This is a genomic window from Sinomonas flava, assembly GCF_039531875.1.
In the GTDB taxonomy this organism is placed as follows: Bacteria; Actinomycetota; Actinomycetes; order Actinomycetales; family Micrococcaceae; genus Sinomonas; species Sinomonas flava.
The window spans coordinates 74309-130385 of record NZ_BAAAQW010000012.1 but is presented as its reverse complement, the minus strand read 5'-3'; the positions used below and the strand labels follow the sequence as shown (position 1 = coordinate 130385).

The following is a 56077-nucleotide window of genomic DNA, read 5'->3' as shown; positions in this document are numbered from 1 at the left end:
CTGCACGGGGCCGCCGCGCTCGGAACCGCCCTGCCGGCGGACGGCGCGATGGCGGACGCCATGGGCGGGGAGCCGTCGATGTGGCTCGCGCACGCCGCAGCTGCCTTCCTGACCATCGCCGCGTTCCACCGCGGAGAGCAGGCGATCGCGCGCCTGCGAGAGCTCGCTGTCGAGGTCTTGGCCTGGGCCAGGGAGAGCCTGCGCCTCGACCTTCCCGTCATCGTCCCCGTCCGCCCTGCCTATCCGACGGCAGCGCGGCACCGCGAGGCCGTCCCCTGCTCCGCGCCGCAGCGGTGCGCGGTCCAGCGCCGCGGACCACCGCGTCCCTTCGCGGCCTGACGCGCGCCTTCGGGCCGCCCGGGCCTTCTGGCATCCATCCACTGCATGACGCCGCCGCGCCTGGCGCGGGCGGCGCCGGTGGCCTGCGCCCGATGGACCGGCCGCCGGAGCCCCACGAAGGGACAACACCGTGAACACCTCTGCCCTCCTGCGCCTCGGCGCCCCCGTCCTCGCCGCTGCATTCGCCCTGACCGGATGCGCCGGCGGTCCTTCTGCCGGTGCGCCCGCTCAGACCGCTTCGGGCCAGACCGCCTCGGCCGGAACCCCGTCGGGAACGGCCGGCTCTGCCGTGACCGTGTCCGACGCCTGGGTCAAGGCCGCCCCGACCGGGATGACCGGGGCGTTCGGGACCATCGCCAACACCGCGCCGCGGGACGTCACGCTCGTTGCCGCGAGCACAGACGCCGCGCACCGCGCCGAACTCCACGAGACCGTGGCCGGCTCATCCGGCCAGCCGGCGATGCGCGCCAAGGACGGCGGCTTCACGATCCCGGCCGGAGGCTCGCTCGCACTCCGGCCGGGCGCGGACCACATCATGCTCATGGACCTCGCCGCCCCGCTCAGGGCCGGCGACGACGTCACCGTCACGCTGACGTTCTCGGACCACTCGACCCTCGACGTCACCGCGCGGGTCAAGGACTTCTCGGGCGCCAACGAGTCCTACGTGGGAACCCCTTCGCCCTCCGCCGGGGCGGGGCATTGACGCGCTCGGCGGCCGCCGCACCGATGCGGCCGCGCCAGAGCAGGAGGCAGTTCCTCATCGGCGGGGCCGCCGCCGGGGTCGGAGCGGCCGCGGCGCTCGGCACGGTCAGCGCGCTCGACCACGCGCCGGCGGCCCAGGCCGAGGCGCCGCTGAACGGCGGCCACACGGTGCCGTTCTTCGGAGAGCACCAGGCCGGGGTGGACACGAGCCCGCAGGCCCACGCCGCCTTCGTGGGCCTGGACCTGCGGGACGGGGTCGACCGGGAGGGCCTGCGCCGCATGATGCGGCTCCTCTCCGACGACGCCGCCCGGCTCACCCAGGGCGCTCCGGCTCTCGCGGACACCGAGCCTGAGCTCGCGGCCGTCCCGGCCGGGCTCACCGTGACGTTCGGCGTCGGGGCCCGCTTCGTGCAGCGTGCCGGCGGCCAGACCCCGGCGTGGCTGAGGCCGCTGCCCGCATTCGGCATCGACCGGCTGCGGCCGGAGTTCTCCGACGGAGACCTGCTCGTGCAGATCGCCGCGGACGACCCGGTCACGGTCGCCCACGCGTCCCGGATGCTGCTGAAGGACGCGCGGAGCTTCGCCGCCGTCCGGTGGGTGCAGCGCGGCTTCCGCCGGGCCTACGGGTCCACCCCCGCGGGCACCACCATGCGGAACCTCTTCGGCCAGGTCGACGGCACGGCGAACCCCGTCCCGGGGACGCCGGGCTTCGACGAGGCCGTGTGGTCCGGGCAGGGGTGGCTGGCCGGGGGGACGGGGGCGGTGGTCCGCCGCATCCACATGGACCTCGACGGGTGGGACGCGCTCGATCCGACGGGGAAGGAGGCGTCTGTGGGCCGGCGGCTGGCGGACGGGGCGCCGCTGACCGGGGGCAGCGAGCACGATGAGCCGGACTTCTCCGCCACGACCCCGCTCGGCTTCCCTGTGATCGCCGACTACTCACACGTGAGGCGGGCCCGGGGCGAACAGCCGGCAGCGCCGGCCGAGCGCATCTTCCGACGCGGATACAACTACGACGACACCCCGGTCGGCGGCGACGTCTCGAACTCGGGGCTGCTCTTCGTCTCGTTCCAGGCCGACGTGGACCGCCAGTTCGTGCCCATCCAGCGGCGGCTCGACGAGTTGGACCTCCTCAACCGGTGGACAACGCCGATCGGCTCGGCCGTGTTCGCGATCCCACCGGGGTGCCGCGAGGGCGGCTACATCGGGGAGACCTTGCTGGGCTGAGGCCGTCCGGGAATGACGAAGGCCCCGGGTTCCGCCTGAATCGGCGGGTCCCGGGGCCTTCGTGCTGGGCGGTGGTGGAGGGATTTGAACCCCCGTTGGCTTTTACACCAAACATCATTTCGAGTGATGCACCTTCGGCCGCTCGGACACACCACCAGCAGGCATTTACTTTACCGGCTGCTGCGCGCAGGTCAAAACTGAACCCGCTCGGGGGCTCAGGATGGGAGGGGTCCGGGGCCGCTCCCACGGGCGCCGAGCCCGGGCCCGACGGGGACGTGCGCCGCGTACGCCGACGCGGTCCACAGGTGGGTGAGTGCGTAGGCCCGGAAGGGGCTCCATGCCCGGGCACGCTCCGCTGCCTCGCGGGGGCTGAGACCGCCGAGCGCCCGGCGCAGGACCAGGTCGCCTGGGGTGAACGCATCGCGGTGGCCGTACCGCACCTCGAGGTAGTCCGCGGTCCACGGTCCGATCCCGGGCAGGGCCAGGAGCTCAGCGCGGCTGAGGGGAAGGGTGCCGGGCAGGACTGCTCGCGCACTGCCCTCGGCCCCTGTGCTGTCCGTGGACTGTCGCCCCTGGTCCTGTGCGGTCACGACGGCTCTGGCCAGGGCACTCACGGTCCTCGCTCGCACGGCGGTGAGCCCGACGGCCGCCCTCAGGATCTCGGTGTCCTGGTCCGCGAGCGCCTCGGCGGTCGGGAAGGAGACCAGCCCCGCGGGACCGGGCGTGCCGAAGGCGGCGACCAGCCGGCCGGCGAAGGTCCGCCCTGCGCCGAGCGAGACCTGTTGGCCCAGCACCGTGGTCACCGCGGTCTGGAACGGGTCCGTCGTGCCGATGACGCGCAGAGCTGGACGCGCTCGGACGCACGGCCCCAGGTCGGGATCGGCTCCCAGCGCCCGGCGCACGGGCTTCAGGTCGGCCGAGAGGTCGAGCCAGCGCTCGACGGAGGCCAGCACCGCGGCGACCGCTGCCGGGTCCTCCGTGCCGAGGGCCACCTCCGCCCCGTCCCGATCGAACCACACCCTCACCGCCACGGGCCCGAGTGCCGTGGGCACGAGACGTTCGTGGGCGAACGCCTCGACGTCCGTCCGCTCGACCCCCGGCACGGTATGCGCCGCGAGGCTGGCGACGATGGCCTCGGGTTCCATGCCGCCCCGCGCATCGAGGCGGACCCGGGTGCGCTGCGGCCCGACATATGCGGCCACGGCGTCAGGCCTCTGGAAGGGGCCAGACCCCCGAGCTGCCCCGGCGGTGGCTGCCCACCAGATGGGTGTCGATGATGCCGACAGCCTCCATCAGCGCGAACATCGTGGTAGGCCCGACGAACGAGAAGCCGCGCCTGCGCAGCGCCTTGGACAGGGCCACGGACTCGGGGGAGGTCGAGGGAACGTCCGCGTAGGTTACCGGAGCCGGGGTCTCTGCCGGCTGGAAGGACCACACGAACTCGGCCAGACCCCCTTCGTCGCGCAGGGCGATGGTGGCCCTCGCGTTGGTGACGGCTGCGTTGATCTTGGCCCGGTTCCGGACGATGCCCTCGTTGAGCATGAGGCGTTCGACGTCGTCGTCCGTGAAGTGCGCGACGGCGTCGGGGTCGAAGTCCGCGAACGCCTCCCGGAAGGCGGGCCGCTTCCGCAGGATGGTCGCCCACGAGAGCCCGGCCTGGAACCCCTCGAGGCAGATGCGCTCGTACATGCCCTGTTCGTCCCGCACGGGCAGGCCCCACTCGGTGTCGTAGTACTGCTGCATGAGGGCATCGGAACTGGCCCATGAGGGACGAGCCAGACCGTCCTCGCCCGTGATGAGTGACGTCTCGCTCATGGTGTTCCCCTTCCAGCGGTGCGGGTCGAGACGTCATCGATTCCGGTGACGCGGAGTGTGATGTTGATGCGCCCGGAACGGATCCCGCAGTCCGGCGGCGCCGTCCCGGGGAACGTCTTCTGCACCCCGTGGAAGGCGAGCCGGGACGGGCCGCCGAACACGAACAGGTCCCCGGACGCGAGGACAAGGTCTTCGTAGGGCTTGGAGCGCGTCTCGGTGTTGCCGAACCGGAAGAGGCAGCTGTCCCCGATGGACAGCGAGACGACCGGCTCACGGGATGCCTCGTCGCGGTCCTGGTGCATCCCCATGCGGGCCTGGTCGTCGTAGAGGTTCACCAGGGCCGTGTCCGGGGTGTAGCGCTCCGCCTGCTCTCCCTCGCCGTACGCCTCGGCCAGCGCGAGGCGTCCCACGCGCACCAGCCAGTCCGGGAAGCCGAGGACGCGCGCCCCGTTCACATCCGTGGCCTCCCGGCTGTAGCGGTAGGGCTGCCAGTGCCAGCCCAGGCAGACAGTCTTCACCGACATCTCGTGGCCGCGCACGGACGCCGCCCGGAGGGGGACCGGGCCGGCGGCCCACTCGCGGAACCGGTCGGCGATCCATGACTGCTGCTCGGGGCGCAGCCACCCGGGCACGTGCACAGCGCCGGGGGACACGACCCGGCGGGGGCGCTCGAGCAGGTCGTCGCCGAACAGGGCACTCGTCATGCGGCAGCCGCCTCGAGCTGCAGGAGGAGGGACTTTGCCTCCAGCCCGCCGATGTACCCGCCCAGGCTGCCGTCCGAGCGCAGGACCCGATGGCAGGGCACCAGGACCGGCAGCGGGTTCGTGGCACACGCCGTCCCCACGGCCCGCACTGCCTTGGGGTTCCCCACGGCACGCGCCACCTCGGTGTAGCTCTCGGTGACGCCGAACGGGATCTCGCCGAGATGCTGCAGGACGGTGCGGCGGAATCCCGCGGAGAGGCTCAGGTCTAGGGGCACATCGAATCGGCGGCGCCGGCCGGCGAAGTACTCCTCGATCTGCCGGGCGGCCGACGCCAGCCGGCCGGGGGCTTCGAGGACCCGCGGGCTGAGCCGGTCAGAGAGCTGCTGGAGGATCAGGTCGTGACCCTCGCGCTCGTAGGCCACCCGGACGAGGCCCCTGTTCGTGGCCGCGATGAGGAGCGGGCCCACGGGGGAGTCGACGATGCGGTAGGCGACATCCAGGACGCCCTCGCCCGTAGCCCTCTCGGCGAGGGACGCGCGGAGGCGGACGAGCACAGCCGGATCGATCTCGGTCAGGTGCGGGGCGAAGGCGAGGTCGACCGGACCGGTCCGATCCGGGCCCGGCCCAGCGCCCGTCTGGTCAGTCATGCGGGTCTCCTTTCAATGATGCGGCAGCGACGAGGCCCCGCAGCTTCCTGAGCCCATCGGAGGCAGCCCTCCGTGCCGCCGCAGGCGTCCCCCCGACGATCTCGGCGATCTCCCCGAACGGGAGGTCTGCGAGATACCGGTACGCGATCACCCTCCGCTGCTTGTCAGGGAGGAGCGCGACGTGCTCCCACACGCCATCTCCGGGGGGCCCCGGATTCCCCAGCCGCGAATGGCCTTCGGGGAGGTCGGCGAGGGGCACGGCCCGCCTGCCCGCCGCGCGGACCGAGTCGAGCGAGCGCCGATGGGCGATGGTCACGAGCCAGGCCTCCGCGTTGGCGCCCGCGGGAAGGTCGCAGTAGGCGCGCAGCGCGGACAGGAACGTCTCCTGCCACACGTCCTCGGCCTCCACAGGCCCGACGACCGCGCGGCACACGCGCAGCACCGTGGCGCCGTGGAGTTCGACGAGCTTCTCGAAGGGCTGTTTCGTGTCCATCACCATGCAGACGCCGCAGGGACCGGAAATGTGAGGTGCAGGTTCATGTTCGCGCCGATCAACGTCCTGACGGGGCCCGCCGTTCAGCGGTGCTCCGCGAAGAATGACCGCAGGAGAGCGCCGCACTCGTCCTCGAGCACGCCCCCATAGACCTCGACCCAGTGGTTGAGCCTCCGCTCGCGCAGGATGTCGAACACGCTGCCTGCCGCCCCCGCCTTCTCGTCCCACGCGCCGAAGACCACCCGGGGAATCCGGGCGAGCACGATCGCCCCCGCGCACATGGCGCACGGCTCGAGGGTGACCACGAGCGTGCAGTCGGCCAGACGCCAGCCGTCGCCGCCGTCGTGCGCGAGACGCGCCGCGGCTGCACGGATCGCCTGGACCTCGGCGTGCGCAGTCGGGTCGCCCACCGCCTCGCGCTCGTTGCGCCCGACGGCGAGCACCTCGCCGCCGGGGCCGACGACGACCGCGCCGATCGGGACGTCGCCGGTCTGCTCCGCGGCCCTGGCCTCCGCGAGCGCAAGCCGCATCCACTGCTCGTGGCGCGCGTCCTGGTTCAGGGGTTCGGGGGCGGGCATGGCTCCAATGATAGGTTCGAGGCCCCAGCCGAGGAGGGAAGAGCCATGCACCGCCTGATCGATGCGCTCTGGAAGCTGCTGGGGCCCAACGGCTCGATGTGGACGCTGCTCGCGATCGGCGCGGCGCTCGCGCTCGGGTTCAGCTGGGCCGGGGGCGAGGTCTACGAGTCGGTCGTGGAGAAGGGCGCCCTCGCAGCCATGGACCAGCCGGTGCTGGACTGGGCTGTCGCCTCCCGCACGCCGGCGCTCATGGCCGGGGTCACCGCCTTCACGAACGTCGGAGGCGGGGTGATCGCACCCATCACGGCGGCTGCCGCGATGGTCCTCCTCGCGATCTGGATGCGCCATTGGCGCCCGCTCGTCCTCGTCCCCGCCGCTGCCGCAGGGTCGCTGCTCGTGACGATCTTCGGCAAGGAGCTCACCGGTCGCGCCCGGCCCCCGCTCGCACTCGCCGTTCCGCCCTACGAGTACTCGGCGTCGTTCCCCAGCGGCCACACCCTCAACGCCACCGTCATCGCCGGCATCGTGGTGTACCTCGCGTGCCTGAAGCTGAAGGCACTGTGGTCCCGGGTGGCCGCGATCGCCGCCGGGGGACTGTACGCGCTCGCGATCGGGCTGTCCCGGGTCTACCTGGGCCACCACTGGCTCACCGACGTCATCGCGGCCTGGCTCCTCGGGCTCGCGTGGCTGAGCGTCGTGATCTTCGCCCACCGCGTCTTCCACCTCATGCGGCTCCGCAGGGCCGCTGCGCGGGCCAGGGTGCAGGCCGCGGGACCGGGGGATGAGTCCGCATCGTGAGATGCGGTAGCTTGTCCGCATGCGCACACTCGTGGTGGACCACCCGCTCGTTGCCCACAAGCTCACCGTCCTGAGGGACAAGAACACCCCGAGCCCGGTCTTCCGGCAGCTGGCCGAAGAGCTCGTGACCCTGCTCGCCTACGAGGCGACCCGCGAGGTCCGCACCGAGCCCGTCACCATCGAGACGCCGGTCGCCACGACCGTCGGCACCGCCTTCACCAAGCCGACCCCGCTTGTCGTCCCCATCCTCCGGGCCGGCCTCGGCATGCTTGAGGGCATGGTCAAGCTCGTGCCCACCGCCGAGGTCGGGTTCCTCGGCATGGCACGCGATGAGGAGACCCTGGACATCGTCACGTACGCCGAGCGGCTCCCCGAGAACCTCACGGGCCGCCAGGTCTTCGTCCTCGACCCGATGCTCGCCACCGGCGGCACGCTGAGCGAGGCCATCAGGTTCCTCTTCAAGCGGGGCGCGAGCGACGTGACGTGCATCTGCCTCCTCGCCGCCCCCGAAGGGCTCAAGCGGGTCGAGGAGGGCGTGGGGGACGCGAAGGTCACGGTGGTCCTCGCCTCGATCGACGAGCGGCTCAACGAGAAGGCCTACATCGTCCCCGGGCTCGGCGACGCCGGAGACCGCCTCTACGGTCTCGCGAAGTAGTGCGACGCTGGCTGCCAGGCGCCCCGCATCTCAGCGGGTTCCGGGCAGCAGGTCCGGGCTGGTGGGCAGCGGCAGCGACGGAACCCTCGGCAGGAGGCTGTCTGCGGGCGCGCTCGGCAGCGCGCTGGGCTCGACACCGGGCGGGAGCGGAACCGTCGGCACGGACGGGGCGAGGTTCGGCTGGATCGCGCTCGGCGTCGCGGTCTGCGTCGGGGACGGCGTCTCGGTGGGCCGAGCGGCAGAGGTCGCGGCCGGCGTCGTGAGCTGGACCTCCGGCGACGGCGGGGCGGCCGGCGTGCCCGCCGTGGGCGCGGCGGGGGCGGTCCGCGCCGGGGCGGGGGATTCGGTCTGCTGTCCCGTCACCGTCCCGATGATGGTCCCGACTCCGCCGCCGAGGCCGCCGCGGAGGCTGGAATCGGCGACGCCGACTGCCGCGGTGCCGAGCGCAGCGGCGGCGATGATGACGGCGGCGGCGACCGGGCGCCGCCGGCGGGCGGCCCGTCGCTCCCTCTGACGGGAAAGATCGATGACGTCCGCGGTCTCGTCGGCGGTGTGGCCCAGGAGCGCGGCCGCGGCGGGGCTCGTAACCGTGGAGAGGGGGGCTGTGGGCAGCGCCGCGGTGGGCATGCCAGCGACGTCGCCCTCGTCGACGAGGAGTGCGGCCAGCGCGCGGTTCGGCTCTACGGGCCCCTCGTGGGCCACGGCCCGGAGCTCGTCCAGCAGGGGGCGCAGGTCATCCGCCTCGTCGGCATCCAGGTCGGCGAGGAGCTGGTCGACGATGAGGAGATCGTCCGGATCCTGGGTGGCGTTCATCGTGTGCTCAGTTCTGCGGTCTTCGCGGTGGCTCGGAGGGCATCGAGTGCTCGGCGCTGGAGCTGCTTCACGGCGCCGGTAGTCCGTCCCATGATCTCGGCCGTCTGCTCGATGGACAGGTCGGCGACGACTCTCAGCAGGAGCACCTCCCGGTGGTCGTCGCTGAGGTCGCCCAGGAGGCGAAGCACCCCCGACGCGGCGAGGACCTCGTCCTCGGGGGTGGGGGGTGAGGGCCGCGGGTCCTCGTCCTGCTCGTGGGCGACGAGGAGCGGGGTGCGCGAGCGGCGGCGGTGGTGGTCGACCGCGCGTCCGTGGGCGATGGTGAAGGCCAGCGCCTTCGCCCCTTCGAGGCCGCCGGTCACGCGCGGTGGGGTGCCGGGCCCGGCGTCGCCTTCGGGGGGAGTCATGCGGGTGTAGAGGGCGAGGAAGACGTCATGGGTCGCTGCGTCCGGGTCATCCACACCGCGGGCCCGGAGGTACCCGCGAACGGATGCCGAGTAGGTCCGGTAGGCAGCCGTGAAGAGGCTCGCCAGGTCGGCGGGGCCCGCATCGGGGCCCGTGTGGCCGGGCAGCTTCTGGGTCGTCAACCGGTCTTCCTCCTTGCGGCGCTGTCTGCGCCGGCCTATGCCTCGTGCCGCGGAGCCCGAAGGGCGGACTCCACGGCACGGTGCATGAGCCTACCGAACTATCGCGTCAGAGCCGAAGCGGCATCGCCCGGGAGCGCCGGGGCGGACGGCGCGTTCGCGACATCCGGCAGCGCCGGGGCCGACGGAAGTGCCGGGGCGGCGGGAACGGTCGGGACGGCCGGGACGGCCGGGGCGGCGGGAGCCGCGACGGCGCCGTTCGCGCCGGCGGAGCCGGTCGCCGAAGCCTTGAGGACGTCAGCGCAGAACACGTTGACGTTCGCCTCGCCGTTCGCCGCGAGGGTCAGGGACTTGTAGGCCGACGACGCCGCGTCGAGGCCGCCGTTGGCGCGCGCCGTGCAGAGGCCAGGGAGGTCGATGCCGGCGGCGTCGACGGAGGCAGAAGCGCCAGCCTTCGTGGCGGTGGCCTTCGCGGCCGCGTCGGCCGCGGCGGCCTGGGCGTCGGCGACGGCGGACTTCGCCGCGCCGGTGGCCTTGTCGGCGGCCTCGGTTGCGGCGGCCGTGGCCTTGGAGGCCTCGTCCGTCACGGCGGACTTCGCGGCGGTGGCGGCACCCTTGGCCTCATCGAGCGCGGGGGCGGGAGCGCCGAGGACGTTGTGGGCCACCTGCTGTGCCGGCGTGGGCAGGGAGCCGGTGTAGGCGGCGGAACCGACGCCCGCGACGGTGAGGGCGCCGACGGCGGCGGCGCTCGCGGCGATCTTGCTCGAGGCGAGGACAGTGAACAGCGACATGCGGAAAACTCCTGGGGGATCGAGACCAAGGACGAGGCCCGATCAGCGGGCCTTCACCTGTCCAACCGACACCCCCACGCAGAAGGTCACGCGCTGCAGGAACTTTTTTTTGGTCCCTTCCACGGGTGCGGACACGGCCTGTCCGCAAGACGCCCGCGTGAGGGTTCCCGCCGCCGTCGTGCGCGCCTAGCGTGAGCGCATGAACTGGAAACTCGAACTGGCCTTCATCCCCGTCACCGACGTCGATCGCGCGATCGACTTCTACGTCAACAAGGTCGGCTTCCACCTCGACTACGACCAGCGGGTCAGCGACGAGCTGCGCTTCGTGCAGATCACGCCGCCCGGGTCTGCCTGCTCGATCGCCTTCGGAGAAGGCCTGTCGGAGAACCCGCCGGGCACGTCCTCGCTGCAGATCGTGGTGGCCGACATCCAGAAGGCCCACGACGAGCTCGCGTCCCGCGGGGTCGAGGTCACGGACGTCCAGGTGCTCGAATGGGGCCACTTCACGACGTTCGATGACCCCGACGGCAACCACTGGGCCATCCAGTACCTGCCGAATCGGCCCAACGGGTGAATCCTCCCTACGCCGGCTGGCTCGGAGAGAGGACCGAGGAGAGGTCGTAGCTGACGGGCTCCTCGAGCTGGTCATAGGTGCACGACTCCGGTGAGCGGTCCTCGCGCCACCGGACCCACTGCGCCGTGTGGCGGAAGCGGTCGCCCTCCATGTGGTCGTACTTGACCTCGACGACGCGTTCTGGCCGGAGCGGGGTGAACGAGAGGTCCTTGTTCGCGTTCCAGCGCGAGTGCGCCGCCGCCGTGGGGGTGCGGGGGATTGACTGGTCGCGGTTGTCGGGCAGGACCTCGGCCGGCTGCGCCCACGCCCAGGGATGCCCCTCGAACGTGGTCACGAGGGGCTGCAGCTCCTCGAACAGCTCCCTGCGGCGGGCCATCGGGAACGCCCCGATGACCCCCACCGAATGGAGCCGGCCCTCGGCATCGTGCAGTCCCAGGAGCAGGGACCCGATCGCGTCGGGCTCGTTCCTATAGAGCCGGTAGCCGGCCACGACGCAGTCCGCCGTGCGCTCGTGCTTGAGCTTGGACATGACCCGCTTGTCCTCGGCATAGGGCTCCCCGAGCGGCTTGGCGATGACGCCGTCCAGGCCGGCGCCCTCGAAGGCGCGGAACCATTCCAGCGCGGTCTCCGGATCGGCGGTCGCCTGGGTGAGGTAGACCGGGGGCGCCGCGTTCTTGAGCGCCTCCTCGAGCGCCGTGCGCCGTTCCCGGAACGGGCGCTCCACGTAGTTGGCCTGGCCCAGGGCGAGCAGGTCGAAGGCCACGAAGCTCGCAGGCGTGGCGGCGCTGAGCTTGGCGATGCGGGAGGCCGCGGGGTGGATGCGCTGCTGGAGGGCGTCGAAGCTGAGGCGGTCGCCGGTGTCCGGGTCCACGAGGATGATCTCGCCGTCGATGACCGAGTGGTCGGGCAGGTTCGCCACGAAGGCCTGCACGAGTTCGGGGAAGTAGCGCGTCATGGGGAGGCCGTTGCGCGATCCGATCTCCACCCGGTCTCCGGAGCGCCAGACGATCGAGCGGAAGCCGTCCCACTTGGGCTCGTAGAGGTACTCGCCGGTCGGCAGCTTCTTGACCGGCTTGGCCAGCATCGGTCCGTACGGGGGAGCGATCGCGGTGCCCCATTCGGCGTCGCGCTCCGCCTTGGGCGCCGAGTAGTCCTCGTCGGCGCGGTCTGCCTTGCGCTTGCTCGGTGGCACCCGCGGCGGCTCGCCGGGCATCTTGGGGTAGTCCGGCGGGAAGTTGAGCTCGCCGAGCCCGCGCTCGAGGTCCGCGTCCCACAGGGCGAGGGCGCCCGCGATGTCGCCCGGCGCCGCGTCAATGTCCGCCCACGGGCAGGCCCGTTCGGCCAGGAGCCCGGGAACTGTGCGGACGGTGAAGGCACGCGGGTCGGCGTCGGGGAGCTCGTCCCAGGCCAGCGGGGTCGAGACGGGCGCGTGCGTCAGGGGCCGGGGGGAATAGGCCGCGGCGATCGTGCGGTCGCGGTTGGCCTGGTTGAAGTCGACGAAGACCCGTTCGCCGCGTTCCTCCTTCCACCAGGACGTGGTCACGAGGTCCGGCATGCGCCGCTCGAGTTCGCGCGCGATCCCGATGACGCCGTGCCGCACGTGCTGGAACTCGTGCGTGGGCCGGATGCGCGCGTAGACGTGGACGCCCCTGTTGCCCGAGGTCTTCGCGTAGGCGGTGAGCCCGGCCTCCGCCATGACCTCCCGGAGGGCCAGCGCCGCGGTGACCGCATCGCCGAATCCCCGTCCGGGCTGCGGGTCGAGGTCGATCCGCAGCTCGTCGGGGTTGTCCAGGTTCGCCGTGCGCACCGGCCACGGGTGGAAGGTGATCGTTCCCATCTGCGCCGCCCACGCGAGCGCGGCGGCCTCGTCGAACACGAGCTGGTCGTGGCGCCGGTGCGACGGGTACGTGCACGTGACCGTCCGCAGGTACGACGGCGCGCCCCGCGGCGGCCGCTTGGAGAAGAACTCCTCGCCGTCGATCCCTTCGGGGAAGCGCTGCAGCGTCATCGGCCGGTCGCCATTGAGCCGCAGGAACTCCGGCGCCACCGCGATGAGGTACCGGGCGAGGTCGCGCTTGGTCAGGGGCTCACCGCCCTCGACGCCGGGCCAGAGCACCTTGTCGGGGCTGCTCAGCTTGACCTCCCGAACGCCGTCGGGGCCGTCCACGTGCAGGATCTCGGAATCCGCCATGGGCCCACCGTAGCCGCCACTGCCGCCGTTGCGGCAGAGCTCAGCCGAGCCGGTACACGGTCGTCCCCCCGATCGTCTGGGCCGGGAAGTCCGCCTCGACCCATGCCGCGATCTCGCGGGCGGCATCGGAACCCGAGCTGCCCTGCATCATGTTCGCGGCGATGAACCAGTGGACCTTCCCGTCCGCGACGAGCTGCTGGAACTGGGCGAGGGTGGGGCTCGGGTCCGTGCCGTTGAACCCGCCGAGGGCCATGATGGGCAGCTGGGTCGCAAGCTGGTACCCAGCTGCGTTGTTGGAGCCCACGACGGCTGCCGCCCACGTGTACCCGGACGCGTCGGCTGTCAGGGCGGTGACCAGCTCGGACGACGGCGTGGTCGCGCCCAGGAGCCCGCCCGCGCCTCCGCGGCCCCCACCGAAGCCGGTTGTGGCACCGCCGGAAGCGCCCTGCCCGGCGGGGGGCCCGCCCTGGGCGCGCCCGGCGAACGCACCGGCCGCTGTTCCGCGCTGGCCGCCGCCTGGCCCGAACCCGGAGGAGGGCCCCGCCGTCACGATCGCTCCCGAGTGCGGCGTGCCGACCGTCTGGAGCGTGAATGCGAGCGGCCCGGCGAGGGCGCCCACGACGGCGAGTGCCGCCGTCGTGCGCCCGGCCCACCCCGGGAGCCGCAGCCCGACGGCCCCCGCGAGCACCACGGCGGCCGCGGCGAGACCGGCGGCAGCGACCACCCACGCGAGCCACGGCACGAAGCCGCTGGCCCGGCCCAGGAGTGTCGCGCCCATGAGGCCGGCGGCCGCGATGGCCGCGGCGAGGGCGGCGCCGTCGAACGCGCCGCGGCGCCGCTGCCACAGCACCGCTGACCCGAGGCCCACGAGGGCCGCGATCCCGGGGGCCAGGGCCACGCTGTAGTACTCGTGGATGATGCCCTCCATCAGGCTGAACGTGAGCCCCGTGACGAGGACCCACCCGCCCCACACGATCGCCGAGGCGCGCACCGCGTCAGTGCGCGGCGCCCGCCGACCCGCCCAGAGGAGGGCAGCGCCCAGGATGAGGGCCGCGGGCAGGAGCCAGGCGATCTGCCCGCCGAACGAGGACGAGAACAGACGCAGCAGCCCGCTCTGGCCCCACCCGTTGCCTCCGCCCACCGAGCCGACCTCGTTGCCGCTGAGCCGCCCGAGGCCGTTGTACCCGAGGGTGAGCTCGAGGATCGAGTTGGTCTGGGACCCGCCGATGTAGGGCCGTGCGCTCGCGGGGACGAGTTCGACCGCTGCGATCCACCATCCGGCGGCGGCTGCCATCGCCGCGAGCGCTCCGCCCAGATGGAGAAGCCGCTTCCCGAGACCCTGCGGCGCCGCCCACAGGTACGCCAGCGCGAAGCCCGGCACCACGAGGAGCACCTGCAGCTGCTTGGCGAGGAAGCCGAGGCCCAGCAGGGCGCCTGCCGCCAGGAGCCACCGGGCGTGCCCGCCCTGGATGGCCCGGATCGTCGCGTACGCGGCCGCCGTCATGAGCAGGACGAGGAGCGCATCGGGGTTGTTGAAGCGGAACATGAGCGCCGCGACGGGGGTCAGGGCGAGCACGACGGCGGCGAGGAGCCCCGCCGCGTGCGCCGCACCGTCGCTCCCGGTCGCCGGGCGGGCGGCACGCCGCACCGCGAGGTACAGGATCCACGCCGTGGCCACACCCATGAGGGCCTCGGGGACGAGGATCGACCACGGGCTGAGCCCGAAGAGCCGGACCGAGAGGCCCATGATCCAGAGCGCGGCGGGCGGCTTGTCGACCGTGATCGAGTTCGCCGCATCCGAGGAACCGAAGAAGAACGCCTCCCAGCTCTGGCTGCCGGCCTGGGCCGCCGCCGAGTAGAACGCGTTGGCCCACCCGCTCGCCCCCAGGTCCCACACGTAGAGGGCGGTGATCGCGGCGAGCACGACGCCGAGCTCGGCGCGCCGCCGCACGGCACCGGCCGCGGCGGCCGGCCGGGCGCCGTCGTGCGCACCCGCGGGATGTGACCTCCAGGAGATGACCCCCAGATGGGAGGAGGAATCGACGGCCATCAGCCCACCAGCCTGTACACGGTGGTGCTGCCGACCGTCTGGGCCTGGAAGTTCGCCTCGACCCACTGGGCGATCGCCGAGGTGTCGGTGCCGCCGCCGCGGCCTCCGAAGCCGCCGCCCGTGCCGCCGCCGGCGATGTAGTAGGTGACCTCGCCGTCGGCGACGAGAGCCTTGAACTGGTCGAGGCTCGGGTACGGGTCGCTGCCGGTGAAGCCGCCCATCGCGATCACATTCGTGTTGGACGCGAGTTCGAGGGCGGCCGCCGAGTTGGAGCCGTTGGTCGCGGCCGACCACTTGGTGGTGGTCTGCTGCAGGAGCGCGACGACCTCGCTCGAAGCGGACGTGCCGCCGGGGCCGCCGCCGCCGCCGGGGTTGCCGACACCGGCTTCCGCCTGGCCGCTGGCGTCCGCCGCCGCGCCGTCGGTGCCTATGCGGTCGCGAGCCTGGCCGAAGCCGGCGCGTGCGGCGCCGAAGCCCTCGCCGCCGGACGGGCCGGAGGTGGGGATCGCTCCACTGTGGCCCACCGAGGCCGTGGCGACCGTGAATGCGGCGGTGCCCAGGCCGCCGGCCAGCAGGGCCGCGACGGCGACGGCGATCGCGCCGACCTTGATCCGGTCGACGCGGACCAGGAGGCCCACGGCAGCGACGACGCCCATGACCACGATGACGACCCGCAGCCAGGGCAGCCACGAAGCGTCTCGGCCGAGGAGCACTGCGGTCCAGATGCTCGTGGCGAGCACGGTGACCGCGAGCATGATCCGGGAGGGCCAGTAGGCCCGGCCGCGCCACAGCTCGGCGGAGCCGATGCCGACGACGCCGGCGATCCCGGGGGCGAGGGCGATCGCGTAGTAGGGGTGGACAGTGCCGGTCATGAAGCTGAAGACGGCCGCGGTCAGCAGCGTCCACCCGCCCCAGACGATGAGGGAGGCGCGGACGCGGTCCGTCCGGACGGCGCGGCGGGTGAACCAGAGGCCGGCGACCAGCAGGATGAGCGCCGCGGGGAGGAGCCAGGAGATCTCGGCGCCGAAGCTCGTGCCGAACATGCGCAGGATCCCCGCGGTCCCTCCGAAGCCCGCGTTGCCGCCGCCCGGGCCGCCGCTGGCAGCCGCGCCGCCGAAGCCGCCCTGTCCGCCACCCGCGCGGTTGCCGAAGATGCGCGCGAGCCCGTTGTACCCGAAGGTGAGCTCGAGGAAGCTGTTGGTCTGCGAGCCCGCCATGTAGGGACGCGCGCTCGCGGGCGTGAGCGTGAAGGCGAGGACGTAGGCGCCGGCGACGGCGATGATCCCGCCGAGCGCGCCGAACAGGTGCACCAGGCGTCGCCGCAGCGTGGTCGGGGCGGCCCACAGGTAGGCCAGGCCGAGCGCCGGGACGATGATGACGCCCTGGAGCATCTTGGTCAGGAACGCCAGGCCGACCAGCGCGCCCGCGCCCATGAGCCACGTCCACCCGGCCTTCTCGATCGCGCGGACGGTCATGTAGGCCGCGGCGGCGAGGCAGAACGTGAGCATCGCGTCCGGGTTGTTGAACCGGAACATGAGCGCCGCGACGGGGGTGGCCGCGAGCGCCGCACCGGCGATGAGGCCCGCGGCCGGCCCGCTCACCCGCTTGACCGCCGCGTACAGCAGGGCCACGGCCGCGACGCCCATGAGCGCCTCGGGCAGGAGCATGGTGAAGGAGGTGAAGCCGAAGAGCCGACCCAGGAGCCCGGGAAGCCAGAACGCCGCGGGCGGCTTGTCCACGGTGATGGCATTGGCGGCGTCGATCGAGCCGAAGAACCACGCGGTCCAGTCCTTGCTGCCGGCCTGGACCGCGGCCGCGTAGAACTCGTTGGCCCAGCCGGAGTTGGTGAGGTTCCAGAGGTAGGTGAAGGCCGTCGCGACGAGGAGCGCCGCGGCGGACGGGCGGACCCAGCGCGGCTGGTCCGCGCCGAAGGCGACACGGCGCCAGTCGGGCCAGCTGCGCGCACGACGGCGGGAGGAACCCGGCGCCGTCCGCTGGCCGGACGGCGTGGTCGCCGGGGCGTCGGGGGTGAGGGATGCGGTCATGGGGAGAAGCCTTTCGGTCTTTCTGGGGGTCACCTTCTGGAGGTCACCTTCTGGGAGCCACGTCCTGGAGGTCAGATCCCGCGGGCCAGGCGGGGCGGCGGAACAGCCACTGGCGGAAGAGCAGGAACTTGAGCGCCGTCGCGGCGAGGTTCGCGGCGGTGACGACCGCGAGCTCGAGCCAGCGCTCCGGCGTCGTGAGCGCGTGCAGCCCGGCGAGGGAGCCTGAGGTGAGGGCCCAGCCGAGGGCGAAGACGGCGAGGCCCGCGAGGTGGTGGGTCGCGAGGCGCGCCCGGCCGAGCACGCCGAAGGTGAAGCGCCGGTTGGCGGCCGTGTTCGCGATGGCGCTGATCAGGAGGGCGGCGAAGTTGGCCCACTGCGGGTCGAGGAAGGTGCGGCCCAGGAGGTACAGCGCCATGTAGGCGATCGTGGAGAAGGCCCCCACCGCGCCGAAACGCACGAGCTGGCCGAGGAGGCCGCCCCTGCCGCCCGCGTCGGGCGCGGGGACGGTGGCAGGCAGGGGCCCGCGCGCGAGGGCCCCGCGGAGCTGGGCGAGGGGGATGCGTCCCCGGGCCGTGTCCTTCGTGAGCCGGTACATCCCGCGGAGGTCGTCGAGGGCCGTCCGGACGACGTCGACCTTCGAGTCGGGGTCGTCCGTCCAGTCCACGGGGACCTCGTGGCACCGCAGCCCGCAGCGCTCGGCGAGGACCAGGAGCTCGGTGTCGAAGAACCACGCCGAGTCCAGAGTGTGGGGGAGGAGCTGCTGGGCCACGTCGGAACGGATGGCCTTGAAGCCGCACTGCGCGTCGGAGAACTCGGCGCCCATGAGCGAGTGGAGCAGGAAGTTGTAGGAGCGCGAGACGAACTCGCGCTTCGGGCCGCGCACCACGCGGGACGTCCGGGCCAGCCGCGTGCCGATCGCAAGGTCGGAGTGGCCGGACAGGAGCGGGGCGACGAGGGGGCTCAGGGCGTTGAGGTCGGTCGAGAGGTCCACGTCCATGTACGCCAGGATCGGGGCGTCCGAGGCGAGCCACACCGTCCGCAGGGCATTGCCGCGGCCCTTCTCGGCCAGGTGCACCGCTCGGACCTCCGAGAGCTCCCGGGCAAGCCGCTCGGCGACGCGGAGCGTGCCGTCCGTCGAGGCGTTGTCCGCGACCGTGATCCGGAAGCCGTGCGGGAACGTCGCGCCCAGGTGTGCGTGAAGCCGCCGCACGCACTCCTCGAGGTCCTTCTCCTCGTTGTACACCGGGATGGTGACGTCGAGGACCGGGATGCCGGCGGCGTCGAGCGCGGCCGTCGCGATCGCGGTGCCGGGGCGGAGCCGGGAGGCGGCGGACGGGAGGACGACGCCGCCGGCCGCCTGCGCGGTCGGCTCGCCTGCTCTGGGGGCTGGGTCAGCGGCGGAGGCCGTTGTGGTGGGGTCCGTGAGCGTCATGCCTACGACTTTCGCGGGCGCGCTTGTGACCGCCTTAGCGTCATCCTGTGGCGGAACTGTGAGCGCTGGCACCCGCGTCCCCGCACCGCTCGGATTCGGGCAGGCCCGAATGGTTACGGCTGTCGGTGGCGGGTCCTATCGTGGTCGGGTGACCAGCACGATCCGCCTCGCCGGGGGCGCGGCATGACCCGCCGCACCTGGGCGCTCTTCGCCGCCATGAGCCTGATCTGGGGCGTCCCGTACCTGCTTATCCGCGAGGCCGTCGCAGAGGTGAGCCCCGCCGTCGTGGTGTTCGCGCGGACGGCGATCGGCGCCGTCGTGCTCCTGCCGTTCGCGTTGAGGGGCCTGCGGACGGTGTGGGAGCACCGCTGGCCCGTGCTCGCCTTCGCACTGCTCGAGATGGTGGGGCCGTGGTTCCTGCTCAGCGACGCGGAGCGGTCGATCACGAGCTCGCTGGCCGGGCTCCTCATCGCGTTCGCGCCGGTGCTCGCCCTCGTCGTGGCGCGGGGGATCGGCCTCGAGAAGCGGATCGGGGGCCTGCGGATCATCGGCCTCGTCGTGGCGGTCGGCGGAGTCGCGCTCCTCGGGGGAGGCGGGATGCAGGCGTCCGGGCCGTGGCCCATCGCCGAGATGCTGCTCGTCGCCGTCGGCTACGCCGTCGCGCCGCAGATCGCCGCCGTGAAGCTGCGCGACGTGCCCGCGCTGCCGATGACCGCGGTGTGCCTGAGCGTCGCCGCCGTGGTCTCGGCGCCGTTCGCCGCCCTGACCTGGCCGGCCCGAGTGCCGTCCGCGAACGCCGTCGGCTCGCTGGCCCTTCTTGGCCTGCTGTGCACGGCGGTCGCGTTCCTGCTGTTCTTCCGGCTCATCGCGGAGGCCGGCCCGGCGCGCGCCACCGCGATCGCGTACGTCAACCCGGTCGTGGCACTCGCGCTCGGGGTGAGCCTGCACGGCGACCCCCTGACCGTGCCCATCGTCATCGGGGCCCTCTTGGTCCTCGCCGGCACCTTCATGGCGACCCGGCCCAGTCGCCGGGAGGCCGCGCCCCGCGCGGACGCGTCCCAGCCGGAGTCCGCCCAGGCCTCGGGCTGACCCGCCTAAGCCGCCGGCAGGTACACGGCGAATTCCGTCCGCCCCGGCCGCGACGTCAGCTCGACCGTCCCTCCATGTGCGGCGACGATCGCCTCCACGATCGAGAGGCCGAGCCCGGTGGACCCCTCGCCTCCGCTCGCGGTGCGGGCCTGGTCGGCCCGGGCGAACCGCGAGAACACGCGCGCCTGCAGCTCCGCTGGGATTCCCGGGCCGTCGTCGACCACCGTGATGACGGCCTCGCCGCGGGCGGACCGGCCTACGGAGGCGGTCACGGTCGTCCCGGCCGGGGTGTGCTTGCGCGCGTTGGAGAGCAGGTTCACGAAGACCTGGTGGAGCTTCGCCCCGTCCGCCCTGATCTCGAGCGGCTCGTCCGGCAGGTCGAGCCGCCAGATGTGGTCCGGGGCGATGACCTTCTGGTCTGTGACCGTCTCGACGAGCAGCTGCGTCAGGTCCACCGGACCGAGCTTGAGGGCCTGGCCCTCGTCGAGCCGGGCGAGCGTGAGGAGGTCCTCGACAAGCCGGGTCATGCGCTGCGACTGGGACTCGACCCGCCCGAGCGACTCCGTCCCCTGTTCCGTCAGGGGCTCGGTCATCTTCAGCATGTCCGTGTACCCGCGGATCGCGGTGAGCGGGGTGCGCAGCTCGTGGGACGCGTCGGCTACGAACTGGCGGACGCGCGTCTCGGAGGCCTGCCGAGCCTCGAGCGCGCCCGCAACGTTGTCGAGCATCCGGTTGAGGGCGTTCCCCACCTGCCCCACCTCGGTCCCGGGATGGGCGGCCGACGCCGGCACCCGCACCGCGAGGGCGACCTCGCCGGCGTCGAGTGGGAGCTGGGCGACCTGCCCCGCGACGCGGGAGAGCTCCTCGAGCGGCTTCATGGTGCGGCGGATGATCCACGTCCCCAGAAGCCCGACGAGCACGAGCCCCCCGAGCGAGACGAGAAGCGTTGTCAGGACGAGGGAGCCGAGGGTGGCCTGCTTCTGGGCGAGCGGCAGCCCGGTCACCACCACGTCGCCGTATGCGGTCTGGACCGCGACGAGGCGGTATTCGCCCACGCTGAGGCTGCGGTCGACGGCGGTCGTGGCGCCGAGCCCGCTGTTGTCGCCCGGAGGCTGGGACGAGACGGGCAGCGAGGCGAGCTTCACGGCGTCGGACTGCTGGAGGGAGAGCCGCTTGCCGTCTGCGGAGATGAGGCCGCCGACGGCCACATTGCCCTCGGCGACGCGCGCGTTGAGGGTGCCGGCGCCCTGTCCTCGGGCCTCGAGCGGGTCGGGGCGGGTGCCCGCGGAGCCGCTCGGGGAGCCGAACTCGGCGGCGCGGTGGCTCGCCTGGGCGAGCTGCGCGTCGAGCTGCTGCGTGAGCACGCGGTCCATGGAGGCGTAGAGGAGCGTGCCCACCACGGAGCAGATCACCACGAGCAGCAGCATCGTGGCCAGGACGAGCTTGGTCCGCAGGTGCCACGTGTCCGGGTTGCGCCAGCTGTGCCCGGGACGCGGCTCGGCGGCGGAGAGGGATCCCACGGAGGCCATCACCCGTCGGCTGGTTTGATGACGTAGCCGGCGCCGCGCACGGTGTGGATCATGGGGGGCCGGTCGACGTCGATCTTCTTGCGCAGGTAGGAGATGTACAGCTCGACGATGTTCGCCTGGCCGCCGAAGTCGTACTGCCACACCCGGTCGAGGATCTGGGCCTTGCTGATGACTCGCTTGGGGTTCTCCATCAGGTAGCGCAGGAGTTCGAACTGGGTGGCGGTGAGCTGGATGTCCTCGCCGCCGCGGGTCACCTCGCGCGTGTCCGTGTTCAGGACGAGGTCTCCGACCACGAGCTCGGCGTCGTCCTGCGCCGCGACGCCCGAGCGCTGCACGAGGCGGTGCAGGCGGAGCATGACCTCCTCCATGCTGAACGGCTTCGTCACATAGTCGTCCCCGCCCGCGGCGAGGCCCGTGATCCTGTCCTCGACCGCGTCCTTCGCGGTCAGGAACAGCGCGGGGACCTCCGGCATGAACTGGCGGATCCGGCCGAGCACCTCGACGCCGTCGAAGCCGGGCATCATGACGTCCAGTACCAGCACGTCCGGGCGGAAGTCCCGCGCGGCGGCGACAGCTGAGGGCCCGTCCCCGGCGATCTGCACGCTCCAGCCGGCCATGCGCAGCCCCATGCTCATGAGGTCCGCGAGGCTCGGCTCGTCGTCCACCACGAGGGCGCGGATCGGGGTCCCGTCGGGGTGTGTGAGGGCGGGCAGATTGTTGACGGAGAAGGGGCTTGCCATGGTTCCAGCCTCCCGTGACGGTTTAGTCCCAGCCTGAGCCTCAGCTTTGAGCGAGCTGTGGAGGCCCGCGCTGACCAGACTATCCCCGGTCACAGCCAGTCCTGCAGGGCGGCACAGCGTCGCCACAGGGACGGAACGAACTCTTGGGAGCAGGACACCACGACCCCAGGAGGATTCAATGTCCGGCGAAGACCAGCAGCGGCCCCACGAACCCGGCCCCACCCAGTCAGGCCAGAACCCGAACCGGCCGGGCCAGCAGGCGCGGCCCTCCGTCGAGCCGAGCGTGCCGGCAGGGACGCACGACGCCGCGTGGCAGCAGGGCGCCCAGCCCGCCGCCGGATGGGGTGCCCCGGCCCCGCAGCAGGGCCAGCCCGCGGCCGGCTGGGGCGCCGCTCCTCCCCAGGGGCCGGGCCGGCGCCGGATGTCCCGGACCCAGAAGGGGGCTGCCGCAGCCGGCATCGCCGTCGTGCTCGCGGCGGGTGCCGGGGCCGCCGTGTATGCGGCGACCGGCTCCACCAGCGGCGCAGGAAGCGCGCAGGGCGGCGTGGGCCAGCCGGGTGCGGGCGGTCAGCCCGGCACGGGGGGCCAGTCCCGCTTCGGCCAGGACGGCAGTGCTCAGGACGGTGCGGCGCCGGACGGCTTCGGCCCCGCCGGCATGAGCGCCGGCACCATGGGACAGGTGCTGCACGGCGAGTACGCCGTGCTGCGGGACAGCCAGAACGTGACGATGGTCATGCAGACCGGCACCATCACTGCGGTGTCGTCGGGATCCGTGACCGTGAAGAGCGCCGACGGGTTCCAGCAGACCTACGCACTGACCGCCCAGACCGAGTACCTGAGCCGGACGGCGGGCCGCAGCCAGCGGGGGTCCCAGTCAGGCGCATCGTCCGGGTCGTCGTCGAGCCTCGCCGCCGGCCAGACTGTGGGCATCACGGCCCTCAAGGACGGACTCTCGGCGCTCACCGTGAGCGCGACCTCGGCACCGGATGCCACAACCCAAGGCGGATCGGGCTCCAGCGGTTCAGGCTCCAGCGGTTCAGGCGTCGCCGGTTCAGCCCCGGGCGGGACCACCGGCTCGAGCAGCTGACCCCCGGGCGTCCTGCCGAGCACGACGGCGGCGCCCGCCTCGCGGGGAGGTGGGCGGCGCCGTCGTGCGTCGTCCCCCTGCGGCCGCCGTTCGGGCGGCCGGTCACTGCCAGCTGGTGATCAGTACCAGTTGTTGGCGAGGTGGAAGGCGAGGGCGTTGGCGGGGGAGCCGTACCGGGACTTGATGTAGTTCAGGCCCCAGTCGATCTGGGTGCGGTAGTTTGTCTGCCAGTCGGCGCCGACGCTCGCCATCTTCGAGCCCGGGAGCGACTGGACGATGCCGTACGCGCCGCTCGAGGCGTTGGTCGCGGTGGTCCTCCAGCCCGACTCCTTGGTCCAGAGGGTCTCGAGGGCGCTCATCTGGTCCTGGCCCCAGCCGAAGGCGGCGAGGCGGCTCGCGGCGTACGCCTTGGCGCCCGCGGGGTCATCGACGGGCTGGGCGGCGAGCGCGGCGGCCGCCTTGTCCGCTGCTGCCTTGTCAGCGGCAGCCTTGTCGGCGGCAGCCTTGGCAGCGGCAGCCTGGTCCGCCGATGCCTGGTCGGCGGCAGCCTTGGCAGCGGCAGCCTGGTCCGCGGCGGCCTTCTCGGCAGCCGCCTTGTCCGCAGCGGCCTGCTCGGCCGCGGCCTTGGAAGCAGCGGCGTCAGCACGGAGGGCCGCCTGCTCGGTGGGGCTGGCGGCGATCGACTGGGCGATCGAATCGCCCGAGGCTTCGGGAATGCTGGCCTCGACAGACGAGGTGCGGGCCAGGCCGTTCACGTTGGCCGTGGCTGCCGCGCCGCCTCCGGCGACCGCGAGCAGGCCGAGGGACAGTGCGACGACGGCGCTGCGGTGGCCGAGCTTGTCGAAGGCGCTGCCGGACTTGGCGCCCGAGGACGCGGCAATGCGGGCGAGGGGGGAGGAGTGGTCGAAGGCGCGGCGGCGGCCATGAGGGCGCGGGGCAGCGCGGAAGGGGGACTTGCTCAAAGCGGATGGGCCTCTCGTTGGCGCCTGCGAAGTTAGCTGTCGGGTTCGGATGCGAGCCATCCGGCCCTGCCGATGGGCATGGGCTTCACCCCAAGGGCGCACCTCCGCTCGGGAGAGCGGGCGCGGCCGCCAAGTGGGTCCTCCGTCTCTGCCTTGCACTGAACGCAACGGGCCGCCGGCAGAGTTCGGCGAGCGGGTCCCGTGGGCACCCGCCGTTCTGCGGGCACCCATATACCGTACGGGAAGCTTCCGCCATTGTCACATTTGGATAACGGCAGATTCTGTGTCGGCATTAGCTGACCGAAGGGTCGGTTGTCTACCTGACGGAGCCGGGGCTCCGGCACACGTCCACAACCGTCCACATTGTGAGACTCGGGCTAGTTCAACAAAAGATGAACGGGAGACGTCCTTTCGTCGAAGATCCTTCGATGAGAACACGGCTATTCCCCGAAACTGTGAAAATCTTGATTCATAACAGGCCTGCGCCGAATCGTGATGCTGATCACAAAGGCCTCGCTTATCTCACCATGTGAGATGAAAATGGCATTGTTACTTGCCTGTAGGCATTGTTACGCCGCACACTCTCAGTGTGAACAAAGACTCAACAGCACCTGCAGCCGCAGTAGCCCTCGCTGGCTCACCAGCCAGCCTCGAGCCGTGCTGTTGTCGAATGTCGAGCTGACTGCACCACCCCAGCGTTTAGCCCCAGTCGTTCCTCCGCCCAGCGTCGGGCAGCACCTTCCCACGCGGGCGATCTGCTCCGCATTCGAAGCCTTCACGGCTAGTTCTCTCGAGGTCTGATCCATGTCTGTTGCTTCCGGCTACGTCCACATCTCTGTCCGCAACGCCCAGAAGTCCCAGCCGGGCCACCGGCAGCCGTTCGGCTCGCGCTTCCCCGGCCAGGCTGATGCTCCGGCCCACCCCGCAGCCCAGCAGGGGCTGCGGCCCGCCCAGCCCTTCCGCTCCCTGGCCGAGGACTACGCCCCGATCACCGCCCCCACCGCGGTCGTCCCCGCCGGGCCTGAGCCGGTGCGGGCGGTCACCCCGGACAACGTCGCGCACGGCTTCGTCCTCTACGTGGGCCTGTCCGAGCAGCAGGCCGCCGCGGCCGGCACCTCGATCGCGCGCATCGCCCAGGAGATCCGTGCGTACGCGCAGAACCTCGTCGAGGGCGTCGAGAGCTACGCGGCGGTCGCGGTGGCGCCAGCCTCCGCGCCCGGCTCCTCGCTCGACGTCGTGCGGTCCACCTTCGGCGACCCGACCATCGCGGCCCGCCAGCAGCGCCCCGAGCCCCGTCCGGCCCCGCAGTCGGACGCCCGCCCGGCCGGCGTCCTCATCGACCTCGCCCGCCGCGAGGTCCACCTCGACGGCGAGACCCTGAACCTGACGTTCAAGGAGTTCGAGCTCCTGAACTACCTCGTGGAGAACGGGACGCGGACCGTGAGCCGTGACGAGCTGCTCGAGGGCCTCTGGAAGAACGCCGAGGAGATCCCGAACGAGCGCACGATCGACGTGCACATCCGCCGCCTGCGGTCCAAGCTCGGCCGTCTGGCGAACACGGTCCGCACCGTGCGCGGGCAGGGCTACCGGTTCTACGAGCACCCCGAGGTCATCGTCTGGGCCGCGCCCGAGTACTCCATCTAGCCGCTGCCGGAGTGGGAGCTGGCAGGTGCCGGCTCCGCCCGCCGCGGCCCGTAGGCTAGTGGCGTGAGCAAGCACCACCTCAAGCGCCTCGTCGTCCTGCGTCACTCCAAGGCGGCGTGGCCAGTCGGTGTCGCGGACGCCGACAGGCCGCTCGCGGAGCGCGGGCACGCCGACGCCCCGGAGGCGGGGAGGTGGCTGCTCAGGCATCACATCGTGCCGGACTTCATCCTCTGCTCGGTGGCGCTCCGCACGAGGCAGACGTGCACGTGGGTGTGCGAGGAGCTCGGCGACAAGGCCCCCACGCCCAAGCTCGAGTCAGGCCTGTACGCCGCCAGCGCCGCCCGCATGCTCGCCGTCGTGAACCACGTCCCGGAGACCGTGCGCACGCTGCTGGTCATCTCGCACATGCCCGGGGTGCAGGACCTCGTCCTGCGCCTCGCGTCCCGGGACTCGGAGCACGAGGCCTACATGGACGCCGCGAGCCATTTCCCCACCACCGGCCTCGCCGTGCTCGAGACCGAGACGCCGTGGGCCGAACTCGACGGTCAGGACGCCCGGCTCACGCACTTCGCCGCGCCGCGCGCGAAGAAGAGGGGCTGACCGCTGACGACGCCGCCCGGCCCGGGCGGCGCGGAGCCGCGGCGACGGCGGTGCGAACCGGTGCGGGCCGCGCTGCGGTCCTGGCCGGGATCCGGCCGGGACCGGGACGGGTCGCCGTGCCGCCCGGGCGCTGCTCGGGGCGCGTCGCGGGCCGGCGTGGGGAGCGTGCTGTACGGCGGGCCTCAGGCCACACGGCACCGCCGAGCAGCACCGTGAGGGTGACTGCGCCGGCAGCCAGCGCGCCCAGGAAGAACGGGTCGGCATCGCGGCTGGAGACGGACGTGACCACGGTCGGGTCCGTGTCCCAGGCGAGGCCGATGAGCCGGAGGAACGCGAGGCCCGCTCCGATCGCGAGGGCGGATCCCGCAGCGGCCACGCCTGCCACCACGTAGCGGGACATCGCGAGCACCGCGTACAGGGCGGAAGCGATGAACGCTCCCGTGCCCAGCAGAGCCAGCGAAGCCAGCCCGCCGTCGAGCGTCAGCGCGGCCGCCGCCGCGAGCGCCGCGGCCGCGCCGGCGCTCCAGAGCGTCGCCCGGGCGCTGGTGCGCAGGGGCAGGAAACGGGACTTCGCGGCCGGCATGCTTCCATTGTGGAGCGGACACCAGAGTTTCTGCTGTTACTGGTGTGATGTGGATTTTCGTGGCGCGGCGCGGGCCTGGTCGGGCGCCTCGAAGGCCCCCGCGACGACGCCCACGACCGCCTCGACAGAGGGTCCCAGCGGGCGCGCCCCGTCGGCCGCCCTGTCGGTGCCGACCACGAATGCCGCGCCGAAGACCGCGAGGGCAACCATGTCGAGGTCCTGCCCCTCGCGGGGATGCCTGCGGGCAGCGAGCCGTTCCAAGGCCGCGCGGATCTCGGCCAGGACCCGCGCCCGCATCCCGCTGAGAACCGGCTGCCAGGCGCCGTCCGCCCGCCACTGCTCGCCCATCCACAGCCGCACGAACGCCGGGTACGCCTCGATGAAGCCGAAGGCCCGTTCGACCATCCCGCGCACCTCGCCGAGGTCACCCCGTGTGGCGCCGAGGTCACCCCGTGCCTGCGCGTGCCCGGGACGCAGGGCGTGCATGAGCAGCGCCATCCCGTACTCGAGGAGCTGGGCGACGAGCTCGTTCTTGCTGCCGAAGTTGTAGTAGACGGTGCCCTTGGCCACGCCGGCGGCGGCTGCGATCTCGTCGACCGTCACCGCGTCGGTCCCGCGCTGCCCGATGAGCTCCATCGCGGCGGCGAAGAGGCGTTCCCTCGTGCCGGTCCTCCGGGCGCTCATACGGCGATCTCCGGCTGCAACGTCTTGAGCCGCCACGTCATGTTCTTCCGGGTGCCCAGGACGTTGAGCAGGCCGCCGAGCAGCGTGTAGCCGATCAGGCCGACGACGATCGGCAGGACGCCGGACAGGTCACCGCCGTAGATGAGGTGCCGCATGCCGTTGACCACGTAGCCCATGGGCAGGATCTGGTGGGCGATCCTGAATGGCTCCGGCGTCATTTCCCACGGGAAGGTCCCGCCGGAGGACACGAGCTGCAGGATCAGCAGGACCAGCACCACGAACTTCCCCGCCGTCCCCACGAACGAGATGATGCCGTGGATCAGCGCGCTGAACGCCACGCCGCCCAGCAGCAGGAACAGCCACATCAGCACAGGGTGCGCGGGGTGGAGCCCGAGCGCGAAGTCCACGACCAGCGTCAGGAGCGTGGCCTGCGCGGCGGCCACCGCGACGAACGGAAGCCAGCCGCCCACGGCGACCTTCCACGCGGGGGCGTTGGAGGCGAGGGCCCGCAGGGTCACGGGGCGCATCGCCTGGGTCAGCATGAAGATCCCGACCCACATGGACAGCGAGAGGAAGAACGGGGCGAGGCCGGCGCCGTAGGAGCCGGCGGCGGTCTGCGAGACGCGGTCGACGGCGACCGGGTCGCCCATGACCTTCGAGACGTCCTCGGTCTGCTGGGCGGAGGGGTTCGGGACCTTCCCCGCCCCTGCGGCGAGGCCGTCGGCGAGATCGTGCGCGCCCGAGTCGGCCCGCGCGGCCCCGTCGCGGAGCTGAGCGGCGCCGTCGGACGCCTGGGCCGCGCCGTCTGCGAGCCGCTGGGTGCCGTCGAGGGCCGCCTGCTCGCCCGAGGCGAGCTGCGCGGCGCCCGCGGACAGCGAGGCCGCGCCGTCGGACGCCTGGCCGATGGCCGAGGTGAGGGCGGGCATGCCGGCTGCGAGCTGGGCCGCGCCGTCGGCGACCTGGCGGGAGCCCGTGGCGAGCTGCTGGACCTGGGCCGCCGCGGTGTGGAGCTGGGCACGGGCGTCGGAGGCCGGCGTCGAGGACTGCGCGCCGGCCACGTCCGCAACCATCCTGTCTGCCTGGGCCTGGGTCAGGACGCCTGAGGCCACGAGCTTCTGGGCGGAGGCCCGGACGCGCTCCTGCAGGCCCGCGTCGGCCGCGTCTGCAGCGGCCACCGCGGACTGGACCCTGTCATTGAGGGCGGCGTTCCCGGCCGCGACCTGGGCCGCACCGTCGGCAAGCCGCTGCGTGTCCGTCGGGAGCGTCGCCGCCTTCTGCTCAAGCGATCCGAGGCCGGCGGCGAGCTGCGCGGAGCCGTCGCGGAGCCGGACGGCGCCGTCCCGCAGCTGGGTCTGGCCTGCGACGAGCTGGCGGGCACCGCTGCTCACCTGCGCCGTGCCGTCCGCGAGCTGGGCCGCGCCGCCCTTGAGCGCGTCGAGGCCCTCGGCGAGCTGGGCCGCGCCGTCGGAGGCTGTCGCGAGCTGGGTATGGATCGTCCCGTAGCCGGTGAGCAGCTTCGCCGCGGTCTCCGTGCCCACCTGCTTGGCGACGGCGTCGTGCACCGCAGTGGTGACCTTGTCCACGATCGTGGACAGGAGGTAGTTGTTGGCGTCGTTCGTGGTGACCTGGAGCATGGCCTGCTGTGCCGAGTCGAAGCTGCCGGGGGAGGCGAGGTTCGCCGAGAAGTCCGCCGGCAGGGTCAGCGAGAAGGAGTAGGTGCCCGTGCGGACGCCCTCGTCGGCCTCGGCCGGGCTCGAGACTCGGTGCCAGTCGAAGAGGTGCCCGTCGACGAGGGTCTGCGCGACGTCGTTCCCGGCGTCGAGCCGGGTGCCGTCGGCTGCGTCGGCGCCCCGGTCCTCCACGACGAGGGCGGCGGGGATCCGGTCCATGTTCTTGTACGGGTCCCAGTTCGCGTACAGGTAGACGGCGCCGTAGAGGAGCGGGACCATCGTGAGGGCCAGGATCGTGAGCTTGGGCAGCAGGCCGTAGGTCATGCGCTTGAGCTCGGAGCCGGCGAGGCGCAGCACGGTCATGCCCGGGCCTCCTCGCGCTTGCGCGGGAAGAGGTCCGTGCCCTCAGCGCCCTCAGCCGGTGCCGCATTGCCCACGACGGCGACCGCCCCTTCCCAGCCCCGTGGCACCTCCGCGACCACGCCGACGACGGCGAGGGGCCGGCCCGGGTTCCCGGCGAGGGCTTCGAGGCGCGGGAGCCAGTCGCCGGCACGGTCGGAGTGCCGGTCGGGGGAGTCGACGACGAGGAGGCGGACCGCCGGGTCCGCGAGGGCGAGCTCGGTCAGGAGCTCGACCCGCCGGTGCGGCGGCAGGCTGCGGGCCCACTCCCCGGCGACGTCCTCGAAGGCGTGGACCGTGAGCCATGCTCTGGGGTCCGTCGCACCGCGGTGGCGTCGGGGGAGGAGGGCGAGGTCCTCGGCGACGAGGTCGCGCACGCTCAGGTGCAGCTCGGCCTCGTTGATGCCGGGGGAGTCCACGAGCGCTGCGGCCCTGCGGAGGGTGCGCAGGTCCTTCCTGGCCGTGCTCGACGCACCCCACGTGGCGGTCCCCGAGTCCGGGGCGTAGCGGCCGCTGGCGGCCAGCGCCAAGGCGGTGCGCGCGTCTTGCCCGTCGCCGCGGACGAGTGCGAGGCGTCCCGGGCGTGCCTCGAAGGAGGTCGGGCGCACGAGGTCGCCGTGACGTCCGACAACGGTCAGACCACGAACTGAAAGCATGCTCTCAATTGTAGGAAACTGACCGGTCAGTACAAAACCGAGAGCGGTGCGCCCGTGCTTCCACGGGCTGGACCTCCGGGCCGATTACACGCCGTACGCCTCGAGGAGCCTCAACCACACCTCGGAGAGCGTGGGGAACGCCGGCACCGCATGCCACAGCCGGTCCAGCGGAACCTCGCCCACGATCGCGACCGTGGCGGCGTGGAGGAGTTCGGCGACGTCCGGCCCGGCGAAGCAGGCGCCCACGACCGTGCGGAGGTCCTCGTCGATGAGCAGCTGGGCCCAGCCGCTGTAGTCCTCAGCGTGCAGCGACGCGGCGGCGACATTGAGGGGCACGGCGATCGGACGGACGCGGAGGCCAGCCTCCCAGGCCTCCTCCTCGCTGAGCCCGACCATCCCGATTTCTGGATCGGTGAAGACGACCTGGGGCACGGCGAGCCGATCGGCGGTGCGCGCCCACGGGCTCCAGGCCTGGGCCGTCTCGTTCCGCGCGAGCTCCCCGCGGGCGCGGGCGGCGATGGCATCGCCCGTGATGCGCGCCTGGTACTTGCCCTGGTGGGTGAGCTTGGGGCCGCCCGAGCAGTCGCCCACGGCGTAGAGCCAGGAGAGGCCCTGCACCCGGCCGGTCTCGTCGACCCGCATCGAGACCGGCTCGACGCCGAACGCGGGCAGCCCCAGCCCGTCCAGCGCCGGACGGCGCCCGGTTGCGACGAGCAGGCGAGCCGCCTCGAGCGCGCGCCCGCCCGGGAGCGAGACGCGCACGGCGCCGTCGTCCGTGTTCTCCACCAGCTCCGCAGAGGTGTTCTCGATGACCTCGACACCGTCGGCCGCGAGGCCCTCGGCGACCAGCCCGCGCGCGTCCACGGGGAACGCCGAGAGGAGCGGGCCGCGGGCGACGACCGTGACGCGCGCGCCGAGCCGGCCGAAGGCCTGCGCCAGCTCCGTCCCCGCGACGCCGCCTCCCAGGACGACGAGGCTCTCGGGCACCTCGTGCGTGCTGGTGGCCTCCTTGGTGGTCCAGAACGGGACGTCGTGGAGGCCGGGGATCCTCGGAACGGCGGGCGCGGAGCCGGTGGCGAGCACGACGGCGTGCCGCGCCGTGAGCGTGAAATGGTCGCCGCGGTCGTCGCTCACGACAACGCGCCGCGCGCCGGAGAGCCGGGCGCGCCCGCGGACGAGTTCGATGCCGGCGCCTGACACCCACTCCGCCTGAGAGGTGTCGTCCCAGGAGTTGACCGCCGCGTCGCGCCGGGCGAGGACCTGTGGGATGTCGAGGGACCCGGTGACGGCCTCCCGTGCGCCGGCCACGGAGCGCGCGGCGCGCAGGGCGGCGCCGGGCCGGAGGAGCGCCTTGGAGGGCTCGCACGCCCAGTACGAGCAGGCCCCGCCCACCAGGTCGCTCTCCACGAGGGCCGCGGAGAGGCCGCCCTTGACCGCCCGGTCCGCTGCATTCTCGCCGGCGGCTCCGGCTCCGATCACGATGACGTCATACTCGCTGTCCACCCCTCGATGCTATTCGACGGGGCAGGCCCCGGCCCGGACGGGGAAGCGGAGGTTAAGGGAGGTTGGGAGAGGTTGTGGGAGGTTAGGGGAGGTTAAACGACAGGAGGGCCCGGTCGTCCGACCGGGTCCTCCTCATGTGTGCGCCCAAAGGGATTCGAACCCCTGACCTTCTGTTCCGTAGACAGACGCTCTATCCAGCTGAGCTATGGGCGCTTACCTGCCGTGCGGCTTGTTCCCTCCCCGCTCGGCCTCGAATAACTTTACGCGAACACCTTCCCAACTCCAAATTGGGAACGTGTGTCGCTCGGCACCCTCGTGAGAAGTCATATTAGCTAGACCGGTCTATGTGACCTTCCTCACTTAAAACAGCCGCTCCGACTCTGGAATCCCCGAAAACCCGCAGTTTTCGGATGTTTCGCTCTCGTTTCAAGCGACTTGGGGGCCGGTGGTACAGACCACCTTCCCTAGCATGGAAGAACACGCCGACCCCACCAAAGGAGACCGACATGGGCGAAACTCGTCTGCCGCTGATCGCGGAAGCACCCACCACGTACGAGCCGCTGCTCTCCTGGGTCGAAGAAGTCGCCGAGCTGACCAAGCCCGAGCGCATCCACTGGGTCGACGGTTCCGAGGCGGAGTACCGTCAGCTGACCGATGAGCTCGTCATCGCCGGGACCCTCACGCGCCTGAACCCGGAGCTCTTCCCCAACTCCTTCGCCGCGTTCTCCGACCCGGCCGATGTGGCCCGCGTCGAGGAGCAGACCTTCATCTGCTCGAAGAACGAGCGCGACGCCGGCTTCACCAACAACTGGATGGACCCGGACGCCATGAAGGAGAAGCTCACGGGCCTCTTCGACGGCTCGATGCGCGGCCGCACCATGTACGTGATCCCGTTCGTCATGGGCCACCTCGACGCGGAAGACCCGAAGTTCGGCGTCGAGATCACCGATTCGGCCTACGTGGTCGCCTCGATGCGCATCATGGCGCGCATCGGCTCCGACGTGCTGAAGAAGATCGAGGAGACGCGCGCGTTCTTCGTCCCCGCCCTGCACTCGGTTGGCGCCCCGCTCGAGGAGGGCCAGGAGGACGTCGCATGGCCGTGCAACCCGGAGAAGTGGATCGTGCACTTCCCCGAGGAGCGCTCGATCTGGTCCTACGGCTCCGGCTACGGCGGCAACGCGCTGCTCGGCAAGAAGTGCTACGCCCTGCGCATCGCCTCGGTCATGGCCCGCGACGAGGGCTGGCTCGCCGAGCACATGCTCATCCTCAAGCTGACCAGCCCCGAGAACAAGGTCTACAACGTCGCGGCGGCCTTCCCGTCCGCGTGCGGCAAGACCAACCTCGCGCTCCTCGATCCCACGATCGAGGGCTGGAAGGTCGAGACCCTCGGCGACGACATCTCCTGGATGCGCTTCGGCAAGGAAGGCGAGCTCCGCGCCGTCAACCCCGAGGCCGGCCTGTTCGGCGTCGCACCCGGCACCGGCTGGGGCACCAACCCGAACGCGATGCGCGCCATCGCCAAGGGCAACAGCATCTTCACCAACGTGGCCCTCACCGACGACGGCGGCGTGTGGTGGGAGGGCATGACCGACGAGGTCCCCGCCCACCTCACCGACTGGCAGGGCAACGACTGGACGCCCGCGATTTCCTCCGCCGCCGGCGGACGTCCCGCCGCCCACCCGAACTCGCGCTTCTGCACGCCGATCGACCAGATCGACATGCTCGCCCCCGAGTACTTCGCCCCGAACGGCGTGGAGATCTCCGCGATCCTCTTCGGCGGCCGCCGCAAGACCACCGTTCCGCTCGTGACGCAGTCGCGCAGCTGGGCGAACGGCATCTTCATGGGCGCCACGCTCTCCTCGGAGACCACGGCGGCCGCGGCCGGGGCGGTCGGCGTCGTGCGCCGCGACCCGATGGCCATGCTGCCGTTCATCGGCTACGACGCCGGCGACTACCTCAACCACTGGGTCCGCGTCTCCGCGAAGGGCAACCCCGCCCGCCTCCCGAAGATCTTCCTCGTGAACTGGTTCCGCCGCACCCGCGACGGCAAGTTCGCGTGGCCGGGCTTCGGCGACAACTCGCGGGTGCTCAAGTGGGCGATCGAGCGCATCGAGGGCACGGCCGACGCTGTCGAGACCCCGATCGGCTTCGTCCCGACCGCGGACAGCCTGGACCTCACCGGCCTGGACATGACCGAGGCTGAGGTCGAGGAAGCCGTGCGCTTCGACGCCGACGAGTGGCACGCGGAGCTCCCGGGCCTCGAGGAGTGGTTCGCACGCTTCGGCGGCTCGCTGCCGAAGAGCATCACGGCCGAGCTCGAGGGCCTCAAGTCGCGCTTGTCCTGACGCGCATCAAGACCCCGGCGGTTTAGACGGCGCCGGTCTCTCGGAGGGTCGCCCCGCTGCACACGGGGCGGCCCTCCATTTTTCCCTGTCGGGTGGCCTCCAGACGCCGGCCTCCCGAGCGGCGCCCTCCAGATGGGAGCGGGCGGCGGTAGCGTAGGTCCATGGACGACGGCGCCGCCCCACCTCTGGTCCTGCCGCTCGCCTCTGTCCGGGCTGCTGACGTTTCCGTGGCCGGGGGCAAGGGTGCGAACCTGGGAGAGCTCATCGATGCTGGACTCCCCGTCCCGCCCGGGTTCGTGGTCACGACGGGGGCCTACAGGGCCCATGCCGCACGCGCGGGCCTCGAACCGCACGCCGCGGCGTCCCACCCCGCCTCGGCCCGGCAGATCCTGACCTCCGTGCCCCTCGACGCGGCGACTGCACATGCGGTGACGGCGGCGCTGACCGAGCTCGGGCCCGAGGGGACCCCCGTGGCCGTGCGTTCGAGCGCCACCGCCGAAGACCTCCCGGGGGCGGCGTTCGCCGGCCAGCAGGACACGTTCCTGAACGTCTCCGGCACGGACGCGGTGCTCGACGCCGTCCGCCGCTGCTGGGCGTCCCTCTGGACGGACCGCGCAGCGGACTACCGCCAGCGGCAGGGGATCGACCCGGCCGAGGTGGCCATCGCCGTCGTCGTCCAGCGCATGGTCGACCCCGAGGCGGCGGGCGTCCTCTTCACCGCCGATCCGCTCTCCGGCCGCCGCGACGAGCTCGTCGTCGACGCGGCGCCCGGGCTCGGAGAAGCGGTCGTGTCCGGCGAGGTCACCCCCGAGCACCTCGTCCTGGGGCGCGACGGCGCCGTCCGGGAGCGGACGCAGGGGCAGAGCGGCGAGCAGGTCGTGCCGGACGCGGCAGCCCGCGAACTCGCCCAGCTCGCGGTGCGCGCCGAACAGCACTTCGGCGTTCCCCAGGACGTCGAATGGGCGCTGGCGAACGGGCGCATCGTCCTGCTCCAGGCCCGCCCCATGACCGCCCTCCCCTTCGAGGCCCCGCCCCTGAACCGGATCCAGCAGCTCGTTGCGCCCTTCTTCGTCGAGATGTTCGCTGTGCGTCCGTACCCGTTGGACGTCACCGGCTGGATCGGGCCCGGTGTCGTGAGAATGCTCCATCTCATGACCGAAAGCGTCGGCGTGCGCTTCCCGCCATTCGACGAGCTGGTCCGGGAGCGCGACGGCGTGGCCCTCCAGCTCGTGCCGCCTCGGCCCCGACCGACTCTGCGCACGTTCGGCGCGCCGCTCGCCCTGGCCCGCAGGGCCCGCAGATACCCTTCCAAGCGCTGGCCCGAGGACCCGCAGGTGCAGGAGTTCACGGCTGCGGTGGCGGCACTCGACGCTGAGAGCCTCGAAGCAATGTCCTGGCTGGGGCTCCTGCATCGCGTCGACCGGTGCAACGACGCAATGGTCTCGATCGGGCTCCTCCGCGCCGCCTATCTCCCCGGCGCACTGCTGCCCGTGCTTCCCCTGCGGGTGGTTCTCGCCCTGCTTTGGCAGGGACGGCTCGCCTCGCCGCTCGTTGCCGGAGGCCGGACGAGCACGCGGGCTGGCAACGATGCCCTGGAGGAACTCGCGGCCGAGGTCCGCGCAGACCCCGCACTCCTCGACGCCGCTGCCGAACTCGATGCCCATGCGTTCCTCGATGCCGTCCGGACTCGGCCCGAGTTCGCCCGCTTCAATGACCATCTGACGGCGTTCCTCGTCGAATACGGGCACAGGGAGTCGGTGAGCGTGGTCGTCGCGACGGCTCCGTCGTGGCGCGACGACCCCGTGCCGGTCGTTGCCATCATCCAGTCGCTTTCCGCGGCATCCCGGCCGGATCAACGCGAGACCCCAGGGGACGAGGCGCTCCGCCGTCTCCTCGCCCACCCGCTCCTCCGGCGGCTTGGGCCGGCCCGCGCCGCTGTCCGCGAGCTCGTCGAGGCGTCGCGGCGCGGCTTCGCCTTTCGCGAGGATTCGCATGCCCTCGCCACCAAGGTCATGCGGCCGCTGCGTGCCACGTTCATGGAGCTCGGCCGACGACTCGTCGCGGCCGGGGCCATCGACGCGCCGGAGGACGTCTTCCACCTGCGCCTCGAGGAACTGCGGGCGCTGCGGCCGCCCGAGGTGATGGACGACGTCGAGCGTTCGCGGGTGCGCGACCTCGCCGCTCGCCGCGCGGCGATAAGGCGTGAGTATGCGGGGGTGCCGATGCTGGACCTCGTAGCCGCGCTGCCGCCTGCGGCCGATGACGGAGCCGCGCTGGTGGTGGGGACGCCCGCGAGCGGGGGAGTTGCGGAGGGCCTCGTGCGAGTGATCCGGGGACCCGAGGAGTTCGGCAGGCTGCGCGCCGGGGACGTCCTGGTGTGCCCGAACACCAATCCGTCCTGGACGCCGCTGTTCGCCCGGGCGGCGGCGGTGGTTGTGGACACGGGCGGCCTCGGTTCGCACGCGGCGATTGTCGCCCGTGAGTATGGCGTGCCTGCGGTCATGGGGACGCGAACAGGAACGTCGGTGCTCCGCGACGGGCAGCGCGTCCGGGTGGACGGCAGCCGCGGCCGCGTCGACTCGGCCTGACCCCTGACACGTCTGAAGGTCACCTCCTGTTGGCCAAAGTCCAGACAATGGCCTTCAGGAGGTGACCTTCAGATGAGGAACCCCAGGAGGTGACCCCCAGGAGGTGACCTTCAGGAGGTGACCCTCAGAGTCAGGCGGCGGGGGCCGCCTCGGCGACGTCCGCGCGGACGGTGAGCCGGTCGCCGTCGTGCGTCCGATCGTCGTGAGGGCCCTCCCCAGTCTCACCGGCACCCGAGACGCCCACGGCGACCCGGCCGCCCTCGGCGACCTCGCCGGCCACGAGCAGGTCCGCGACGCGGTCCTCGAGCTCGCGCTGGATCACCCGGCGCAGCGGGCGGGCACCGAACTCGGGCTCGTAGCCGCGCTCCGCGATCCAGTCCACCGCGGCGTCGTCCACGGCCAGGGCGATGCCCTGCGCCGCGAGCCGCGCCTCGGTGCTGCGGAGCTGGAGCCGCACGATCTCGTGCAGCTGCTCGCGGGTGAGCTTGCGGAACAGCACGATCTCGTCGATGCGGTTGAGGAACTCCGGCCGCATCGTCTCGCGCAGGCGGCCCATGATCCTCGCGCGCAGCTCGGTCTCGGACGGACCGCCCTCGGCGCCGCCGGCCGCGAAGCCGAGTGAGGCGCCACGGGTCGCGAGGAACTCGGAGCCGAGGTTGCTCGTCATGATCACCACGGTGTTGCGGAAGTCCACGGTGCGGCCCTGGCCGTCGGTGAGCCTGCCGTCGTCGAGCACCTGCAGGAGCAGGTTGAATACGTCGGGGTGGGCCTTCTCGACCTCGTCCAGCAGCACCACGGAGTAGGGGCGCCGGCGCACGCGCTCGGTGAGCTGCCCGGCCTCCGAGTAGCCGACGTACCCGGGAGGGGCGCCGACCAGCCGCGAGACGGTGTGGCGCTCGCCGAACTCGCTCATGTCGAAGCGCGCCATCGCCGACTCATCACCGAACAGCGACGCCGCGAGGGCCTTCGCGAGCTCGGTCTTGCCCACGCCGGTGGGGCCGAGGAAGAGGAAGCTGCCGACCGGGCGCCCGGCGTCGCCGAGGCCCGTGCGGTTGCGGCGCACGGCCTTCGCGATCGCGGTGACCGCGTCCTCCTGCCCGACGACGCGCCCGTGGAGCTCGTCCTCGAGGCGCGCGAGCCGTTCGCGCTCGCCCTCGGTGACCCGTGCCGCCGGGATTCCGGTGGCACGCGCCACGACGGCGGCGATGTCCTCCTCGCGCACGACGGCGTCGCGCGCCTGGGTGCCGACCCCTTCCGCGGCATCGGCGATCCTGACGGCTACCGCCTCGATCGCGTCGCGCAGCCGGGAGGCCTCCTCGTAGTCCTCGCGGGCGACGGCGGCGGCCTTCTCCTGCTCGAGCTTCGTGGCCTCGGCGTTCAGGGCCTCGACGTCCACGGCCCGGGGGCCGCGCGCGAGGCTCAGGCGGGCACCGGCCTGGTCGATGAGGTCGATGGCCTTGTCCGGCAGGTACCTGTCGGTGATGTAGCGGTGGGAGAGCTCGACCGCGGCGCGGATCGCCTCGTCCGAGTACGCCACATCGTGGTGCTCCGCGTAGCGGGGGGCGAGGCCGGCCAGGATCGCGACGGCGTCCTCCACACTCGGCTCGCCGACCGTCACGGGCTGGAACCGGCGCTCAAGGGCGGGGTCCTTCTCGATGCGGCGGTACTCGTCGAGCGTGGTGGCGCCCACGAGATGCAGCTCGCCGCGGGCGAGGCGGGGCTTGAGGATGTTCCCCGCGTCCATGCCGCCCTCTCCACCGCCTCCGGCGCCGACGACGGTGTGGAGCTCGTCGATGAACGCGATGACGTCCCCGTCCTCGGCGAGCTCGTCCAGGGTCTTGGTGATGCGCTCCTCGAAGTCGCCGCGGTAGCGGGTGCCCGCCACCATGGCGGGCAGGTCGAGGGAGACCACGCGCTTGCCGGACAGCTGCGCGGGCACCTCCCCGGACGCGATGGCTTGGGCCAGGCCCTCGACGATCGCCGTCTTGCCGACGCCGGCCTCGCCGATGAGCACGGGGTTGTTCTTGGTGCGGCGGGCGAGGATCTCGATGGCCTGCTCGATCTCCTCGGCGCGGCCGATCACCGGATCGAGCCTGCCCTCGCGGGCGAGCTCGGTGAGGTCCGTGCCGAACTGGCCGAGCATGGTGTCCTTCCCGCTGGGTGCGCCGCTGCCTGCGGTGCGCCTCGGGGCGCGGGGCGACGCCTCGCCGTCGTGCGCGGGATCCGCCGGGGCGGACTCGCCCTCCTGCAGGGACTGGGGCGTGACGCCGGCGGCCGCGAGGATCTGGCCAGCGGGCGCGTCCGTGCCCAGCACGAGCGCGAGGAACACGTGCTCGGGGTCGATGTAGGTGGACCCGAGGGAGCGCGCGACCTTGTACGCGTCAAGGAAGACATGCTGCGCGGCGGCGGTGAGCGTGGGGGCGGCGGCGGGGTCCGTGTCGGAGCCCTCGGCGGGTTCGGGCAGCCGCTGTTCGACGGCCTCCACGATCCCTGCGGGGTCCACGCCCGCGCGCCGGACCATGTCGGAGACCGCCTCAGTCTCCGCGAGGATGCGGAGCAGGTGCAGGGCGTCCACCTCGCGGTGTCCGTGGTCCTTCGCGTAGCGGCCGGCGACGTTGAGCACCCTTTGGGTCCCGCGGCTCACGAGCCGCGTCATGTCGATGGGGCGCCCCACTCGGCGCGCTCCCTGACCCTGGAGGTACCGGGCAAGGAACTCGTCGAAGGAGCCGTTGCCGGCTGCGGGGCCGAAGAACAGTGGCATTCGTAATCCTCCGAAGGATAGATACAGAGTTGAGTGACTTACGCTCAAGTTCAACGTCTGTGCTACCCAGTTATTCCCCGGGGGTACCCGGGATCTGCGTCACACGGCTAGGTTGGAGGCCATGACGACCATCGCTGAGAACATCGTCGACACCCTCGCCGCCAACGGAGTCAGCCGCGTCTACGGCCTCCCCGGGGACTCCCTCAACGGGTTCACCGACGCGCTCCGCGGAACTCCGAGCATCCAGTGGGTCCACGTGCGCCACGAGGAAGCCGCCGCCTTCGCCGCGGCCGCGGAGGCGGCGCTCACCGGGGAGGTGGCAGTCTGCGCCGGCTCCGCAGGCCCCGGGAACCTCCACCTCATCAACGGGCTCTACGACGCGAACCGCTCCCGCGTCCCGGTCCTGGCGATCGCCGCCCACATCCCCAGCACCGAGATCGGCTCGAACTACTTCCAGGAGACCCATCCCACGGAGGTCTTCCGCGAGTGCAGCGTCTACGCCGAGCAGGTCACGGACCCGGCCCAGATGCCGCGGATCCTCGAGATCGCCCTGCGCACTGCAGTCGAGAAGCGCGGCGTCGCCGTCGTGGTCCTCTCCGGGGACATCGCGCTCGCCCAGGTCGCGTCGGACCGGATCGCCGTGGTGCGCCGGGCCGAGCCGAGGATCGTGCCGAGCGGGCGCGAGCTGCGGGAGGCCGCGGATATCCTCAACGCGGCCGGCAAGGTCACGATCCTCGCAGGCGCGGGCGTCGAGGGAGCCCACGACGAGGTGGTCGCGCTCGCCGACGCGCTCGGGGCGCCGATCGTGCACGCGTTCCGCGGGAAGGAGTTCATCGAGTACGACAACCCGTTCGACGTCGGCATGACCGGCCTGCTCGGGTTCAGCTCCGGCTACCGCGCCATGGAGTCCTGCGACGCGCTCCTCATGCTCGGCACCGACTTCCCCTACCAGCAGTTCTACCCGGAGCGGGCGAAGATCATCCAGGTGGACATCCGCGGCGACCAGCTGGGTCGGCGCACCCGCCTCGACCTCGGGCTCGTCGGCGACGTCAAGCACACCGCGTCCGCCCTGCTGCCGCTGTTGAGCCGGAAGAAGCGGCGCACCCACCTCGAGTCGACCCTCAAGCACTACGCCAAGACCCGGTCCCGGCTCGACGACCTCGCCACCCCTACGAAGAAGGGGCAGCCGCTCCACCCGCAGCACATCACCCGCGTCCTCGACCAGCTCGCCGACGACGACGTGGTCTTCACGGCGGACGTCGGCACCCCGGTGATCTGGGCGGCGCGCTACCTTACCATGAACGGGCGACGGCGCCTGGTCGGCTCGTTCACGCACGGCTCCATGGCGAACGCACTGCCGCACGCGATGGGCGCGCAGGCCGCCTTCCCGGGCCGGCAGGTCGTGGCGCTCGCCGGGGACGGCGGCCTCTCGATGCTCATGGGCGAGCTCATCACGCTCGTGCAGAACCGGCTGCCGGTGAAGCTGGTCGTGTTCAACAACGGCTCGCTGAACTTCATCGAGCTCGAGATGAAGTCGGCGGGCTTCGTGAACTTCGGCACCGGGCTGGACAATCCGAATTTCGCCGCAGTGGCGGAGGCCCTGGGCATCAAGGGGGTGCGGGTCAACGAGTCCTCGGAGCTCGAGCGCGGCCTCAAGGAGGCGCTCGCGCACGACGGCCCCGCCCTCGTGGACGTCGTGACGGCCCGGCAGGAGCTCGCCATGCCGCCGGCGATCACCGCGCAGCAGGCCAGCGGCTTCACACTCTACGCCCTCAGGACCGTCCTCTCCGGCCGCGGCGACGAGGTGCTCGACCTGGCGAAGACCAACTGGCGCCAGCTCTTCTAGGAGCCACCTTCTGGGGGTCACCTTCTGGGGGTCACGTCCTGGCGGCGGAATACTCACCCGGGGACGGGGGTTGCTTAAGGTTGCAACTTCAATCTTTAGGAGCCCTCATGAAGATCGCCGTCTACGGAGCCACCGGCATGGTGGGAAGCCAGATCGTCGCCGAAGCCGTCCGCCGGGGGCACGAGGTGACCGCCATCAGCCGCAAGGGGGCCCCGGTGGAGGGTGCCGCCGTCGTGCGTGCCGCGGACCTGGCCGACGTCGAGACGTACAGCGAGGTGGCCCACGCGCACGACGCCGTCGTGCTGGCCACGGTGCCCGACCGCACCGGCGGTTCCCGCCAGCCCTACATCGACGCCCACCGCGCGATCGCAGCGGTGCCCACGGCGGCGCGGCTCTACATGGTGGGCGGCTTCGGCGGACTCAAGACCCCCGACGGCACGCCGATCAAGGACACCCCCGGATTCCCGGCCGAGTACAAGGGGGAGTCGGACGCCGTGTATGTCGCCTACGAGGCCCTGCGCGACGCCGGCGCCGACCTGACCGTTCAGGCCCCGGCCGCGGTCATCGCCCCGGGTGAGCGCACGGGGGAGTATGTCACGGCCGTCGACGTCCCGGCCGCCGGCGAGAGGATCTCCTCGCAGGACTACGCCGTCGCCGCGCTCGACGAGCTCGAGCAGCCGCAGTTCCGGGGAACGTTCTTCACTGCCTCGAACTGATCTCTGCGCCGCCGAACGTCTGAGGGTCACCTCCTGGGAGTCACATCACGTGACCCTCAGGAGGTGACCCTCAGACGTCTGTGCGGGCGGGTGCCTGCTGCCGGACCTCAGTTCTGCGAGGCGAGCCAGAGGTCGGGGCCGAAGACCTCGTAGTGGATCTTCGTGGCAGGGATGCCCTTGGCGATGGCCTGGGAGCGGACCTTCTGCATGAAGGGCAGCGGGCCGCAGAGGTAGACGTTCGCGTTCTCGGGGAGGTCCACGTCGGCGAGGTTCATGAAGCCCTCGTGCGTCTCGGCGCCCGCGGCACCTGCGCCCACTGCGGCGAGTTCGGGCTTCTCGAGCCACACCTTCAGGCTCGCGCCGTCGATCTTCTGGACGTCGCCGAGCATCTGGTCGGACAGGGCCCACGTGTCGAGGCTGCGGTCGGCGTGCAGGGCGAGGACCTCGCGGCCCGAGCCGTTGGTGGCCAGGGCCCGCAGGATGGAGGCGGCCGGGGTGCAGCCGATGCCGGCGGTCGCGAGGACGAGCGGGCCGTCGCCGTCGTCGAGCGTCACGTCGCCGTACGGGTTGGAGAGCTCGACGACGTCGCCCACCTGGAACTTCTCGTGCATGATCGGCGAGACCTCGCCGCCGTCGTTGAACTTGGTGGTGATGACGCGGCGCTCGGTGGACTCGGCGTCGGCCGACAGCGTGTACTGGCGGGCCTGCAGGAGGCCGTCCGCGACCGGGATGCGGACCGAGACGAACTGGCCGGGCTCGCCCGGGGTCACGGGGGTGTCGTCGGCGGGCTCGAACACGAACGTCATCGTCGTGGGGCTCGCGGGCGTCTTCTCCACGATCTTCCAGGGCATCCACATCTTGTCATTGGCCTGCTTGGCGTAGAGCCCCTTCTCGATCTTGATGAGGGCGTCCGCCATGAGCCAGTACACCTCGGTCCAGGCCGCAGCGACCTCGGGCGTGACGGCCTCGCCGAGGTCCTCGACGATGGCCTCGAAGAGGTACTTGTAGACGATCTGGTACTGGTCCTCGGTGATGCCGAGGGACGTGTGCTTGTGGGCGATGCGGCTCAGGACCGCCTCGGGGAGGGTGCCGGGGTTGGTCACAAGGTGGCTCGCGAAGGCCGCGATGGCGCCGGCGAGGGCCTGGCGCTGGGTGCCGTTGGCCTGGTTGGCGCGGGAGAAGGTCCCGTTGAGGAGCTCGGGATGCGCGGCGAACATCTTCTGGTAGAACAGAGGCGTGATCTCGCCGATCCGGCTCCCCACGAGGGGGAGGGTGGCTTCGATGACGGGGCGCGCGGTATCCGAGAGCATTGCGACTCCTCAAGCATGGGGCTGGTCCCCGACCGGGGAACTTGGCTTATTCCGCATCTGTGATGCTGAATTACCTACAGTCTTCTACTGAGCGTAGAAAATGGCAATTTGAAAAGCTGTGACGCTCGTCACGGAACGTCACGTGCCGTGGGGGCTTCGCCGTCGGCAGGGGCCGGGCGGCTCAGGCGGGCGGGCGCAGCCCGATCCGCACGAGCACCGGGCCCATCTGCCGCTCGTGCGGGAGCGAGCTCACCACGACGCTGTCGAGCTCGCGGTAGAAGGCCTCACGGGCGCGCCGGAGGGCGCCGCGCAGCCCGCACTGGATGCTCAGGGGGCAGTCCCCGTTGGGGGTCTCGCACTCGGCCAGGTCCTCACGTGTGTCCAGGGCGCGCAGGACGCCGCCGACCGTCGCCTTCCGCCCCGCCTCGCTCAGCTGGACGCCGCCGGAGCGGCCGCGCGTGGCCTCGACGTACCCGAGCTCGCGGAGCCTGAGCACGGCCTTGCTCACGTGGTTGTAGGGCGTGCCGACGCCGTCAGCGATGGTCCGCGTGGCCAGCGGGACGCCGGTGTCATTGGCAGCCAGCAGCATCAGGGCGCGCAGACTCACATCCTCGAAGGCCGTCATGCGCATGGCGAGTATTCTACGCCCGCCGGGGCCGGTGCTCCTTGGGGCCCCTGCGGGTTAGGCGGTGAAGACCGCGGCCTCGTGCCCATCCGCTTCGAGGGCTCCGAAGACGTAGCCCTCGGCCGTGAGCTCGTAGGGCACGACGGCGGCCATCACCCCGCCGCCTGCGTGCTCGGCCGCGCCGTGGATGCCGTCGGAGCCGCGCTCCGGCAGGTGCACGTCGGACGCGAAGGCGACCGCGGTGTATCCCTCGCGGCCCTGCCGCAGCAGCTCGAGGACGTCCTCCATCATCGCCTCGGTGTCGAACTCCCCGTCGGGACCCGGCTCCGGCGGCGTGACCATCACGAGCCGCAGCTCGCCGTCGTGCGCGAGCGTGACGCCGAACGGCAGGAAGCCGCCATTCTGCTCGAGGTGCTCCTGGGCCATGCCGAGCGCGGTGCCGAGGACCTGGCGGAGCTCGGCCTGCTGGTCGGCCAGCGGCTTCTCCCCGGGCACCGTCACGCCCGGACGATCGCGAGGACGGTGTCGCGCAGCTGCTCGAGGGTCTCGCGGTCCTTTGCCTCGCCGTTGAAGCGCAGGAACGGCTCCGTGTTCGAGGGGCGGAGGTTGAACCACCAGGTGCCGTCCGCGGCGGAGAAGGTGGTGCCGTCGAGCTCGTCGACCGCCACGTCGTCGCCCTCGTACTCCTCGCGGACCCGGGCCACGGCGGCGGCCTTGTCCTCGATCTCCGAGTTGATCTCGCCGGAGGCCACGTACGGTTCGTACTCGGCGGCGAGCTGGGACAGGGGCTCGTCCTGCCCGCCGAGGGCCGCGAGGACGTGCATCGCGGCGAGCATGCCGGTGTCGGCGTTCCAGAAGTCGCGGAAGTAGTAGTGCGCCGAGTGCTCGCCGCCGAACACCGCGCCCTCCTCGGCCATCACGGCCTTGATGAAGGAGTGGCCCACGCGCGTGCGCACCGGGCGGCCGCCGTCGTGCTGGACGAGCTCGGGCACCGCGCGGGAGGTGATGAGGTTGTGGATGATGACCGGCTCGGACTCGCCCGCCGCCTTGGCCCGTGCGATCTCGCGGCGTGCCACGAGCGCCGTGATGGCCGACGGCGAGACAGGCTCGCCCTTCTCGTCGATGACGAAGCAGCGGTCCGCGTCGCCGTCGAACGCGAGGCCGATGTCCGCCCCATGCCGCACGACCGCGGCCTGAAGGTCGCGCAGGTTCTCCGGCTCGAGCGGGTTGGCCGGGTGGTTCGGGAAGGTGCCGTCGAGCTCGAAGTAGAGCGGGACGATCTCCAGGGGCAGGCCCGGCAGGAGCTGGTCGCCGAGCACCGCCGGGGTCGTGAGGCCGGCCATGCCGTTGCCCGCGTCCACGACCACCTTCAGTGGGCGGATGCCGTTGAGGTCGACGAGGCTGCGCAGGTACTCCGCGTAGTCCCGCAGGACGTCCCGGACGGCGATCTGCCCGGGCTCGTCCACGGCGGGGATCGCGTCCGCGGCGAGGTACGCCTCGGCAGCCGCCTGGATGTCCTTCAGCCCGGTCTCCGAGGAGACCGGCTGCGCGCCGGGCTTGGCCATCTTGATCCCGTTGTACTGCGCGGGGTTGTGGCTCGCGGTGAAGGTGGCGCCGGCGGCATTGAGTGCGCCGCAGGCGTAGTACAGCTCGTCGGTCGAGATCAGGTCCAGCGTCTCGACCCTGCCGCCCCGGGCTGCCGCGCCGCGGGCGAACGCGGCGATGAAGTCCGGCGACGACGGGCGCATATCCCCGCCCACCAGCACCGTCTGCCCGGCCAGGCCCAGCACGTCCACGAACGCCGCGCCGACGGCCTCGACGATGCGGGCATCGATGGTCTCGCCCACGATCCCGCGCACGTCGTACGCCTTGAAGGACGCGGACAGGTCGGTCAGGGGCGCGGCGCTTGTCGAGTCAGGGGCGGCGTTCACGTTGCTGGTCACGGGCTCGATTCTACTGGGGGGCGCCGACACCGTAGCCGGACCTTGAGCCGCGCGCACGCCGCGCCTAGGTTGAGCCCATGGACTGGACCCTCGAAGTTGTCATCCTGCCCGTGGCCGACATCGACCGCTCGGTCGAGTTCTACCGCGACAAGGTCGGCTTCCACCTCGACCACGACACGAAGAACGAGCACATGCACGTCGTCCAGTTCACGCCCGAAGGCTCCGGCTGCTCGATCGTGTTCGGCGACCTGCCGCCCCAGCGCGCCATGGAGCCGGGTTCGCTCAAGGGCCTCCAACTCGTCGTCGCGGACGCCGAAGCTGCCCGCGCGGAGCTGACGGGCCGTGGCGTTGAATGCTCGGAGCTCATGGTCTTCTCGCCCGACGACGGCGGCACGTTCTTCGGCTTTGACGACCCCGACGGCAACTCGTGGGCGGTACAGCAGATCCGCGCCCGCGCCGAGAAGCCGCTCATCCCGCTCGAGCACCGGGGGCGGTTCGGCGCCGACTGAGACGCGCCGCCCCCGGCCGCAGGCCCCGGAATGGTCGGCTGTCTGCGGGTCGCGGCATCGTGCACCCGCGGTTGGCCGACAATCGCGGCCAGGCCGGGACGCACGACGGCGCGCGGCCCGCCTGAGCGGGGGACGCGCCGTCGTGCGTGGACTCGCCAGCCAGGCTTGGGGCTCAGTAGGCCTTGACGCGCTGCTCGACGATGAGGTGGACGAGGGCGAACGTCTTGTCCTCGTCGATCGCGCGGAGCGCGGCCTCGAGGGCTGCCGGGACGTCGGCGTCCTTCTCGACCCGGACGCCGAATCCGCCGAACGCCTGCGCCATGAGCGCGAAGTCCGGGTTCTTCAGCTGGGTGCCGGAGACGCGGTGCGGGTAGTGGCGCTCCTGGTGCGAGCGGATCGTGCCGTACTCCTGGTTGTCCATGACGATCACCAGCGGCGTCGCGCCGTACTGCGCCGCGGTGGCGAGCTCCTGGCCGTTCATGAGGAACTCGCCGTCGCCGGCGATCGTCACCACGCGCCGGCCCGGGTGGGCCAGGGAGGCGGCGACGGCGGAGGGGATGGAGTAGCCCATGGAGCCGTTGCGGGCCGAGATCATCGAGGCGTACTTCTGGGTGGGGAAGTAGCGGTGGGCCCAGTTGGTGTGCTCGCCGGCGCCGAGGGTGATCATGGCGTCCTCGGGCAGGGACGCGCAGAGGTTCGCCATGAGGGTGTCCATCCGGGCCTGGCCGTCGGTGGGCGTAGCGGGGGGCAGGGCGGCGAACTTCTCCTGCTCGCCGCGCATGCGCTCGGTCCAGGCCTTCCACTGCTCGCGCGCGGGGAGGTTCATCAGGACGAGGTCGCGCACGAACGAGTCCGGCTTGGCGACGATCTGGTGCGAGACCGGGCCGGAGCGCCCGCGCAGGGACGGGTCGATCGTGACGAGGAAGTTCTTCTTCGCCCAGTCCTGGCGGACCAGGAAACCGTCGGTGATGACGTCCCCGGGCACGGTGCCGACGAAGACCAGCAGGTCCGTCTCCTCGAGCAGGTTGTAGGTCGGCTTCGGGCGGCCGTAGCCGATCGGGCCCACGTAGGAGGGGGAGTCGAAGGGGATGGTGCCCTCGCAGCGCCACTCGGCCGCGGCCGGGATGCTGTGGTCCTCGAGCCAGTTGGTCAGCGCGGTGGCGCCCTCCTGGGTCCAGTCGTTGCCGCCGACGACGAACAGCGGCTTCTCCGCCTCGGACAGGGCCGCCTTGAGCGCCTTCCAGTCGCTGACGGTCATGCCGCCCTCGGCCACGGGGATCACGGGGTGGATCTCCGCGTCGATCTCCTGCTGGATGATGTCCTCCGGCAGGCCCACGACGACGGGGCCCGGGCGCCCGCTCATCGCGGCGAACATCGCCTCGGCGACGATCTCGGAGGCGCGCTCGGCATGGTCGAGCACCATGACGCGCTTGGCGCCGGTGTCGAACCAGGACTTGATGTCGAACTCCTGGAACGCCTCGCGGTCGCGGTGCGCGAACGGGATCAGCCCGACGAACAGCACCATCGGGGTCGAGTCCTGCCACGCGGTGTGCAGGCCCACGTGCGCGTTCGCCGCTCCGGGCCCGCGCGTGACCATGGCCACGCCGGGGAGCTGGTTCATCTTCCCGTCGGCCTCGGCCATGTAGGCCGCGCCGCCCTCGTGGCGGCACACGACCGTCTCGATCGAGGCGTTGTGGAGGCCATCGAGCACGTCCAGGAACGACTCGCCGGGAACCACGTACGTCCGCTTCACACCGTGGGCGGCGAGCGAATCGACGATCACATGGCCCGCGGACTTCCGCTCGGGCTGCTTCGGCTGGGACTGCTTCTGCTCGGGGGACTGGCCTGCCTGCTCCGGCAGGGTGGCATCAGAAAGGGGCGGCACCGTCGCCGTCATGACACGTTCCTTCTCGTTGGCACTGAGATGCCACTACGGTATCGGGACGGGAACTCTCAGGTCACCGTGAAGTGTCGGAGGTCACGGCCATACTGGAAGACATGGTCCCGAGCCCGCAGCAAGCAGCCCATTCAGCGGAAAATATGACACAACGTGACGAGGCGGACGGCCCGGGGGACGGTCTCCGCGACCGGGCCCTCAGGGTCCTGCGCACCCTCGTGGGGCGGGACGACGCCGACTTCCACCCCGGCCAGTTCGAAGCCATCGAGGCCCTCGTCGCCAAGGGGCGGCGCACCCTCGTGGTCCAGCGCACCGGCTGGGGCAAGTCCGCCGTGTACTTCGTGGCTTCCCTGCTCCTGCGCGCGCAGGGCGCCGGGCCCACACTCCTCGTCTCGCCCCTCCTCGCGCTCATGAGGGACCAGGTCGCGGCCGCCGCACGCGCCGGCGTGCGGGCCGTGGCGATCAACTCGGCGAACCGGCTCGAATGGGACGAGGTGCACGCCGCGCTCGAGGCGGACGCGGCCGACGTCGTCCTCATCTCCCCGGAGCGGCTCACGAACCCGGGATTCCGCGAGCAGCACCTGCCCGAGCTGCTCGCCCGCACCGGCCTGCTCGTGGTGGACGAGGCGCACTGCATCTCGGACTGGGGCCACGACTTCCGGCCCGACTACCGCCGGATCGCCTCGCTCATCGACGAGCTCCCGGCGTCAGTCCCCGTCCTCGCGACGACGGCGACCGCCAACGCGCGCGTGGTCCGGGACATTGAGGAGCAGCTCGGAACGGACGTCCTCACGCTGAGGGGGGCGCTCGGGCGGGAGTCGCTGCGCCTCGGCGTCCTGGCGCTGCCCGACGCCGGGCACCGCCTCGCGTGGCTGCTCGCCCACCTCGAGGGGTTGCCCGGGAGCGGGATCATCTACACGCTCACGGTCTCCGCGGCGGAGGACACGGCCCGGATCCTCGCCGAGGCCGGCCACCGCGTGCTGGCCTACACGGGCAAGACCGACACTGCGGAGCGCGAGCAGGCCGAGCAGCTCCTCAAGGACAACCAGGTCAAGGCACTCGTCGCGACCAGCGCCCTCGGAATGGGGTTCGACAAGCCGGACCTCGGCTTCGTCGTGCACCTGGGCGCGCCGTCGAGCCCGGTCGCCTACTACCAGCAGGTGGGACGTGCCGGGCGCGGCACCGCCAACGCTGACGTGCTCCTCCTGCCCGGCCCTGAGGACCGCGACATCTGGCGCTACTTCGCGACGGCGTCCATGCCCGACGAGGGCAGGGCCAACGCGGTCACCGCGGCGCTCTCGGAAGCCGGCCGACCCCTCTCGACCGTGGCGCTCGAGTCCCTCGTTGAGCTGCGCCGAACCCAGCTCGAGCTGCTCCTGAAGGTCCTCGCCGTGGACGGAGCCGTGGAGCGGGTTGGCGGCGGCTGGCAGGCCACCGGCGTCCCGTGGCAGTACGACGGCGAGCGGTACGCGCGCATCGCGGAGGCCCGTGTCGCCGAGCAGGACTCGATGGTGGTGTACGAGGAGACTGCCGGGTGCCGGATGGAGTACATCACGAGCGTGCTCGACGACGAGACGGCAGCCCCGTGCGGGCGCTGCGACAACTGCGCCGGCCGCTGGTTCCCGGACGACGTCGACCCGTCGCTGCTCGAGCGCGCCGGTGCCAAGCTGCGGCACGCGGGCGTCCCCATCGAGCCCCGGGCCCAGTGGCCCAGCGGAATGGAGAAGCTCGGGGTGCGGGTCAAGGGCAGGATCTCCGCGGAGGAGCAGCTCGCCGAGGGCCGGGCCCTCGCCCGCCTCACCGACCTCGGATATGGGGGACCGCTCCGCGAGCTGTTCGCCTCCGGCGCCCCGGACACGGAGGTTCCCCCGGCGCTCGCGCGCGCGTGTGTCGAGCTCCTCGCCGCATGGGCCCAGGGCGACTCGTCGACGGGCCCGTGGAGCGGCGCCGGGCGACCGGCCGCCGTCGTGAGCGTCCCCTCAGCGACGCGTCCGCGGCTGGTGGACTCGCTCGCGCGCGGCATCGCCCAGGTGGGGCGGCTCCCGTACCTCGGATCGCTTGAGCGCACCGATGCCGCTCGGCCCGGGCAGGGCGGCGGCAACAGCGCATTCCGGCTCGCCGGGGTCTGGGAGGCGTTCGACGTCGGCCCCCACCTCCGCGAGGCACTCGCGGGGGTCGCGGGGCAACCGGTGCTGCTCGTCGACGACCTGGTGGACAGCCGGTGGACCGCGACAGTGGCCGGAAGGCTGCTGCGACGGGAGGGAGCGGGGGCGGTCCTGCCGCTCGCACTGGCCCAGGCCGGGTAGGGCGAGGAGGCGGGCGACGGGGACATCAACCGACATACTTCGTGTCGCAGATCACACAATGATCACGAAATGGTCTCATTTCGATAGGCTGGCTGCGACCGATCGCCAGCCACAGGAGGGAATGGCCCAGATCGTGAGCCGCAAGGCCCCGCCGATTGTCCGCCGCCTGGCGTTGTGTGCCGCCGTTCTCGGTGCCCTCCTGCTGGGCCTCCAGCTCCTCACGGTCCCCCAGGCTGGCCCGGCAACAGCAGCAGCCGAGAGACCGCCACTCCAGACCCCCGCGGATCAGCTGAATCCGTCTCCGGATCCCCAACAGCTGCTTCCCCAGCCCCCGTCCCCGACGAGCACCCCGAGCCCCACGCCGTCCGCAGCGCCGCCCAAGGCGCAGGTGAGCCTCGTCCGCTCGGCCTGCGACTCGGTGCGCCTGGCCGCCCAGACCGATCAGGGCGCCGTGCTCGCCTACCGCATCACCGACGAGGCCGGGCGCGAGGCAGCGGCGGGGCGCTTCACCGGGTCCGCCGACCTCATCGTCCCCCTCTCGACCGGGCATGCCTACACGGCGAGCGTGAGCCAGACCCCGGATGGCGCTGCGCTCGCGACCTCCGCCGCCGCGGACCTCACCGCGCCCTGCCCCGTCGCGGTGACGGCCGATGCCCCGCTGTTCTCGGACCCGTGCGGCACCGACCGCGACGCCGTCCTCGTCCCCCGGATCATCGGAGTCGACTACCGCGTGGGGGAGACCCTCCTCGTCGCCGGGACCAACTCAGCGCTCGGGACGGTCACCGTGGTCGCCTCCGCGCGGCCCGGTTACTCGATGGGCGGGCCGACGCAGTGGACTCATCAGTTCTCCTCGGCGCCGTGCCCCGACAGCCAGCAGCAGCCGCTTCCGCCGACGGCAGCTGCGCCTGCTCCGCCCCCGGCCCCCCCGAGCGCGGAGCCGCAGTCGTCGGCCGCGCCGTCGCCCGCCGCGACCGCCGACCACCCCGCCGGCGGGGACTGGCAGGCCTCCACGGGCACACCCGCGGAGCATTCTTCCCAGACCGCTGCCTCCGCCTGGGCGCCGGGTCCGCTGGCATGGGGCATCATGATCGCCCTGGCGGTCGCGGGCGGGATTCTCTTCTGGTCCAAGACACGCCACTGAGCCCCAGCCGGCGCAAGCGAGAAGCGCCCCCGGTCCGAAGACCGGGGGCGCTTCTCGTATTCACATGGCGGAGACGGGGGGATTTGAACCCCCGGTCCAAGTTTCCCCGGACCCTTCATTAGCAGTGAAGTCCATTCGGCCGCTCTGGCACGTCTCCTTGCTGTCGCCAGCCTGACAAGCGTACCCAGAACGGTGGCGGAGACGCAAAAACGCCCCGTCCTTCCGTCTGGGGGTCACGTTCTGAGGGTCACCTCCGGTGGCTCCCAGAATGTGACCCCCAGAAGGTGACCCCCAGACGGGGGCTAGCGCAGGGGCCCGGTCAGGGCCCGCCACAGGAAGGTCTGGCTGCGGGCCTGGAGGGCGGCCGCCTGCCGGTTGTCGCTCGCCCCGGCGTGGCCGCCCTCGAGTGCCTCGTGGAACCAGACGTTCCGAATCCCCATGGCCTCCATGCGCGCGGCCATCTTGCGCGCCTGCACGGGCCCCACCCGGTCGTCCGAGGTCGCCGTCCAGATGAAGGTGTCGGGGTATTCCACCCCGTCGCGAAGCAGGTGGTACGGCGAGAAGGTCCGGAGGAACTCCCACTCCTCGGGCTTGTCCGGATCCCCGTACTCCGCGATCCACGAGTAGCCCGCGGAGAGCTTCGTGTACCGGCGCATGTCCAGGAGCGGCACCCCGCAGGAGATCGCCCCGAACAGCTCGGGATAGTGGACGAGCATGTTCCCGACCAGCAGGCCGCCGTTCGAGCCGCCCGAGCAGCCCAGATGCTGCGGCGAGGTGACGCCGCGCCGGATGAGGTCTTGGGCGACCGCCGCGAAGTCCTCGTACGCCCGGTGCCGGTTCGCCTTGAGCGCCGCCTGGTGCCACGCGGGCCCGTACTCGCCGCCGCCGCGGATGTTCGCCACGACGTACACGCCGCCCTTCTCGAGCCACGCCCTGCCGATCGTGCCGGAGTAGGCGGGCGTCCTGGCGATCTCGAATCCGCCGTAGCCCGAGAGCTGGGTCGGGGCAGTTCCGTCCAGCTCGAGACCGAGGGGGGACACCTGGAAATACGGCACGCGCGTGCCGTCCGCGGAGACCGCGAAGTGCTGCTCCACCTCGAACCGGGATTCGTCGAAGAACGACGGCGCCCGCTTGACTGCCGCGTGCTCCCCGCCGAGGGCTCCGCGCAGGAGGGTTGTGGGCGTCAGGAACCCTGTCGCGATGAGCCAGTAGTCGTCGCCCGCCTCGGGGTCCTCGTCGTCCACGGCGAAGCTCTCGACGAGGTGCAGCGGCGGGCACGCGTCGAGCGTCCGAGGCGACCACCCGGCGTCGTGCGCTCCGGAGCTGGGCTCCGGCGGCGTGAGCACCCGGATCTCGGAGGAGACGTCGCGGAGCAGGTTGAGCATGAGGTGGCTCTTCGTCCAGGACCAGGACTGGAGCGAGGTGTGCTCATCGGGGGTGAACAGGACGGTGAGGTCCCGTGACCCTGCCATGAACTCGTCGAAGCCGGCCACGAGCAGGGAGCCGCCGGGGTACACCCGCCCGTCGCTGCTCCCGCCGACGGTCCAGTCGCGCTGGGGCCGGAACAGGATCCACTCGCGGTGCAGGTCCACGTCGACATTGGTGGGCACGGGGATCGGCGCCCAGTCCCCGTCCACCCAGACCGAGTGCTGGACGTCGAAGAAGCTGATCCGGTCGCTCGCGAGGAGCCGCTCGAAGCCCGGGGTGTCGTCGAAGCCCGCGGAGGCCATCATGTGCTCCGCGGGGACCTCGAAGATGGTCTCGGCGTCCGCCAGATCGCCGCCGCGTGCCAGCTTCCGCACGATGCGGGGGTACGAGGACGTGGTCGAGGCGTCCTCGCCGAGGGTCGAGGAGACCAGTAGCGTGTCCGCGTCGATCCAGTCCACCCCGCCCTTGGCGGCCGGCAGCTCGAAGCCGCCTGCTGCGGGATCCACGAAGGCGCGGTCCTCGACGTCGTACTCGCGCAGGGCCGCGGCGTCGCCTCCGTCGGGGGAGAGCCGGACCATGCAGCGGCGCCACGAGACGTTGTCATCCGGGCGGAGGAAGCTCGCCCCGCCCCACACCCACTCGGTTCCCTCGGCGGCGGCGAGCGCGTCAAGGTCGAGCACAGCCTCCCACTCGGGGGCTTCCGTCACGTAGCTGTCCCACCGGGTGCGCCGCCATAGGCCCCTGGGGTGCTCGGCGTCGCGCCAGAAGTTGTAGTACCAGTCGCCGCGCTTCGCCACCATGGGAATGCGGTCGGTCGAGTCCATGACCTCGAGGATGCGCGCCTCGAGCTGCGCGTACTCGGCGTCCACGAGCAGGTCCTCGGTGCGGGCGTTCTGCTCGCGCACCCACGCCAGCTGGTCCTCGCCGTGGATGTCCTCGAGCCACAGGTTCTCGTCCACCGGCTCCCCGGGGAGGTGCGCCCACGTCTCGGTGTCGGCGGGCTGCGCTGTCTCGGCAGGGGTGGTGTCCGGGGTCATGGGCCCATCCTTCCACGCCGCGGGTTAAGCTCAACCCTATGGTCCGGGGAGGTGTGCAGCGCGTAGCCGTGGTGGGGGGCGGGCCGCGCGGACTCTCCGCGGTGGAGCGGCTGCTCGCCGTCCGGGAAGCGCAGGGGGCCCCGGGGACGACGCTCGAGATCACGGTCTACGACCCCTTCGATCCGGGCCCGGGCAAGGTCTGGCGCACCGGGCAGCCGCGCCTGTTCCTGATGAACACGCCCTCCTTCTATCCCACCGTCATCCCGAGCGAGCCGGGCATGGCAAAGCCCCTCGCCGGGACCAGCTTCGACGCGTGGCGCGCCGCGCGGCGCGACGCGATCCGCGCGGGACAGTGCGGCCTCGGCCCCGAGGAGCAGGCCGAGCTCAGCCGCCTCGACGCGAGCGGGTTCCCGCCCCGGGCGCTCTACGGGCGCTACCTGGCCGAGACATGGCAGGCGATCCTCGACGCCGCACCGCCCGACGCCGTCGTGCGCCACGTGCCGCAGGAGGTGGCCCGGGTCGGGCGCACCCCGCACGGGTTCGCCGTCACGACGGCGAGCGGGCGCGCGCGGGAGGCCGACGCCGTCGTGCTCGCCCTCGGGCATGTCCAGGCGCGGCTCGGCCGTGACCAGCGCGTCCTGGCGGAATCCGCCGAACGGCTCGGCCTGACCTACCTTCCGCCGGCGGCTCCGGCGGACGTGGACTGGGACAGGCTGCCGGCCGGGAAGAGTGTCCTCGTGCGCGGCATGGGGCTGAACTTCTTCGACGTCATGGTCCAGCTCACCGAGGGCCGGGGCGGGCGATTCTCCCAGCGGCCCGACGGGCGTCTGGCGTACGAGCCCTCCGGGCGGGAGCCGCGGATCGTCGCGGCCTCACGTCGCGGTGTGCCCTACCGCGGCAAGACGGAACTGGACTCGTACTATGCCCCTTCCATCGTGCTGCGCTGGTTCACCCGGGCCGCTGCCCTGGCCCCGCGGCGGGCGGGCATCGAGCCGTCCTTCGATCAGGACCTGTGGCCGCTCCTGCACCGCGACACCCTCTGGGCCTACTACTCGACGCTCGCGCGGGTCGAGCCCGAGTCGGTGTCCGAGGGGTTCCTGGCCCGGCTCGACGAGGCGCTCGCCGTCGAGGGCCCCGCGTGGGAGCCGCTCGCAGCGCGCGTGGCGCGCGACGGCGTCGCCCCGGCCCGGCGGCTCGACCTCCGCGCGCTCGGCGCACCGCTGTCCGGCTGGCACGCCCAGGACCGGTCCGACCTCGACGCCCGCGTGCTCGCGTACCTCGACGAGGATGCCGCGGGGAGCGCGCGCGGCGAGGACGACCCGGTCAAGATGGCCATCGCGGCACTGCACCGCGGCCGGGCCGTGCTCAAGGAGGCGGTCGCGGACGGCGGCATCACGGAGGAGTCCTGGGTCTCGGGCCTGCGCGGCTGGTTCGAGGGCCTTGTCGAGGGGCTCGCGAGTGGGCCGCCGGCCCTGCGGATCCGGCAGATGGCGGCGCTCATGCGCGCAGGCGTCGTGGGAACGGTCGGTCCCGAGCCGCGCTTCTCGATCGACCGCTCGGAGCCGGCGTTCACGGCGTCGTCCCCGTGGGTGGGGGCGCCCGAGGTGCGCTCGAGGTACCTCGTGGAGGCCCTCGCCCCGGCCAACGTCGTGGCGCAGTCGGACTCCGCGCTCCTGTCGGGGCTGCTTGCGGACGGCCTTGTGCGCCCCAGATTCCTTGCCGGTACCGACGGCGTCCCCCGCCCCTCGAGCGGTCTGGACGTCACGGCGCCGCCCTACCGCGCGCTGGATGTGAACGGGCAGCCGGTCGAGGGGCTGTACGTCCTCGGGCTCCAGCTTTCGGCGGTGCAGTGGGGGACGGCGATCGCTGCCGAGGCCCATACGTTCGCTGCCCCCGGCGAGGCGCACGACGGCGCCCCGTACCCGAGTGGGCAGCGCACACTCCGCGACGCGGACGCGATTGCGAGGGACATCCTCGGTCTCGGCGCGTGAGCCCAGCCGGCCGCCTTGGGTACGGCCTTGGGTACGGCGACGGCCGGCGC

The 56077-nt window shown here is 72.1% G+C and carries 46 protein-coding genes, 3 tRNA genes and 1 riboswitch (1 of these 50 only partly in view); of the genes, 18 read left to right on the top strand and 31 right to left on the bottom strand.

Annotation, left to right across the window (positions count from 1 at the left end):
* The 3 genes from ABD298_RS16950 to ABD298_RS16940 form a co-directional block, all read left to right on the top strand.
* Nucleotides 1-339, top strand: partial view of a hypothetical protein gene (locus ABD298_RS16950; RefSeq protein ID WP_344300980.1) — the 3' portion only. It extends 288 nt beyond the left edge of the window; the window shows 339 of its 627 coding nt (coding positions 289-627); its start codon lies off the left edge, out of view; it ends in the stop codon at nucleotides 337-339.
* A 130-nt stretch (nucleotides 340-469) separates the two neighbouring features.
* Complete coding sequence (locus tag ABD298_RS16945) at nucleotides 470-1042, top strand: copper chaperone PCu(A)C (protein WP_344300978.1); 573 nt, start codon at nucleotides 470-472, stop codon at nucleotides 1040-1042.
* Nucleotides 1043-1065: 23 nt separating this feature from the next.
* The gene (locus ABD298_RS16940) at nucleotides 1066-2268 is read left to right on the top strand and encodes a Dyp-type peroxidase (RefSeq protein WP_344301003.1); all 1203 of its coding nucleotides are present in this window, start codon (nucleotides 1066-1068) and stop codon (nucleotides 2266-2268) included.
* A 69-nt stretch (nucleotides 2269-2337) separates the two neighbouring features.
* On the opposite strand, the gene ABD298_RS16935 is transcribed toward ABD298_RS16940, so the two are convergent.
* The 7 genes from ABD298_RS16935 to tadA form a co-directional block, all read right to left on the bottom strand.
* Nucleotides 2338-2424, bottom strand: a tRNA-Ser gene (locus ABD298_RS16935).
* 59 nt (nucleotides 2425-2483) lie between these two features.
* Entirely contained in the window at nucleotides 2484-3470 is a 987-nt protein-coding gene (locus tag ABD298_RS16930; RefSeq protein ID WP_344300977.1) for a DNA-3-methyladenine glycosylase family protein, read from the bottom strand.
* Between the two features lie 4 nt (nucleotides 3471-3474).
* Entirely contained in the window at nucleotides 3475-4083 is a 609-nt protein-coding gene (locus ABD298_RS16925; RefSeq protein ID WP_344300976.1) for a DNA-3-methyladenine glycosylase I, read from the bottom strand.
* Nucleotides 4080-4787: an alpha-ketoglutarate-dependent dioxygenase AlkB family protein gene (locus ABD298_RS16920; RefSeq protein WP_344300975.1), complete on the bottom strand. Its 708-nt coding sequence runs from the start codon at nucleotides 4785-4787 to the stop codon at nucleotides 4080-4082. The genes ABD298_RS16925 and ABD298_RS16920 overlap by 4 nt, the downstream gene beginning before the upstream one ends.
* Nucleotides 4784-5434, bottom strand: a complete 651-nt coding sequence (locus ABD298_RS16915; protein WP_344300974.1) for a methylated-DNA--[protein]-cysteine S-methyltransferase — start codon at nucleotides 5432-5434, stop codon at nucleotides 4784-4786. Before ABD298_RS16915 ends, ABD298_RS16920 begins: the two co-directional genes overlap by 4 nt.
* Nucleotides 5427-5927, bottom strand: a complete 501-nt coding sequence (locus ABD298_RS16910) for an RNA polymerase sigma factor (protein WP_344300973.1) — start codon at nucleotides 5925-5927, stop codon at nucleotides 5427-5429. The genes ABD298_RS16915 and ABD298_RS16910 overlap by 8 nt, the downstream gene beginning before the upstream one ends.
* Nucleotides 5928-6010: 83 nt before the next feature.
* Nucleotides 6011-6505: a tRNA adenosine(34) deaminase TadA gene (gene tadA / locus ABD298_RS16905; protein WP_344300972.1), complete on the bottom strand. Its 495-nt coding sequence runs from the start codon at nucleotides 6503-6505 to the stop codon at nucleotides 6011-6013.
* Nucleotides 6506-6550: 45 nt separating this feature from the next.
* Between tadA and ABD298_RS16900 the strand changes: the two genes are divergently transcribed.
* A complete protein-coding gene (locus ABD298_RS16900) occupies nucleotides 6551-7303 on the top strand; it encodes a phosphatase PAP2 family protein (protein ID WP_344300971.1) in 753 nt (250 codons plus the stop codon).
* Nucleotides 7304-7322: 19 nt separating this feature from the next.
* Nucleotides 7323-7958 (top strand): uracil phosphoribosyltransferase, encoded by a 636-nt coding sequence (gene upp, locus ABD298_RS16895; RefSeq protein ID WP_208711558.1) that lies wholly within the window; start codon nucleotides 7323-7325, stop codon nucleotides 7956-7958.
* Nucleotides 7959-7988: 30 nt separating this feature from the next.
* Here the strand turns inward: upp and ABD298_RS16890 are convergent, their stop codons facing one another.
* The 3 genes from ABD298_RS16890 to ABD298_RS16880 form a co-directional block, all read right to left on the bottom strand.
* Nucleotides 7989-8771: a hypothetical protein gene (locus tag ABD298_RS16890; protein ID WP_344300970.1), complete on the bottom strand. Its 783-nt coding sequence runs from the start codon at nucleotides 8769-8771 to the stop codon at nucleotides 7989-7991.
* Nucleotides 8768-9358, bottom strand: a complete 591-nt coding sequence (locus tag ABD298_RS16885) for an RNA polymerase sigma factor (protein ID WP_344300969.1) — start codon at nucleotides 9356-9358, stop codon at nucleotides 8768-8770. The genes ABD298_RS16890 and ABD298_RS16885 overlap by 4 nt, the downstream gene beginning before the upstream one ends.
* A gap of 98 nt (nucleotides 9359-9456) precedes the next feature.
* Entirely contained in the window at nucleotides 9457-10146 is a 690-nt protein-coding gene (locus tag ABD298_RS16880) for a protein tyrosine phosphatase (RefSeq protein WP_344300968.1), read from the bottom strand.
* A 199-nt stretch (nucleotides 10147-10345) separates the two neighbouring features.
* On the opposite strand from ABD298_RS16880, the gene ABD298_RS16875 reads away from it, so the two are divergent.
* Nucleotides 10346-10720: a VOC family protein gene (locus tag ABD298_RS16875; RefSeq protein ID WP_344300967.1), complete on the top strand. Its 375-nt coding sequence runs from the start codon at nucleotides 10346-10348 to the stop codon at nucleotides 10718-10720.
* Nucleotides 10721-10727: 7 nt separating this feature from the next.
* Here the strand turns inward: ABD298_RS16875 and ABD298_RS16870 are convergent, their stop codons facing one another.
* The 4 genes from ABD298_RS16870 to ABD298_RS16855 are packed head-to-tail and all read right to left on the bottom strand — an operon-like array spanning nucleotide 10728 to nucleotide 18438.
* A complete protein-coding gene (locus tag ABD298_RS16870; protein WP_344300966.1) occupies nucleotides 10728-12911 on the bottom strand; it encodes an ATP-dependent DNA ligase in 2184 nt (727 codons plus the stop codon).
* Between the two features lie 40 nt (nucleotides 12912-12951).
* Nucleotides 12952-14961 (bottom strand): ArnT family glycosyltransferase, encoded by a 2010-nt coding sequence (locus ABD298_RS16865; protein ID WP_344300965.1) that lies wholly within the window; start codon nucleotides 14959-14961, stop codon nucleotides 12952-12954.
* Complete coding sequence (locus ABD298_RS16860; protein WP_344300963.1) at nucleotides 14961-17006, bottom strand: glycosyltransferase family 39 protein; 2046 nt, start codon at nucleotides 17004-17006, stop codon at nucleotides 14961-14963. The genes ABD298_RS16865 and ABD298_RS16860 overlap by 1 nt, the downstream gene beginning before the upstream one ends.
* A gap of 43 nt (nucleotides 17007-17049) precedes the next feature.
* Nucleotides 17050-18438, bottom strand: coding sequence for a bifunctional glycosyltransferase family 2/GtrA family protein (locus ABD298_RS16855; RefSeq protein WP_344300962.1), 1389 nt, complete (start codon nucleotides 18436-18438; stop codon nucleotides 17050-17052).
* Between the two features lie 183 nt (nucleotides 18439-18621).
* Between ABD298_RS16855 and ABD298_RS16850 the strand changes: the two genes are divergently transcribed.
* Complete coding sequence (locus tag ABD298_RS16850) at nucleotides 18622-19527, top strand: DMT family transporter (RefSeq protein WP_344300961.1); 906 nt, start codon at nucleotides 18622-18624, stop codon at nucleotides 19525-19527.
* A gap of 5 nt (nucleotides 19528-19532) precedes the next feature.
* On the opposite strand, the gene ABD298_RS16845 is transcribed toward ABD298_RS16850, so the two are convergent.
* Nucleotides 19533-21047: a sensor histidine kinase gene (locus ABD298_RS16845; RefSeq protein WP_344300960.1), complete on the bottom strand. Its 1515-nt coding sequence runs from the start codon at nucleotides 21045-21047 to the stop codon at nucleotides 19533-19535.
* A gap of 8 nt (nucleotides 21048-21055) precedes the next feature.
* On the bottom strand, nucleotides 21056-21796 hold the full coding sequence (locus tag ABD298_RS16840) for a response regulator transcription factor (protein ID WP_344300958.1): 741 nt from the start codon (nucleotides 21794-21796) through the stop codon (nucleotides 21056-21058).
* A 178-nt stretch (nucleotides 21797-21974) separates the two neighbouring features.
* Between ABD298_RS16840 and ABD298_RS16835 the strand changes: the two genes are divergently transcribed.
* The gene (locus tag ABD298_RS16835; RefSeq protein ID WP_344300956.1) at nucleotides 21975-22883 is read left to right on the top strand and encodes a hypothetical protein; all 909 of its coding nucleotides are present in this window, start codon (nucleotides 21975-21977) and stop codon (nucleotides 22881-22883) included.
* 119 nt (nucleotides 22884-23002) lie between these two features.
* Here the strand turns inward: ABD298_RS16835 and ABD298_RS16830 are convergent, their stop codons facing one another.
* Entirely contained in the window at nucleotides 23003-23845 is an 843-nt protein-coding gene (locus tag ABD298_RS16830) for an aggregation-promoting factor C-terminal-like domain-containing protein (protein WP_344300954.1), read from the bottom strand.
* Nucleotides 23846-23851: 6 nt separating this feature from the next.
* A riboswitch (cyclic di-AMP (ydaO/yuaA leader) is annotated at nucleotides 23852-24046 on the bottom strand.
* Between the two features lie 603 nt (nucleotides 24047-24649).
* Between ABD298_RS16830 and ABD298_RS16825 the strand changes: the two genes are divergently transcribed.
* Both ABD298_RS16825 and ABD298_RS16820 read left to right on the top strand, forming a co-directional pair.
* Complete coding sequence (locus ABD298_RS16825) at nucleotides 24650-25489, top strand: winged helix-turn-helix domain-containing protein (protein WP_344300953.1); 840 nt, start codon at nucleotides 24650-24652, stop codon at nucleotides 25487-25489.
* 63 nt (nucleotides 25490-25552) lie between these two features.
* Nucleotides 25553-26089, top strand: a complete 537-nt coding sequence (locus tag ABD298_RS16820; RefSeq protein ID WP_344300952.1) for a SixA phosphatase family protein — start codon at nucleotides 25553-25555, stop codon at nucleotides 26087-26089.
* Here ABD298_RS16820 and ABD298_RS16815 read toward each other — a convergent pair.
* The 6 genes from ABD298_RS16815 to ABD298_RS16790 form a co-directional block, all read right to left on the bottom strand.
* On the bottom strand, nucleotides 26049-26672 hold the full coding sequence (locus ABD298_RS16815; RefSeq protein ID WP_344300951.1) for a hypothetical protein: 624 nt from the start codon (nucleotides 26670-26672) through the stop codon (nucleotides 26049-26051). The genes ABD298_RS16820 and ABD298_RS16815 overlap by 41 nt on opposite strands.
* 36 nt (nucleotides 26673-26708) lie before the next feature.
* The gene (locus tag ABD298_RS16810; RefSeq protein ID WP_344300949.1) at nucleotides 26709-27356 is read right to left on the bottom strand and encodes a TetR/AcrR family transcriptional regulator; all 648 of its coding nucleotides are present in this window, start codon (nucleotides 27354-27356) and stop codon (nucleotides 26709-26711) included.
* A complete protein-coding gene (locus ABD298_RS16805; protein WP_344300948.1) occupies nucleotides 27353-29389 on the bottom strand; it encodes a YhgE/Pip family protein in 2037 nt (678 codons plus the stop codon). Before ABD298_RS16805 ends, ABD298_RS16810 begins: the two co-directional genes overlap by 4 nt.
* Nucleotides 29386-30081: an ABC transporter ATP-binding protein gene (locus tag ABD298_RS16800; protein WP_344300947.1), complete on the bottom strand. Its 696-nt coding sequence runs from the start codon at nucleotides 30079-30081 to the stop codon at nucleotides 29386-29388. The genes ABD298_RS16805 and ABD298_RS16800 overlap by 4 nt, the downstream gene beginning before the upstream one ends.
* Nucleotides 30082-30165: 84 nt before the next feature.
* Nucleotides 30166-31584, bottom strand: coding sequence for a dihydrolipoyl dehydrogenase family protein (locus tag ABD298_RS16795; protein ID WP_344300946.1), 1419 nt, complete (start codon nucleotides 31582-31584; stop codon nucleotides 30166-30168).
* A gap of 139 nt (nucleotides 31585-31723) precedes the next feature.
* Nucleotides 31724-31797 (bottom strand) — tRNA-Arg (locus ABD298_RS16790).
* A gap of 293 nt (nucleotides 31798-32090) precedes the next feature.
* Here ABD298_RS16790 and ABD298_RS16785 point away from each other — a divergent pair.
* Nucleotides 32091-33929: a phosphoenolpyruvate carboxykinase (GTP) gene (locus tag ABD298_RS16785; protein ID WP_344300945.1), complete on the top strand. Its 1839-nt coding sequence runs from the start codon at nucleotides 32091-32093 to the stop codon at nucleotides 33927-33929.
* Between the two features lie 161 nt (nucleotides 33930-34090).
* On the top strand, nucleotides 34091-36517 hold the full coding sequence (locus ABD298_RS16780; RefSeq protein ID WP_344300944.1) for a PEP/pyruvate-binding domain-containing protein: 2427 nt from the start codon (nucleotides 34091-34093) through the stop codon (nucleotides 36515-36517).
* A 130-nt stretch (nucleotides 36518-36647) separates the two neighbouring features.
* Here the strand turns inward: ABD298_RS16780 and ABD298_RS16775 are convergent, their stop codons facing one another.
* Nucleotides 36648-39278, bottom strand: coding sequence for an ATP-dependent Clp protease ATP-binding subunit (locus ABD298_RS16775; RefSeq protein WP_344300942.1), 2631 nt, complete (start codon nucleotides 39276-39278; stop codon nucleotides 36648-36650).
* A gap of 121 nt (nucleotides 39279-39399) precedes the next feature.
* Here ABD298_RS16775 and poxB point away from each other — a divergent pair, with 121 nt between their 5' ends.
* Together poxB and ABD298_RS16765 are read left to right on the top strand one after the other, a co-directional pair.
* A complete protein-coding gene (poxB, locus tag ABD298_RS16770) occupies nucleotides 39400-41124 on the top strand; it encodes a ubiquinone-dependent pyruvate dehydrogenase (RefSeq protein WP_344300940.1) in 1725 nt (574 codons plus the stop codon).
* Between the two features lie 107 nt (nucleotides 41125-41231).
* Nucleotides 41232-41840 (top strand): NAD(P)-dependent oxidoreductase, encoded by a 609-nt coding sequence (locus ABD298_RS16765; protein ID WP_344300939.1) that lies wholly within the window; start codon nucleotides 41232-41234, stop codon nucleotides 41838-41840.
* Between the two features lie 107 nt (nucleotides 41841-41947).
* Here the strand turns inward: ABD298_RS16765 and ABD298_RS16760 are convergent, their stop codons facing one another.
* The 4 genes from ABD298_RS16760 to ABD298_RS16745 all read right to left on the bottom strand — a co-directional run bounded on the left by ABD298_RS16760 (nucleotide 41948) and on the right by ABD298_RS16745 (nucleotide 45718).
* A complete protein-coding gene (locus ABD298_RS16760; protein WP_344300938.1) occupies nucleotides 41948-43150 on the bottom strand; it encodes a globin domain-containing protein in 1203 nt (400 codons plus the stop codon).
* Between the two features lie 181 nt (nucleotides 43151-43331).
* Complete coding sequence (locus tag ABD298_RS16755) at nucleotides 43332-43781, bottom strand: RrF2 family transcriptional regulator (protein WP_344300936.1); 450 nt, start codon at nucleotides 43779-43781, stop codon at nucleotides 43332-43334.
* Nucleotides 43782-43832: 51 nt separating this feature from the next.
* Complete coding sequence (locus tag ABD298_RS16750; protein WP_344300935.1) at nucleotides 43833-44276, bottom strand: hypothetical protein; 444 nt, start codon at nucleotides 44274-44276, stop codon at nucleotides 43833-43835.
* Complete coding sequence (locus ABD298_RS16745) at nucleotides 44273-45718, bottom strand: phosphomannomutase/phosphoglucomutase (RefSeq protein ID WP_344300933.1); 1446 nt, start codon at nucleotides 45716-45718, stop codon at nucleotides 44273-44275. The genes ABD298_RS16750 and ABD298_RS16745 overlap by 4 nt, the downstream gene beginning before the upstream one ends.
* 77 nt (nucleotides 45719-45795) lie before the next feature.
* Between ABD298_RS16745 and ABD298_RS16740 the strand changes: the two genes are divergently transcribed.
* A complete protein-coding gene (locus ABD298_RS16740) occupies nucleotides 45796-46227 on the top strand; it encodes a VOC family protein (protein ID WP_344300932.1) in 432 nt (143 codons plus the stop codon).
* A gap of 172 nt (nucleotides 46228-46399) precedes the next feature.
* Here the strand turns inward: ABD298_RS16740 and ABD298_RS16735 are convergent, their stop codons facing one another.
* Nucleotides 46400-48124, bottom strand: a complete 1725-nt coding sequence (locus ABD298_RS16735) for a thiamine pyrophosphate-dependent enzyme (RefSeq protein WP_344300931.1) — start codon at nucleotides 48122-48124, stop codon at nucleotides 46400-46402.
* Between the two features lie 143 nt (nucleotides 48125-48267).
* On the opposite strand from ABD298_RS16735, the gene ABD298_RS16730 reads away from it, so the two are divergent.
* On the top strand, nucleotides 48268-50430 hold the full coding sequence (locus tag ABD298_RS16730) for a RecQ family ATP-dependent DNA helicase (RefSeq protein WP_344300930.1): 2163 nt from the start codon (nucleotides 48268-48270) through the stop codon (nucleotides 50428-50430).
* Between the two features lie 121 nt (nucleotides 50431-50551).
* The gene (locus ABD298_RS16725; protein WP_344300929.1) at nucleotides 50552-51571 is read left to right on the top strand and encodes a hypothetical protein; all 1020 of its coding nucleotides are present in this window, start codon (nucleotides 50552-50554) and stop codon (nucleotides 51569-51571) included.
* A gap of 65 nt (nucleotides 51572-51636) precedes the next feature.
* Here the strand turns inward: ABD298_RS16725 and ABD298_RS16720 are convergent.
* Both ABD298_RS16720 and ABD298_RS16715 read right to left on the bottom strand, forming a co-directional pair.
* Nucleotides 51637-51728, bottom strand: a tRNA-Ser gene (locus ABD298_RS16720).
* Nucleotides 51729-51873: 145 nt separating this feature from the next.
* Complete coding sequence (locus ABD298_RS16715) at nucleotides 51874-54036, bottom strand: prolyl oligopeptidase family serine peptidase (RefSeq protein ID WP_344300927.1); 2163 nt, start codon at nucleotides 54034-54036, stop codon at nucleotides 51874-51876.
* Between the two features lie 38 nt (nucleotides 54037-54074).
* Between ABD298_RS16715 and ABD298_RS16710 the strand changes: the two genes are divergently transcribed.
* The gene (locus ABD298_RS16710) at nucleotides 54075-56027 is read left to right on the top strand and encodes an FAD/NAD(P)-binding protein (RefSeq protein ID WP_344300926.1); all 1953 of its coding nucleotides are present in this window, start codon (nucleotides 54075-54077) and stop codon (nucleotides 56025-56027) included.
* The last annotated feature ends 50 nt before the right edge of the window (nucleotides 56028-56077 follow it).

What these genes read in the sequence shown, in the direction of transcription:
- ABD298_RS16940 (WP_344301003.1), top strand. Translation starts at nt 1,066, where the DNA reads ATGCGGCCGCGCCAGAGCAGGAGGCAGTTCCTCATCGGCGGGGCCGCC.
- ABD298_RS16925 (WP_344300976.1), bottom strand. Translation starts at nt 4,083, where the DNA reads ATGAGCGAGACGTCACTCATCACGGGCGAGGACGGTCTGGCTCGTCCC.
- ABD298_RS16920 (WP_344300975.1), bottom strand. Translation starts at nt 4,787, where the DNA reads ATGACGAGTGCCCTGTTCGGCGACGACCTGCTCGAGCGCCCCCGCCGG.
- ABD298_RS16915 (WP_344300974.1), bottom strand. Translation starts at nt 5,434, where the DNA reads ATGACTGACCAGACGGGCGCTGGGCCGGGCCCGGATCGGACCGGTCCG.
- ABD298_RS16910 (WP_344300973.1), bottom strand. Translation starts at nt 5,927, where the DNA reads ATGGACACGAAACAGCCCTTCGAGAAGCTCGTCGAACTCCACGGCGCC.
- tadA (WP_344300972.1), bottom strand. Translation starts at nt 6,505, where the DNA reads ATGCCCGCCCCCGAACCCCTGAACCAGGACGCGCGCCACGAGCAGTGG.
- ABD298_RS16900 (WP_344300971.1), top strand. Translation starts at nt 6,551, where the DNA reads ATGCACCGCCTGATCGATGCGCTCTGGAAGCTGCTGGGGCCCAACGGC.
- upp (WP_208711558.1), top strand. Translation starts at nt 7,323, where the DNA reads ATGCGCACACTCGTGGTGGACCACCCGCTCGTTGCCCACAAGCTCACC.
- ABD298_RS16890 (WP_344300970.1), bottom strand. Translation starts at nt 8,771, where the DNA reads ATGAACGCCACCCAGGATCCGGACGATCTCCTCATCGTCGACCAGCTC.
- ABD298_RS16880 (WP_344300968.1), bottom strand. Translation starts at nt 10,146, where the DNA reads ATGTCGCTGTTCACTGTCCTCGCCTCGAGCAAGATCGCCGCGAGCGCC.
- ABD298_RS16875 (WP_344300967.1), top strand. Translation starts at nt 10,346, where the DNA reads ATGAACTGGAAACTCGAACTGGCCTTCATCCCCGTCACCGACGTCGAT.
- ABD298_RS16870 (WP_344300966.1), bottom strand. Translation starts at nt 12,911, where the DNA reads ATGGCGGATTCCGAGATCCTGCACGTGGACGGCCCCGACGGCGTTCGG.
- ABD298_RS16865 (WP_344300965.1), bottom strand. Translation starts at nt 14,961, where the DNA reads ATGGCCGTCGATTCCTCCTCCCATCTGGGGGTCATCTCCTGGAGGTCA.
- ABD298_RS16860 (WP_344300963.1), bottom strand. Translation starts at nt 17,006, where the DNA reads ATGACCGCATCCCTCACCCCCGACGCCCCGGCGACCACGCCGTCCGGC.
- ABD298_RS16855 (WP_344300962.1), bottom strand. Translation starts at nt 18,438, where the DNA reads ATGACGCTCACGGACCCCACCACAACGGCCTCCGCCGCTGACCCAGCC.
- ABD298_RS16850 (WP_344300961.1), top strand. Translation starts at nt 18,622, where the DNA reads ATGACCCGCCGCACCTGGGCGCTCTTCGCCGCCATGAGCCTGATCTGG.
- ABD298_RS16840 (WP_344300958.1), bottom strand. Translation starts at nt 21,796, where the DNA reads ATGGCAAGCCCCTTCTCCGTCAACAATCTGCCCGCCCTCACACACCCC.
- ABD298_RS16835 (WP_344300956.1), top strand. Translation starts at nt 21,975, where the DNA reads ATGTCCGGCGAAGACCAGCAGCGGCCCCACGAACCCGGCCCCACCCAG.
- ABD298_RS16825 (WP_344300953.1), top strand. Translation starts at nt 24,650, where the DNA reads ATGTCTGTTGCTTCCGGCTACGTCCACATCTCTGTCCGCAACGCCCAG.
- ABD298_RS16815 (WP_344300951.1), bottom strand. Translation starts at nt 26,672, where the DNA reads ATGCCGGCCGCGAAGTCCCGTTTCCTGCCCCTGCGCACCAGCGCCCGG.
- ABD298_RS16810 (WP_344300949.1), bottom strand. Translation starts at nt 27,356, where the DNA reads ATGAGCGCCCGGAGGACCGGCACGAGGGAACGCCTCTTCGCCGCCGCG.
- ABD298_RS16805 (WP_344300948.1), bottom strand. Translation starts at nt 29,389, where the DNA reads ATGACCGTGCTGCGCCTCGCCGGCTCCGAGCTCAAGCGCATGACCTAC.
- ABD298_RS16800 (WP_344300947.1), bottom strand. Translation starts at nt 30,081, where the DNA reads ATGCTTTCAGTTCGTGGTCTGACCGTTGTCGGACGTCACGGCGACCTC.
- ABD298_RS16785 (WP_344300945.1), top strand. Translation starts at nt 32,091, where the DNA reads ATGGGCGAAACTCGTCTGCCGCTGATCGCGGAAGCACCCACCACGTAC.
- ABD298_RS16780 (WP_344300944.1), top strand. Translation starts at nt 34,091, where the DNA reads ATGGACGACGGCGCCGCCCCACCTCTGGTCCTGCCGCTCGCCTCTGTC.
- ABD298_RS16775 (WP_344300942.1), bottom strand. Translation starts at nt 39,278, where the DNA reads ATGCCACTGTTCTTCGGCCCCGCAGCCGGCAACGGCTCCTTCGACGAG.
- poxB (WP_344300940.1), top strand. Translation starts at nt 39,400, where the DNA reads ATGACGACCATCGCTGAGAACATCGTCGACACCCTCGCCGCCAACGGA.
- ABD298_RS16765 (WP_344300939.1), top strand. Translation starts at nt 41,232, where the DNA reads ATGAAGATCGCCGTCTACGGAGCCACCGGCATGGTGGGAAGCCAGATC.
- ABD298_RS16760 (WP_344300938.1), bottom strand. Translation starts at nt 43,150, where the DNA reads ATGCTCTCGGATACCGCGCGCCCCGTCATCGAAGCCACCCTCCCCCTC.
- ABD298_RS16755 (WP_344300936.1), bottom strand. Translation starts at nt 43,781, where the DNA reads ATGCGCATGACGGCCTTCGAGGATGTGAGTCTGCGCGCCCTGATGCTG.
- ABD298_RS16740 (WP_344300932.1), top strand. Translation starts at nt 45,796, where the DNA reads ATGGACTGGACCCTCGAAGTTGTCATCCTGCCCGTGGCCGACATCGAC.
- ABD298_RS16735 (WP_344300931.1), bottom strand. Translation starts at nt 48,124, where the DNA reads ATGACGGCGACGGTGCCGCCCCTTTCTGATGCCACCCTGCCGGAGCAG.
- ABD298_RS16730 (WP_344300930.1), top strand. Translation starts at nt 48,268, where the DNA reads ATGACACAACGTGACGAGGCGGACGGCCCGGGGGACGGTCTCCGCGAC.
- ABD298_RS16725 (WP_344300929.1), top strand. Translation starts at nt 50,552, where the DNA reads ATGGCCCAGATCGTGAGCCGCAAGGCCCCGCCGATTGTCCGCCGCCTG.
- ABD298_RS16715 (WP_344300927.1), bottom strand. Translation starts at nt 54,036, where the DNA reads ATGACCCCGGACACCACCCCTGCCGAGACAGCGCAGCCCGCCGACACC.
- ABD298_RS16710 (WP_344300926.1), top strand. Translation starts at nt 54,075, where the DNA reads ATGGTCCGGGGAGGTGTGCAGCGCGTAGCCGTGGTGGGGGGCGGGCCG.